Source organism: Anabaena sp. FACHB-595 (assembly GCF_048568275.1).
GTDB lineage: Bacteria > Cyanobacteriota > Cyanobacteriia > Cyanobacteriales > Nostocaceae > Trichormus.
This window is the reverse complement of record NZ_CP183473.1, coordinates 3,716,100-3,773,770: the sequence shown is the minus strand read 5'-3', so window position 1 is coordinate 3,773,770 and position 57,671 is coordinate 3,716,100. Positions and strand designations below refer to the sequence as shown.

The 57,671-nt window shown below is 40.4% G+C and carries 51 protein-coding genes and 1 tRNA gene (2 of these 52 cut by a window edge); 17 read left to right on the top strand and 35 right to left on the bottom strand.

The annotated features are described in order from the left end of the window. Positions 1-524, bottom strand: the start of a protein-coding gene (locus ACN222_RS15600; protein ID WP_044521632.1) for a GAF domain-containing protein. The gene continues 3,301 nt to the left of window position 1, outside the view; the window shows 524 of its 3,825 coding nt (coding positions 1-524); its start codon is at positions 522-524; the stop codon falls past the left edge of the window. A 487-nt stretch (positions 525-1,011) separates the two neighbouring features. Beyond that, positions 1,012-3,042 (bottom strand): serine/threonine-protein kinase, encoded by a 2,031-nt coding sequence (locus ACN222_RS15595; RefSeq protein WP_010997270.1) that lies wholly within the window; start codon positions 3,040-3,042, stop codon positions 1,012-1,014. A 480-nt stretch (positions 3,043-3,522) separates the two neighbouring features. Here ACN222_RS15595 and ACN222_RS15590 point away from each other — a divergent pair, with 480 nt between their 5' ends. From ACN222_RS15590 to ACN222_RS15580, 3 genes are all read left to right on the top strand, one after another. Continuing rightward, the gene (locus ACN222_RS15590; protein ID WP_044521631.1) at positions 3,523-4,752 is read left to right on the top strand and encodes a PPC domain-containing protein; all 1,230 of its coding nucleotides are present in this window, start codon (positions 3,523-3,525) and stop codon (positions 4,750-4,752) included. A gap of 350 nt (positions 4,753-5,102) precedes the next feature. Then, a complete protein-coding gene (locus ACN222_RS15585; protein WP_044521629.1) occupies positions 5,103-5,363 on the top strand; it encodes a DUF7219 family protein in 261 nt (86 codons plus the stop codon). A 228-nt stretch (positions 5,364-5,591) separates the two neighbouring features. After that, a complete protein-coding gene (locus tag ACN222_RS15580) occupies positions 5,592-6,329 on the top strand; it encodes a DUF1995 family protein (protein WP_010997267.1) in 738 nt (245 codons plus the stop codon). 66 nt (positions 6,330-6,395) lie between these two features. On the opposite strand, the gene ACN222_RS15575 is transcribed toward ACN222_RS15580, so the two are convergent. After that, positions 6,396-9,416, bottom strand: a complete 3,021-nt coding sequence (locus tag ACN222_RS15575) for a zinc-dependent metalloprotease (RefSeq protein WP_010997266.1) — start codon at positions 9,414-9,416, stop codon at positions 6,396-6,398. Positions 9,417-9,896: 480 nt separating this feature from the next. Between ACN222_RS15575 and ACN222_RS15570 the strand changes: the two genes are divergently transcribed. The 5 genes from ACN222_RS15570 to ACN222_RS15550 all read left to right on the top strand — a co-directional run bounded on the left by ACN222_RS15570 (position 9,897) and on the right by ACN222_RS15550 (position 15,111). Then, positions 9,897-11,615 carry a pentapeptide repeat-containing protein gene (locus ACN222_RS15570; protein WP_044523105.1) on the top strand — a complete coding sequence of 573 codons (1,719 nt, stop codon included), beginning with the start codon at positions 9,897-9,899 and terminating at the stop codon, positions 11,613-11,615. Positions 11,616-11,840: 225 nt separating this feature from the next. Beyond that, the gene (locus tag ACN222_RS15565; protein WP_010997264.1) at positions 11,841-12,485 is read left to right on the top strand and encodes an alpha/beta hydrolase; all 645 of its coding nucleotides are present in this window, start codon (positions 11,841-11,843) and stop codon (positions 12,483-12,485) included. A 154-nt stretch (positions 12,486-12,639) separates the two neighbouring features. Beyond that, entirely contained in the window at positions 12,640-12,852 is a 213-nt protein-coding gene (locus ACN222_RS15560) for a DUF2555 domain-containing protein (RefSeq protein WP_011320507.1), read from the top strand. A gap of 75 nt (positions 12,853-12,927) precedes the next feature. Next, a complete protein-coding gene (gene coaBC / locus ACN222_RS15555; protein WP_010997262.1) occupies positions 12,928-14,160 on the top strand; it encodes a bifunctional phosphopantothenoylcysteine decarboxylase/phosphopantothenate--cysteine ligase CoaBC in 1,233 nt (410 codons plus the stop codon). 141 nt (positions 14,161-14,301) lie between these two features. Continuing rightward, positions 14,302-15,111: a DUF4351 domain-containing protein gene (locus tag ACN222_RS15550; RefSeq protein ID WP_010997261.1), complete on the top strand. Its 810-nt coding sequence runs from the start codon at positions 14,302-14,304 to the stop codon at positions 15,109-15,111. Positions 15,112-15,179: 68 nt separating this feature from the next. Here the strand turns inward: ACN222_RS15550 and ACN222_RS15545 are convergent, their stop codons facing one another. Continuing rightward, a complete protein-coding gene (locus ACN222_RS15545; RefSeq protein WP_010997260.1) occupies positions 15,180-15,371 on the bottom strand; it encodes a hypothetical protein in 192 nt (63 codons plus the stop codon). Positions 15,372-15,498: 127 nt separating this feature from the next. Here ACN222_RS15545 and ACN222_RS15540 point away from each other — a divergent pair, with 127 nt between their 5' ends. Together ACN222_RS15540 and ACN222_RS15535 are read left to right on the top strand one after the other, a co-directional pair. Then, entirely contained in the window at positions 15,499-15,879 is a 381-nt protein-coding gene (locus ACN222_RS15540; protein WP_010997259.1) for a hypothetical protein, read from the top strand. Positions 15,880-16,119: 240 nt separating this feature from the next. Further along, positions 16,120-17,292 (top strand): site-specific integrase, encoded by a 1,173-nt coding sequence (locus tag ACN222_RS15535; RefSeq protein ID WP_197535800.1) that lies wholly within the window; start codon positions 16,120-16,122, stop codon positions 17,290-17,292. Positions 17,293-17,382: 90 nt separating this feature from the next. On the opposite strand, the gene ACN222_RS15530 is transcribed toward ACN222_RS15535, so the two are convergent. From ACN222_RS15530 to ACN222_RS15520, 3 genes are all read right to left on the bottom strand, one after another. Further along, entirely contained in the window at positions 17,383-17,742 is a 360-nt protein-coding gene (locus tag ACN222_RS15530; protein ID WP_010997257.1) for a hypothetical protein, read from the bottom strand. Between the two features lie 226 nt (positions 17,743-17,968). After that, positions 17,969-18,952, bottom strand: coding sequence for a hypothetical protein (locus ACN222_RS15525; protein ID WP_010997256.1), 984 nt, complete (start codon positions 18,950-18,952; stop codon positions 17,969-17,971). Positions 18,953-19,396: 444 nt separating this feature from the next. Continuing rightward, positions 19,397-19,483, bottom strand: a tRNA-Ser gene (locus tag ACN222_RS15520). Positions 19,484-19,748: 265 nt separating this feature from the next. Here ACN222_RS15520 and ACN222_RS15515 point away from each other — a divergent pair. After that, complete coding sequence (locus tag ACN222_RS15515) at positions 19,749-20,213, top strand: hypothetical protein (RefSeq protein ID WP_010997255.1); 465 nt, start codon at positions 19,749-19,751, stop codon at positions 20,211-20,213. A gap of 344 nt (positions 20,214-20,557) precedes the next feature. Here the strand turns inward: ACN222_RS15515 and proB are convergent, their stop codons facing one another. From proB to arsM, 9 genes are all read right to left on the bottom strand, one after another. Beyond that, a complete protein-coding gene (gene proB, locus ACN222_RS15510; RefSeq protein ID WP_010997254.1) occupies positions 20,558-21,667 on the bottom strand; it encodes a glutamate 5-kinase in 1,110 nt (369 codons plus the stop codon). Positions 21,668-22,168: 501 nt separating this feature from the next. Further along, positions 22,169-22,708 (bottom strand): YqeG family HAD IIIA-type phosphatase, encoded by a 540-nt coding sequence (locus tag ACN222_RS15505; protein WP_010997253.1) that lies wholly within the window; start codon positions 22,706-22,708, stop codon positions 22,169-22,171. A gap of 283 nt (positions 22,709-22,991) precedes the next feature. After that, positions 22,992-23,570, bottom strand: a complete 579-nt coding sequence (locus ACN222_RS15500; RefSeq protein WP_044521623.1) for a DUF3727 domain-containing protein — start codon at positions 23,568-23,570, stop codon at positions 22,992-22,994. A gap of 140 nt (positions 23,571-23,710) precedes the next feature. Then, positions 23,711-24,166, bottom strand: a complete 456-nt coding sequence (ruvX, locus tag ACN222_RS15495; protein WP_010997251.1) for a Holliday junction resolvase RuvX — start codon at positions 24,164-24,166, stop codon at positions 23,711-23,713. 50 nt (positions 24,167-24,216) lie between these two features. Beyond that, a complete protein-coding gene (locus ACN222_RS15490) occupies positions 24,217-25,461 on the bottom strand; it encodes a GNAT family N-acetyltransferase (protein WP_010997250.1) in 1,245 nt (414 codons plus the stop codon). Between the two features lie 207 nt (positions 25,462-25,668). After that, positions 25,669-25,875, bottom strand: a complete 207-nt coding sequence (locus tag ACN222_RS15485; protein ID WP_044523102.1) for a hypothetical protein — start codon at positions 25,873-25,875, stop codon at positions 25,669-25,671. A 582-nt stretch (positions 25,876-26,457) separates the two neighbouring features. Further along, positions 26,458-27,465: an arsenosugar biosynthesis radical SAM (seleno)protein ArsS gene (gene arsS / locus ACN222_RS15480; protein WP_010997248.1), complete on the bottom strand. Its 1,008-nt coding sequence runs from the start codon at positions 27,463-27,465 to the stop codon at positions 26,458-26,460. Between the two features lie 42 nt (positions 27,466-27,507). Continuing rightward, positions 27,508-28,467 carry an inorganic phosphate transporter gene (locus ACN222_RS15475; RefSeq protein ID WP_010997247.1) on the bottom strand — a complete coding sequence of 320 codons (960 nt, stop codon included), beginning with the start codon at positions 28,465-28,467 and terminating at the stop codon, positions 27,508-27,510. A 15-nt stretch (positions 28,468-28,482) separates the two neighbouring features. Next, on the bottom strand, positions 28,483-29,451 hold the full coding sequence (gene arsM, locus ACN222_RS15470; RefSeq protein ID WP_010997246.1) for an arsenosugar biosynthesis arsenite methyltransferase ArsM: 969 nt from the start codon (positions 29,449-29,451) through the stop codon (positions 28,483-28,485). 455 nt (positions 29,452-29,906) lie between these two features. Between arsM and purH the strand changes: the two genes are divergently transcribed. Next, positions 29,907-31,427, top strand: a complete 1,521-nt coding sequence (gene purH, locus ACN222_RS15465; protein WP_010997244.1) for a bifunctional phosphoribosylaminoimidazolecarboxamide formyltransferase/IMP cyclohydrolase — start codon at positions 29,907-29,909, stop codon at positions 31,425-31,427. Positions 31,428-31,780: 353 nt separating this feature from the next. Here purH and ACN222_RS15460 read toward each other — a convergent pair whose 3' ends face one another. The 5 genes from ACN222_RS15460 to ACN222_RS15440 form a co-directional block, all read right to left on the bottom strand. Further along, a complete protein-coding gene (locus tag ACN222_RS15460; protein ID WP_010997243.1) occupies positions 31,781-35,653 on the bottom strand; it encodes a PAS domain S-box protein in 3,873 nt (1,290 codons plus the stop codon). An 865-nt stretch (positions 35,654-36,518) separates the two neighbouring features. After that, a complete protein-coding gene (locus tag ACN222_RS15455) occupies positions 36,519-37,247 on the bottom strand; it encodes a DUF3891 family protein (protein ID WP_010997242.1) in 729 nt (242 codons plus the stop codon). Between the two features lie 224 nt (positions 37,248-37,471). Then, positions 37,472-38,164 carry a manganese catalase family protein gene (locus tag ACN222_RS15450; protein WP_010997241.1) on the bottom strand — a complete coding sequence of 231 codons (693 nt, stop codon included), beginning with the start codon at positions 38,162-38,164 and terminating at the stop codon, positions 37,472-37,474. A gap of 170 nt (positions 38,165-38,334) precedes the next feature. Next, positions 38,335-38,607: a GlsB/YeaQ/YmgE family stress response membrane protein gene (locus ACN222_RS15445; protein WP_010997240.1), complete on the bottom strand. Its 273-nt coding sequence runs from the start codon at positions 38,605-38,607 to the stop codon at positions 38,335-38,337. Positions 38,608-38,938: 331 nt separating this feature from the next. Then, positions 38,939-40,102 (bottom strand): cysteine desulfurase family protein, encoded by a 1,164-nt coding sequence (locus tag ACN222_RS15440; protein ID WP_010997239.1) that lies wholly within the window; start codon positions 40,100-40,102, stop codon positions 38,939-38,941. 116 nt (positions 40,103-40,218) lie between these two features. On the opposite strand from ACN222_RS15440, the gene ACN222_RS15435 reads away from it, so the two are divergent. Next, the gene (locus tag ACN222_RS15435; RefSeq protein WP_010997238.1) at positions 40,219-41,847 is read left to right on the top strand and encodes a DUF655 domain-containing protein; all 1,629 of its coding nucleotides are present in this window, start codon (positions 40,219-40,221) and stop codon (positions 41,845-41,847) included. A gap of 101 nt (positions 41,848-41,948) precedes the next feature. On the opposite strand, the gene ACN222_RS15430 is transcribed toward ACN222_RS15435, so the two are convergent. Next, a complete protein-coding gene (locus tag ACN222_RS15430; RefSeq protein ID WP_010997237.1) occupies positions 41,949-42,431 on the bottom strand; it encodes a gluconokinase in 483 nt (160 codons plus the stop codon). Positions 42,432-42,439: 8 nt separating this feature from the next. Further along, a complete protein-coding gene (gene sfsA, locus ACN222_RS15425) occupies positions 42,440-43,165 on the bottom strand; it encodes a DNA/RNA nuclease SfsA (protein WP_010997236.1) in 726 nt (241 codons plus the stop codon). Positions 43,166-43,521: 356 nt separating this feature from the next. On the opposite strand from sfsA, the gene ACN222_RS15420 reads away from it, so the two are divergent. Together ACN222_RS15420 and ACN222_RS15415 are read left to right on the top strand one after the other, a co-directional pair. After that, positions 43,522-44,190 carry a 2OG-Fe dioxygenase family protein gene (locus ACN222_RS15420; protein ID WP_010997235.1) on the top strand — a complete coding sequence of 223 codons (669 nt, stop codon included), beginning with the start codon at positions 43,522-43,524 and terminating at the stop codon, positions 44,188-44,190. 317 nt (positions 44,191-44,507) lie between these two features. After that, entirely contained in the window at positions 44,508-45,776 is a 1,269-nt protein-coding gene (locus tag ACN222_RS15415) for a tetratricopeptide repeat protein (RefSeq protein ID WP_010997234.1), read from the top strand. Positions 45,777-45,853: 77 nt separating this feature from the next. Here the strand turns inward: ACN222_RS15415 and ACN222_RS15410 are convergent, their stop codons facing one another. From ACN222_RS15410 to ACN222_RS15385, 6 genes are all read right to left on the bottom strand, one after another. Beyond that, positions 45,854-46,321, bottom strand: a complete 468-nt coding sequence (locus ACN222_RS15410) for a transposase (RefSeq protein WP_070205945.1) — start codon at positions 46,319-46,321, stop codon at positions 45,854-45,856. Further along, positions 46,263-46,472, bottom strand: a complete 210-nt coding sequence (locus ACN222_RS15405; protein ID WP_010997232.1) for a hypothetical protein — start codon at positions 46,470-46,472, stop codon at positions 46,263-46,265. Before ACN222_RS15405 ends, ACN222_RS15410 begins: the two co-directional genes overlap by 59 nt. 201 nt (positions 46,473-46,673) lie before the next feature. Continuing rightward, the gene (locus ACN222_RS15400) at positions 46,674-46,877 is read right to left on the bottom strand and encodes a hypothetical protein (RefSeq protein ID WP_010997231.1); all 204 of its coding nucleotides are present in this window, start codon (positions 46,875-46,877) and stop codon (positions 46,674-46,676) included. A 12-nt stretch (positions 46,878-46,889) separates the two neighbouring features. Continuing rightward, positions 46,890-47,453 carry a peptide deformylase gene (def, locus tag ACN222_RS15395; protein ID WP_010997230.1) on the bottom strand — a complete coding sequence of 188 codons (564 nt, stop codon included), beginning with the start codon at positions 47,451-47,453 and terminating at the stop codon, positions 46,890-46,892. 124 nt (positions 47,454-47,577) lie between these two features. Then, positions 47,578-48,582: a DUF2278 family protein gene (locus tag ACN222_RS15390; protein ID WP_010997229.1), complete on the bottom strand. Its 1,005-nt coding sequence runs from the start codon at positions 48,580-48,582 to the stop codon at positions 47,578-47,580. 130 nt (positions 48,583-48,712) lie between these two features. Then, positions 48,713-49,336: a hypothetical protein gene (locus ACN222_RS15385; RefSeq protein ID WP_010997228.1), complete on the bottom strand. Its 624-nt coding sequence runs from the start codon at positions 49,334-49,336 to the stop codon at positions 48,713-48,715. 211 nt (positions 49,337-49,547) lie between these two features. Here ACN222_RS15385 and psbP point away from each other — a divergent pair, with 211 nt between their 5' ends. Next, on the top strand, positions 49,548-50,093 hold the full coding sequence (gene psbP, locus ACN222_RS15380; protein ID WP_044521617.1) for a photosystem II reaction center PsbP: 546 nt from the start codon (positions 49,548-49,550) through the stop codon (positions 50,091-50,093). A gap of 190 nt (positions 50,094-50,283) precedes the next feature. Next, positions 50,284-50,877 carry a Maf family protein gene (locus ACN222_RS15375; protein WP_010997226.1) on the top strand — a complete coding sequence of 198 codons (594 nt, stop codon included), beginning with the start codon at positions 50,284-50,286 and terminating at the stop codon, positions 50,875-50,877. Between the two features lie 129 nt (positions 50,878-51,006). Here ACN222_RS15375 and lpxD read toward each other — a convergent pair whose 3' ends face one another. The 6 genes from lpxD to ACN222_RS15345 all read right to left on the bottom strand — a co-directional run. After that, complete coding sequence (gene lpxD / locus ACN222_RS15370; RefSeq protein ID WP_010997225.1) at positions 51,007-52,056, bottom strand: UDP-3-O-(3-hydroxymyristoyl)glucosamine N-acyltransferase; 1,050 nt, start codon at positions 52,054-52,056, stop codon at positions 51,007-51,009. A gap of 65 nt (positions 52,057-52,121) precedes the next feature. After that, positions 52,122-53,096 carry a glycosyltransferase family 2 protein gene (locus ACN222_RS15365; RefSeq protein ID WP_010997224.1) on the bottom strand — a complete coding sequence of 325 codons (975 nt, stop codon included), beginning with the start codon at positions 53,094-53,096 and terminating at the stop codon, positions 52,122-52,124. Positions 53,097-53,223: 127 nt separating this feature from the next. Continuing rightward, on the bottom strand, positions 53,224-54,495 hold the full coding sequence (locus tag ACN222_RS15360; RefSeq protein ID WP_010997223.1) for a lipopolysaccharide biosynthesis protein: 1,272 nt from the start codon (positions 54,493-54,495) through the stop codon (positions 53,224-53,226). A 53-nt stretch (positions 54,496-54,548) separates the two neighbouring features. After that, complete coding sequence (locus ACN222_RS15355) at positions 54,549-55,505, bottom strand: glycosyltransferase family 2 protein (protein ID WP_010997222.1); 957 nt, start codon at positions 55,503-55,505, stop codon at positions 54,549-54,551. Positions 55,506-55,544: 39 nt separating this feature from the next. Then, complete coding sequence (locus ACN222_RS15350; RefSeq protein ID WP_010997221.1) at positions 55,545-56,501, bottom strand: glycosyltransferase family 2 protein; 957 nt, start codon at positions 56,499-56,501, stop codon at positions 55,545-55,547. Positions 56,502-56,523: 22 nt separating this feature from the next. Continuing rightward, positions 56,524-57,671 carry the 3' portion of a glycosyltransferase gene (locus ACN222_RS15345; protein ID WP_010997220.1) on the bottom strand. It continues 34 nt past the right edge of the window, so the window shows 1,148 of its 1,182 coding nt (coding positions 35-1,182); its start codon lies off the right edge, out of view; the stop codon is at positions 56,524-56,526.

Below are 57,671 nucleotides of genomic sequence, written 5' to 3'. Positions count from 1 at the left end.
CTATCTGGTGTAGCACAAATCACCTCACAGGTCATCACCTCAGACACCAGACGCAACCGCAAGAGATCCACAGAGCGAGAAGTGTGCCGCAGACTTTCATTGGTTAGCAGCCCCACCACCCGCTCTTGCTCGTCTAGAATCGGAATGTGGCGAATGCGGTATTGTTGGAGCAAATTAACAGCAAAAAATAAATCGGTGAACTCAGACTCACGTAGGGTGACGACTGGATGAATCATCACCTCTCGAATCGCCAAATTCTCCAAACAACGCCTCTGGCTACACAGTTTGACTACATCTCGCTCAGTGAAGATACCTAATAGCCTCCCTGCTGCCACTATCAACACGCAGCTTGATCGTGCCTCTAGATGGACTTCATCCAGTTTAGCTGTGTCACACATAACCCGCACGCCACTCATTTGGGCGATCGCATCCATCACCGTTGTCTCCGGTTTGATTATCAGGGGATCACGAATGATCGCTGATTTCAGTTCTGATGGGGTGAGAGACGTTGTGCAATTAAACATGGAAAAGGAACGGGATTTATTCTTTAATATTCCCATCAATAACAGATAATTTACATGAACTACAACAGGATAATTATCAATTTATTAATTTTTATATAGTAAAGGTTTCAGCCTATATTTAGGATAAGAAAATACATCAATCAAAAAAAATGAAAGCTTACAAAATAAACTAATTTATATATTAAAAATTACATATCAAGCAGCAAAATAATTGAATGCTTACAAAGCAAACATTCAATCTAACATTTTTGTTTTCTCTGTACAGGACAAAAATAGAGAAAAAGCTTGCAAAGATTACAGAGAGAGGGTTTCACGGAAAGTTACCACACAATCAAAGAAACCCCTATGAACCAGATTAAGCGATTACGAGACACACTAAAACCACACTTGGGATGGCATGGAGCGCGTTTAAGCTTTTTAGTAGACTGCCGCAAGAGTTCATCATGAGCCGGTAATCGCTACCCTAAACTTCAGCAACGTATCAATTTCACCAACTCATCGGCCAAATTTTGATAATATTCTCAGCACTACCGCCACTAGCAAGATTACGCCCATCGGGACTAATGACTATGGAATAAATGTATCCAGAATCGCGCTTTAATGTGCGAATTATCTCTCCTGTCGTTAAATTCCATAATTTAATTGTGTTGTCATTGCTACCACTGGCAAGAACTGTGCTATCTCTTGGCACGTAGGCAACAGAATTCACCTTGTCAGAATGCCCTCTTAGGGTGCGGATGGTCTTTCCTGTTGACAGGTTCCACAATTTAATCGTTTTGTCCTTACTGCCACTGGCAAGAGTTTGACTATCTGAATTGAAGGCTACAGACATCACCAAATCGGAATGTCCCTTCAAGGTATGAATTACCTTGCTGGTTGTGAGATTCCATAATTTAATTGTTTTATCCCAACTGCCACTAGCAAGAGTTTTGCCATCGGGACTGAAGGCTACATTAGCAACACCACTGGAATGTTCTTGCAACGTGCGGATTTCTTTGCCTGTTGCTGGGTTCCACAGTTTGATTGTCTTATCTAAGCTGCCACTAGCAAGCGTCTTGCCATCTGGACTAAAGGCAACGCTAGCCACTCCCTGAGAATGCCCTTTCAGATGGCGAATTTCTTTGCCAGTTGCCAGATTCCACAATTTGATGGTCTTATCAGCACCTGTACTAGCAAGAGTTTTACCATCTGGGGAGAAAGCAATAGCCCAAACCCATCCAGAATGACCTGGAAGAGTATGGATTTTCTGTTTATTTTTTAAATTCCAAACTTTAATAGTTTTGTCATCACTGCCACTAGCTAGGAATTCTCCATTAGGAGAAAAAGCAACGGAATTTACATCGCTGGCATGACCCTTGAGAGTGTAAGGTTGAGTAGAAATTTCGGAAAATTTAGTAATTAGCTGGGGGAGAGACTGTAAATGCCCAACACCCACTAAACCTAACAGCGCACTCATGGTATTTATCAGGAGTTGTTGTTTGAGCCTACCATTGAGCAATTTCCAAGCTTGTTTTTTGGTTGTAGACGCGGTTAATGAGGTTGATGCTGACCAAGATCTTGAAAAGATAGCAGATTTTGGTATTGTAGTTTTTAATCTTGAGAGTAGCGATCGCTGCTTGATCAAATCATTCATCACTTCATCAGCTGATTGATAACGCCTTTGAATATCCGTTTCTAACAGCTTGTTCAAAACCTTAACTAGATATTCACCTTCGTTCCTATCTGAATTTGAAGTGTTCCAATATTGCTGCCAGGATTCAACCCAACTGTAGCCTTGTTCGACAAACAAATTAGATGGGTTAATCCCCGTCAACAGATGAAAGCAAGTCGCACCCAGACTAAATAAATCACTGGCTGGGTAAGCTTTGCCATACTGCATTTGTTCAATTGGGGTGTAACCAAGTGAGCCAATAGTGGTTCCCAATTGAGTCTGCATTGTCGCTTTTAGCTGCTTGGCAGCACCAAAATCAATTAGTACTAGTCCCCCATCACTCTGACGGCGGATGATGTTCTGTGGCTTAATATCTCGATGAATTACTCCACGCTCATGAATATATTTCAATACAGGGAGTAAATCTAAGAGAAATTCGACAATTGTACTTTCGTTGTAAACTACCCCTTGACGTAATTCTTGTAATAGATTGTTTCCATTAATAAACTGTTGCACCAAAAATAGATAATTATCTTGCTCGAAGTAAGCTAATAGGGTAGGAATCTGGTGATGTTCTCCTAAATGTTGCAAGCGTTGAGCTTCTTGTTTAAATAACTCAACGGCTTTTTTCATAGCTGAATGTTCTTGAACTTTAGGTGCAAATTGTTTAACTACACACAATTCGTTCAATTTATCTATATCTTCTGATAGATAGGTTCTCCCAAATCCACCTTCATCCGATAGCACCTTGATAATGCGATAATGCCCCCTTAATAAGGGTATCAATTGTGTATTGCAGCGTTGGCAATACATTTGGCCATCGGGGTTTTGAGGCATGGAGCAATTAGGATTCAAACAGCAAAGCATACTGGGAATCCGTGTACAGTTTGAGTATATATTAATCCAATAGTTATAGTTTTGCTGTCAATCTGGTGCATGATGTTCAATCAAAAAGATGTAACTCAGGGATTTAATATGGAAAATATTTTTTCAACAACAGTTAATATTCTCTAGGAATCCGATTTGATTATCGAAACAAATCTCCGTATTTTGGGGTTGTCATTGTCCACTCTGCGTATATTTCAGAAATCAAGTGTGAATCTTATATCTGCCTGATATCAATTCCTATATCTGAGCTATATGTTCTTAATAAAGTATAGTAAAATTAGTGACTCCAAAAATATAGCTGGTATCTTTTGGATATAAAGTTTCTTTCATAGTATAACAATAAACGTGGGAAAGCAAAATTTGCCAATATTTGGGTATTGTCCAGCATTAAAAGTAGATAAGGCTATCTATCTTCAGTTGTATAAATAACTCAATACTAAGAGCATGAGGAGTGAAATTATGGCAGAACAGAAGAGCAAAAATTACTGGATCAGATTAAACTTAGCTTTGATTGTTTCCATGAGCAGTAGCTTAGTAGTTGCAAACTATACTTTGCCCATAAAGGCTTTAGATATCCCGGAGAACTCTGGAAAACTCATAATAGCTAAAACCCCAGACGAGAGACAACCAGAAGCAGTACAACAAGCTATCGAACAAATCCCTACTTCTCTACCGCCTGCAACTCCACAACAACAAAGCAAGCAATCAATCGAGTCACCCATTCCTGTTCGTGAATCGTCCAACTCAACAGACTCTAATCCAACTCCCCAACCTAGAGAAAGTAATTCTGCGCCTAGAATATCTACGTCGTCAAATTCCAACCCAGCTTCTCAGCCAAGACAAATTAACTCTGCGCCTAGAACATCTACGTCGTCAAATTCCAATTCTAGACAAACTAACTCTGCTTCACCGCAAAGAGGTCGTCAATCAATTACAAATCCAGGTAGAGGTCGCAATTCAACTGCCAAAATTTCTCCTGTTTCCTTGTCTAACCTTCCTTTTAGGGAGATTAACTTTGTAGATATCGCTTTTGGTGTACTTTCTAAAGGTGATTTTCAGTCTCAAGGAAGGTATTTTCATTTCTATAAATTCGAGGGAAGAGAAAACCAACTACTCCAAATCAGGTTGGGTGGTAGCACTGATTCACGTCGCTCCAGCAATTTGAGTCTAAGTCCGTTTATGTTCCTCCTCGATCCTGATAATAAGGTGATCTTAAAAAGAGGTAGTGTTGGGACGAATAGTAATATTAAGGATGCGTTTGTCTTTGTAAGATTACCCGTCAAAGGGACTTACACAATTGCAGTGACTAGTCGCAACCCTAGTGATACAGGACGCTATAGTCTAGCTCTCAGGAATGACAGAGCCAGCTATATCCTAGACGAATCGGCGGAACTGAATGCTCAAAGCTCAACCATTAAGCAAAATCGTAGTGCTTATAATGTGTCTCAGTTTCAAGGCAAAAAAAATCAGCTTGTAAGTATTCGTGCAGATAGCATCAATGAAGAATTCTCTCCTTATATAGTCTTGTTAAATTCCCAAGGGAAGACTATTGCTGCGGATAATGATCAAGATGGCCTTTATAGTGCTTTAATTGACCGAGCTAGATTGCCTGAGGATGATACCTACTATATAGTTGTTACTTCCAATAATCCCAATAACCGTGGCACATATCGATTGACTCTTTTCTAAATATCATGTTTGTCTGAAAACTAATCATATCTGCGGCGCTGCATATCTTTTCGTGTTGGCTGTTAACAGTTGACGGTTGACAGTTAACCGTCAGCAGTCAACAAACCATACAAGTGACTGCTGACTCATAGCGGAAGCTCATTACTGCTCAAACCAACCATATTGTAAGTGATTAGCCGGAGTTAATATTATACACGGTCATACAGAAGAGTGACTTGGCTTAAATAATCAACAACTTCTGGGAAAGCCCTAATTTGATTTTGATGTTAATTTAGGATTTAAAACTGGGAATACTATTTGTCTAAGCATAAAAAAACTATTCAAAAACAGTCTTAAACGCAGGTGAAATGATGGTTGAGTCTAATCGGAACGACAAAAACAACTTTTTTTCTGCTCGCAGTCGCTACTACGGTCGGGGAAAAGCAGAGAATCTTACATTTAATGCTGATTTGCGAGAATTTGCCAACAGAATTGGCTATGTCACAGCGTTGGAAACATCCGGTAAGCTCTCTCCTGATGAAGCTTGTAAGCAAATAAAGTCTCTTTGGAAACAATTGAAACGTAGTAAAAAAGCGCTCTCGATTAGTAATGACCCACCAATGACACCTTGAAGACAAGGGTTTTTACTTGTAGGGGATGTTACGGCAAAATTAGCCAAAGCGATCGCTCAATTGGGTTAAGCTACCAAATAATTCCCGACACTGGGGGTATAGGGCGCTTGACCAAGTCTTCACACGGTTTAATATATATTTAAATCTCTTGAGCTTTAGCTAGTTAGCCAGGCTCAATTTTTCATAAACTGAAACAATAGAAGTCAATGCTTGAGAGATAAATATATTATGCCGGAACTTCCCAGCAGTTTAGAAGACGCGATCGCCCAATCCCGTGAAGCCACCAAATCCGCTTTAGCAGACGGTTGTAACCGCATCCAAGTTGAGTTGCTGTTTCCCGAACTCAAGTTTATGCCTGTAGCAGAACAGTTTCTACCCTGTTTGGTAGAATACGAATCTCGCTTGAAAGTCTTCTTTGCTGATGCTGGTGCTGCTGCTTTAGCTCGTCGTGATTGGAAAGATGCAGCCTTTCAAATTTTGGATATTGGTACGGGAAGGATTGCTTCTATTCAATCAAAAATTCAACCAGAAGATGAAATTTTCCTCTTTATTTCCCCCACTTCCGTAGAAGTACCCCAACTAGAGAAAATTTGTGAAATAATAGGCGATCGCCCGGCTATTTTCCTCAACCCTCGTTTAGAAGATGCAGGTACTGTAGGCATTGGTTATACCGCCAGACAAACCCGCGAGCGTTTCCTCAATATCATTCAATCCTGTTACTACCTACGTCCTATTGATGATGAAACGGCTTTATTCCGTTCTTACCCTGGAGACTGGGAAATTTGGGTAGAAAATGATGGTAACTGGGCGAAAATCGCCAATTTACCCAAAAAACCTTCAGGTGATGAAATAGATTTAATTCTCATGAAAGGGCAACCACAAACAGCAGGAGCAGATGCTGTACCTGCCAGAAAGCCCAGTGTTTTCAAAAGTTTACAACGTTTTATTAAAGCGTTGAATAGTTGAGTTAGGGGATTGGGGATTGGGGACAAATCAAATTCTCTTTCATTACCCATTACCCGTTCCCCAAACCTAATTCGCCTGCAATGGAGCATTCAAAGCTTTCTCGATGCGATCGCTAGTTTCTAGTAAGTGGGCTTTGGTATATTCATCGTTGGTATTGACTGACTTGAGTTTTTCGTTCAATTGTTTAAGCTTATACCAAGCTAGGGAACGAGCATCTTCAGGGACGTATTCTCGCCGCAACACCATGCCAATCAAGATATCAAGATATTCTCGCTGCAAGCCGCGCCGGAGGCTGGTAATTTTCAGCGCCCCGGCTTTTGGTTTGAGGACTTCTGTCCAAACTCCCGTTTGCAAGGTATCAAAAAGTTCAGGTAATGGTAGTGATTTTTCGGGTAAGCTTTTGAGTTCAATATCCTTGAGACGAGTGAGGCGATCGCCTGCTAGTAATTCCCGTAATACAGCAGCTTGCAGGAATAATATCAAGTCATGCACGGGATAATCTAACCGTCCAATTTGGGGAAAACTTCCCCAGTGATACCAGCGAGAAGGTGCTAATTTATTCAGTAGGTCTGGGGGGAAATTCAGAGCATCTTCAGCAAAAATATACTTTTGTAGTGTTTTGAGTGCTTGCCGTTGTTGTTCAACGGGTACAGGTTCAAAGGGTAAGCGATTTGGGCGACTAGCTAGCTTATTAGCTGAGATTTCCCCAGCTTTTAGGCGGTAGAAGGACTGCCCACCGATATATTTTGTTGTGTAGAAGATATTCTGAAAATAGTTACTGAGAACTGAGCCAAAGCGATCGCTTAAATCACTATAACTTTCTCCAGGCATGGGGAAACGTTTATTGAGACTTTCCCACATTAATCGAGAATTATCTAACTGCCATTGAGAATAAACCAGCACGTTACTACTATGATCCCAAGCATCGGCGGTAGGGTCGAGGTCATACATATCCTCATCGGGAGAATAACTCAATTCCGGTTTATAAGATTGGCTGGCAATTTCTTGTAAAATTGGCCTTTCCGCTATGGGAGTTGTCGCGTTGGTTTGGGTATAACCGTACTGAATTGCCCACTCATCATAAGACCCCACCATACTAGGAAAATAGTCTCCCTGCTGTGTTCCTTGGGGGGCAATATTCGGTGGAATATAGTCCATCACAGAACTTGTCAAACCTTTGGTACGACTGATTTCCGGATTGTTCATCTCTTCTGGTGATAGCAGATTACTACCACGGAAGTTATGCCGCAAACCCAGGGTATGCCCTACTTCATGGGCAATAATTAAACGTAAATATTGATTGATATATTGTTGTAGCTGTTCTTGATTCGGTGCGTTGTTTTGTAGCAGTGACATGGACAAAGCCCCAAAAGCAAATTGGTTGGCGGCTTCTATGCCGTAGCATAAGTCATAATCACCGGCTAGCTTAGATAAGCGCTGCAAAAAACCATTTGGTCTTGGGGATTTTTCTTGAGTATTGTTGTTTCCTGTTGTGGCTAAACCGTTGCGACAAAGTCCCCGATTCCGCATTAATGCCGACAAGGAAGTACGGGTACTTAGTTGACTAGGTTCTACAAGTGTGCTGTATCGACTCTTGAGTAAGCGGACAAGACTAGCATCAACTAATATGTCTGCATCCAAAATTTCCCCAGTTAAAGGATTAACGCGAGATGGCCCCATAGCAAAATAACCATCAACAGTGTTAATCCAGCGAATTGTGTTGTAACGAATATCGGCTGGGTCCCATGTGGCATTGTCTGGCATTTGTCTAGCTTCCACCGCATCTTGAAATCCAGCTTTGAGAAAAGCCTTGTTCCACATGAGTATCCCTTCTTTGACAGCTTGGCGGTACTGTAAGGGTACGGCGTTATCAATCCAGAAGACAATGGGTTTTTTAGGGCGAGATAGGGGTGAATCGGGGTCTTTCTTTTCTAAATGCCAGCGATTAATGTAGCGGACAAAAGGATCGTTACGTTCTTCTTTAGATAAATCTTGGTAAGCGGTGATAAAATAACCAACCCGTTCATCAGCTATACGCGGACGATAATTATTTTCTGGTAGTTGGGAAAGACTATAGTGAACCCTGAGGGTAAAGCCACGACTGTCTGGCACAGTCGTCAGATACAACGTTTCATTGTTAGGGTTGGTACCGCTACTAGAGAAGTTCAATACTGACTCGATTTCTAAATTTTGGGGAAAGGTTTTGGCACTGCCAAAGGAAGACTGGTCTGCATTTGGAGTCAATCCCATGAATAAAGATAATCCGGCTAAGTCTGCCAACAGCAAGTCACCCAAGTCAATTAACAAGGTTTTTCTTTGGGGATGAATGCTTTTGATGTCTACCGAGTAGAGAACAGAATCGCTAAACGAACGGGCGAGCGATCGCATTTGTGGATCACCTTCCCTTGTGCGAAAATTAACATTGCGTACCACAAAAGATAGTTTTTTGCCTACTCTCTGGAAATAAAATAAAAAGTCTTGTAACGGTAAACCACTGTAAATCCCTTGTTCGCCAATACCAGATTCCAGGGTTGCGGTAGCTAAGTAATTTTTATTGATTTGTTCTGGCTTAATTTCTAGATATATTTTATTCTTTTCTTTATGACGATATAAAGTAAATAGACCGTCTAGTTTTTCGGTATCTTTCACTACTTCATCAAAAGATTCCCAGTCATCCTTTTTTTCCGGCTTAGATTCTGTAGCAGGTTTCTTATCCGGTTTATCTGTGGATTTACCAACTTGTAGAAATGGTTGCTCTGCTGCCTTTTTATGATTGTTCACCACCCAAATAAAGGGTTGATCCTTGACCTGTTGATTTTGGTTAATTACCCAAATTTGTTCTGGCTTTTGTAGTTGAGGCTGATGTGGTTGTTTGATAGCAGCAGAGGGAAAAAGAGTATAAGCAGGGTGTAGGGGTGTAGAGATATAGGGGTATTGATTAGTTATGGATTTTTCAGGCTTAGTTTTTATAGCTATAATTTGAGAATTTTGATTAACTATGTTTGTAGATGATAACTTTGCGTTGGCTGTTGCTATTCCTAAAAATAATCCATTGAACAATATTAAATAAAAAGTAAATTTTTTCATCTAGTTTATTCCTGATAACTATCGTTAATTATTTCTCATGCGCTATGAGCGTCAGTTGTCTGTTCACCGGAAAAGAGCCAAAATTACCTGATGGCTAGTTACTAGCTTCTCAGTTTGGTGAGGAACAGCATTTTTTAGATTTGTTGTGCTGTTTTGTTGTAGTATTTTTCCTAACAATCGTCTTTGTAGCAAACAGTACGTATTATTTTTACATCTGTTTTAGTAAAGTTAGCGCCTAAAAATAGATTATTTCCTTAAAATAGCTCAATTTCGCTAATTCTTGGGAACCTATAGCCTGATCTTCCTCTTAAAGATTAAATTTTTTACCGAGAAAATCCTTATGTCAGGTGTTGTTGATGTAATTTTAATTTTAAATACTTGGATTTATTTTATACTAAATTTTCATGCTTTCACAACACCGAAGCATTGAATTTATCTATATATTTCTACTTTGGCAATTTATTATTAATGGATAAAAAAATGTCAGAACTACCTCATGTTTGGAAACTCTTACAGAATTATGTTCGGGGTACAAGGTCAACAGATAGGCCTACAACAAAGTATGTAGGTAGTCGCTCATTTTTACCTCTGGGAAAACACCAACAAAAACCAGCCAAAGATGTAAACTTTTCTCAAGTTAATTTACAGAAAGAAATTTTATGTGAAAGATTACAAATCAGTTTAGAGGCATGGACAAGAGAGGATGGTAAGGGGAAATTTTCCACTAGCAATAGCCAACTCCAACAAGAGATTTATGATTTACTCGGTAATGGTGCATTAAACTCAGAAATAGTCGAAAAAGTCATAGAATTGCTTATCCTGGAAGCACAATTTCGCCCAGGGTTGCTATTTCACCGTCTAGAAGATTTTTATCAACGTTGGTGTCGAGGAGAATTTATTGATGCGCCACCAAGCGAGAACTTACCTCAGCGAAAATTGATGGAGATGGCAGCACAGAATCAAGCCATGGGACTGAGGCAGATTGATATTTACGCTGGGCTTAATGTCTTAATTTTACTTCTAGAATTACACCGCTACGCCCAACAGCAAGAAGAACTGCGGCAACAAATCAACTTTTATCCTTCTTCCCCACCAGATACAGACAGCTTTTTTACCTCCCAACTACTGCGGGTAATTAATTATAGCGATGCCATAGAAATTGGCAACTTTAGTAATATCGTAGGGGAATTTCTCCGAGGTGGTAACTTTCAAGGTGCATACTTGGGAAATGCCAACTTGACAGGAGTTAACTTTAGTGGTGCTAACCTCAGTGGCGCATACCTTGGTGATGCCAACCTTACAGGCGCAAACTTCCAAGACGCTAACCTCACAGGTGCAGACTTTGGTGATGCCAACCTCAGCAGTGTTAATCTCAGTGGTGCCAACTTGAGTAGCGCCGACCTCAGCAGCGCCAACCTTACGGGTGCAAACCTAAGCGGTGCTAACTTGCAACGTGCCGACCTCAGTCGTGCTGACCTGAGTAGTTCCATCCTCAACGATGGCGAATTTAGCCACGCCAACCTCAGTGGTGTCAACCTCAGAGATGCTGAACTCCGTCGCGCCAACCTCAGCAACGCCATCTTATTTGGTGCTAACCTCAGTGATGCCAACCTCAATCACGCCGACCTCAGTCGCGCCGACCTTTGTCGTGCAGACTTGAGTGGTGCAGACCTCACACACGCCACCCTCAACGGTACTAACCTCAGCGATACCATTCTTTTTAGTACTAACTTAAGTGATGCCATTCTGGAAGCAGCTGACCTCAGTTATGCCAAACTCAACGGTGCTAAACTCAACTACGCCAGACTCAACGGCGCTATGTTTTTAGGTGCAGACCTCAGTGGCGTAGATTTAACTGGCGTAGTTCTCAATGATGCCGATTTGAGTGGCGGGATTCTCAGCGAAGCCGACCTCACAGGCGCAGACCTCAGCGATGCCATACTCTTGGGTACTGACTTCAGCTTTGCCAACCTCAACAGTGCCAACCTGAGTGGTAGTAACTTGAGTGGCGCAATTTTGAATGGTGCAGACCTCAGTAGCGCCAACCTCAGTTATGCCATTCTCGACGATACAGACATAAGTGAAGCCAACCTAGAAGAGATGACCTGGGGAGAAATTCAGCAATGGGAAGGCGTGCGAGGTTTGGAGACAGCGCTGAATCTACCGGAGGCGTTGCGGGAAAAGTTGGGGAAGAGGTAAATTTGATCTCTGTACAGAACAAAAAATTGAGGAAAAGCTTGCAAAGTTTACAGGGAAGGGGTAGTTACCACAGAAACCCCTATGAACCAGATTAACCGATTGCGCGATCGCCGATACCATGAAGCAGCATTTGAATTTGCAAGCTGAAGACCATACAAGTTTCTGGAGTTCTGACGAAGCAGAGTGATGCTTAACGATAACTTCTAGAGATAGGATTTACTAGGAGTGTCAGATTTTAGGAGCAAACCTCTGTCTTTGCAATTCACTACCGTTCCCCCAGCTAAATCTCAAACACCCGCCGGCTTAGTTGTGACTTTGCATGGTTGGGGTGCTAATGCTGAGGATGTGGCATCTTTATTACCCTATTTCAATTTGCCTGATTACCAGTTTGTCTTTCCCAATGCACCTTATCCATATCCCTATGCTCCTCTCGGTAGGTCATGGTATGACTTGAGACAAGAAAATATGTATGAGGGATTGGCGGAAAGTCGGGAACTGCTGAAAGATTTTGTACTTTCTTTAGAAAGTAGTACTGGTGTGCCTTTATCCCGCACTATCTTAAGTGGATTTTCTCAAGGCGGGGCGATGACTTTTGATGTCGGCTCAAAATTACCTTTGGCTGGTTTGGTGGTGATGAGTGGGTATTTACATCCTGAAGCCATTAGCCCAGATAATACTAATATCCCCCCAACTCTGATCCTACATGGTACAAGGGATGAAGTTGTACCCCTGCAAGCTGCTGTCAAGGCACGCACAACCGTAGAATCGCTGGGTGTTCCTGTCCAATATCAGGAATTTGAGGCTGGACACGAAATCAATTTGGAAATGTTAAATGTAGCCAGAAATTTCATTGTCAATGCACTTGTTTAGTCTGAGTTACAATTTTTTTACAAAATATGGTATAAATCCTGAAAAATTTTAGGAATTCCATGCCATCTAGTGAGTAAGATAGATTGAGTGGCACTTTACAGCGCCACTTAACCCGCGCTGGGTGCAAATGCTGCATAAGGGAGGGGCAAGCATTATGAAAACTTTAAGCATTTCCAAAAAAGAAATTGCTGCCATGACCGCAGCAGAGGTGGAGGAACTGGCTACTCGTCTAGAGATGGACAATTATAGCAATGCTTTTGATGGTTTAAACGACTGGCATCTACTGCGGGCGATCGCTTTTCAGCGTCCAGAGTTGGTAGAATCTTACATCCATCTGTTAGATTTGGAACCATACGACGAAGCTTAGGTATTTGATAATCAGGAGTTAGAAATAATTCGTCCTTAAGAATTATCTCTAACTCCTTACTCTTCAGTTTTTGTTATGGCTCATCCTCAACCGCAAGCTGAAAATCGCAAAAGTAGGGTTCTTGTTGCTGTGGGTGGCGGTATCGCTGCTTATAAGGTTTGTGAGGTCGTTTCGAATTTGTTTAAGTCGGGGGTGGAAGTTCGAGTCATTCTTACCCGTTCCGCACAAGAATTTATAACGCCTTTAACTTTATCAACCCTCTCCCGTCACCCTGCTTATACAGATGATGATTTTTGGCAATCTACTCACTCTCGTCCGTTGCATATCGAGTTGGGTGAGTGGGCGGATTTGTTGGTGATTGCTCCCCTCACCGCTAATACCTTAGCTAAACTCACTTACGGGATGGCTGATAATTTACTCACCAATACAGTGTTAGCTTCCAATTGTCCCGCATTGTTAGCGCCGGCGATGAATACTGATATGTGGGAACAACTCACTGTGCAGCGTAATTGGCAGCAGTTGTTAACAGATAGCAGATATCATGGTATTGGCACAGCATCGGGATTATTGGCGTGCGATCGCGTCGGTGCTGGTAGAATGGCGGAACCTCCAGAGATTTTGGCTTACACTCAATCTCTATTACATACTCAAGGTAAGCGAGATTTAGCCGGGAAGCGAGTTTTAATTAGTGCGGGAGGTACAAGGGAGTATCTTGACCCGGTGCGATTTATTGGTAATCCTTCTACTGGTAAAATGGGACTGGCTTTAGCCCAAGCTGCTTTACACCGTGGGGCAAAGGTGACATTGGTGCATGGGGTGGCGAGTTGGGTTGTACCTTTGGGTGTGCAAGCAATTCCCATTATCAATGCCGAAGAAATGCAGCAGGTAATGTTGGAATATTTACCCAATGCAGATATCATCGTTATGTCTGCGGCTGTGGCTGATGTCAAACCTCAAGATTATAGTACAGAAAAATTACCCAAGCGATCGCTCCCCCAGTCTTTACCTTTGGAACCAGTACCCGATATCGTTGCTCAATTAGGTAAACTCAAACAACCCCATCAGCGTTTAATTGGTTTTGCTGCTCAGACAGGGGATATAGTTACACCAGCTAAAGAGAAATTATATAGTAAGAAATTAGATGCGATCGTTGCAAACCCCATCGACAAAGCAGATAGTGGTTTTGGTAGCGATAATAATCAAGCTATCTTCTTAGATAACCAAGATAGACAAGTGACAATCCCACCTTGTTCTAAATTGCAACTAGCTCACCATCTCTTCGATTTTGTCAGCAACCTGACACTATGATTCAGTAAGACAGAGCAACTGAGGTACACCCCAATCTTCTCAAACAAGGTTAGTAAAGTCGAAAATATACCTCACCAACTCAGGAACCAGTATATCCCCATTTAATAATAATATAATCATGATATTAACTTGGTTCTTATTGTGAGTTTTGATAATGTTTGTAAGGCGCTTGCAGAGAAATATCCAAAAGATTTTATCCGATGGTTAATTGGTGAAGAATCTACCAATGTTAAGGTTTTAAAAACTGAGTTAAGTTTAGAGCCTATTCGCGCAGATTCTGTGATTTTTTTACAAACTGGCAATTTGATTTTGCATATTGAATTTCAGACTTTAACACAGTCTAATCCCGCGATTCCTTTCCGAATGCTGGATTATTCTGTGAGATTAAAACGTCAGTATAAGTGTCGAATTGTACAGGTGGTAATATTTTTGCAGGAGACAGATGATGAAATTGCTTTTACTGAAGAGTATGTGAATGAGACAACTAGACATCGCTATCGTGCAGTCAGAATGTGGGAGCAAGATTCCAGCTTATTTTTGGGTAATTTGGCATTGTTACCATTAGCACCTTTGTGTCAAACTGATTCTCCAAGAGATTTAAGAATTTCAGATAGAGAGACAAGGCAAAATACAGCAGCCTACACCGAGATATTAGCTGGTTTGCGGTTTGAGAAGGGTTTGATTCGTCAGTTATTAAGCGAGGATATTATGCAGGAATCAGTTATTTATCAGGATATTTTGCAAAAGGGTGAGCAGAAGGGTGAGCAGAAAGAAGCTTTTCGCTTTTTAAATCGACAGTTAAATCGGCGCTTTGGTGAGATAGATTTATCAATAGTTGAGCGTATCAAAATATTATCTACTGAAGAGTTAGAAGCCTTGGGAGAAGAATTTTTAAGTTTTTCAAATGTATCTGATTTAGTTGCTTGGCTTGAGCGAAATACGAGTAGTTAAGTAATGTAGGTAAAATGTTTGTTTACAATGCCCACAGGCGATCGCTTCTGGGCAATCAAATACTGTCTCTATTCTTCACTAGAAAGCTTATCTAGCTTCTCTTGTATCGCGTCTCTACAGAATTGAGCAGGGTCATCCTGTGCCTTAACCGCTTGTTTCATCGACTCGGTGACGCGAAAACTAAGGTTAGCAGTCATAGGTTCCTCACCCTTTGGTTTTGATGGTTCTAAATTTTCGGGTGTTCCTTTGGGGTTAGGCATTGTTGAGAAATGTATCTGAAGATTGAATCAGTTGCGCGCATCTGTTTCAATTTTTAGTCAGTGGGTATCTACCCTGAGAAAGTTGTTACCCACTGATACCACTTTTACAAATGGATGAATCTATTTTATGTTTAGTCGTGCTGAATTAGAACTGTTGACTATCCCCCAATTAAATCTACTGGTGAAACGGTATGGCTTAAAACCAACGGGAACAGGAGGACAGAAGGCTAGCTATATCACTACCTTAATGGCGTTCCCGGCTTTAGCACTCCAACAATTAGAGGATGGAAAGGGGCTAAAACCTCCTACATTCTTTGGTCTTGAGACAATGGGACAAATCCTAGACGAGATGGCAACACCTACCTGTGAACAATCAGCGTTACTCCGACTGAGTTTTGAAGGTAGGCGGATGGATTACCCCAATAGATACCAGCAAGAGAGACTACTGGCGCTGTACAAGGCTAAGAATCATCTAACTGAGGTGATTGACTTATTGAGAATGATGTAAAAAAGACGGAGGGGGGATTTGAACCCCCGTTAGGTTTCTATAAAACGCATTTTGAGTGCGTCCACTAAGCAAGCTATAAATGTTGATATACAATATTTACAGTATTTAGTGATAACAAATATAAGCTAACTTCAACCAATTATTCAACCAATTGAATTAAAATGCTATCAGTTCATCTACCCTGAGAGGTAAAAAATGGTAGCGTCAAGAAGCGATTACAAACACTTAAGCGTAATGACAATGAAAACTCAGTACGGTGAAATGTACCAGTTACGCTTAAGCAGTAAGTTAGGGAGAAAAACTATTGGATTAGGAGGGGATAAGCTTACAGCCTTAAACCTAGCCGTGATGGTAGATGAGGAGATAAGCCGATTAATCGCGCTAGGGGAACTGATAGAAATAGATTCACTCAAAGATATGGTCAAGAGTGAACAAGCAAAGTTTAAGGCTAAGAAGACAGGAAGCGTCAGGTTAGTAGAGAAAGATGACTTAATTGTGTTATGGGATAACTATGTTAAATTTCATGTAGCATTGGGTACTTGGACAGAAACATATATAACAAGTCACATTGCACTAATAAGACGATTATTAAACAGTTGTCCTTTTCATAAATTAGAAGATAAACAACAGTTAATAGAGTGGATATTTAACAATACTAGCCGAACAAAGAAAACCAGTAAGTCTCGATTTATGTTGATAGTAGCCGCTATTGACTGGAATAGTAAACAAGGGAATATCCCGCGTAAGTGGGGGATTGAATACCGGGATGCTCTCGAAAGCATTAACATTAAAACTGAAAAAAAATGTAGCGTAGTAAATGAAGAAGACGACATTGATATTTTTTCAGTTGATGAAGTTTATAGAATCCTAGAAGCTTTGAAAAATGAAACTTACAGCCGCAGGCAAGGTAGGCATTATCAATATTACAAATATGTTTACTTTTGCTGGTTAACAGGATGTAGACCATCAGAGGCAATTGCTTTGAAGTGGGAGAATGTAGACTTGCAGAAAAAGCGGATTAAATTTTGTGAAGCAGAAATGAATAGAGGAGGACTAATAATTAAAAAACAAGGTACTAAAACGGTATCACATAGATACTTTCCTATTAATCCTGAGCTAATGGAGCTATTAAACGATATTCCACATAGAAAAGGATATGTTTTTAAAAATATCCAAGGTAAACCAATAAACCATAATGTATTTTATAGAGTGTGGAAGTTGCTATTAGAGAATATGGGTATCAAATATCGTGTACCCTACCAACTAAGGCACACAATGATTAGTTATCACGCTAATAATGATTACCCGATACATAAGTTAGCTGAGTTAGTTGGTAACAGCGAACAAATAATTAAAGAACACTATCTCAAGTTAGATATTGAGAGAATTAATTTACCAGATGTAATCAAATAACTAATAACACATCAATAATTTATAAACCTCCTAGTTTAATTTATAGGAGGTATTTTTTCGCTTGTATTGATTAGCTAGAAAATAACGTTATTAGCTTTCAAATTCTTGCCAACCTTTGATTGCTTCAGTGATGAATGCTCCAAGCGGATTATCAATAGCTTTTTCAAAAGCTGCTAAACTACCATACTGGACAGCTTTAATTATTCGCTCTTTAAATGCAGGATTACTTTCAATTTGATTTATAGCTTCTGTAGCTACTCTCCTTTGTTCTGCTCTAGTTGTAGTCGGGTATGTTTGCTCTAATTGTTTTAGTAACTGTTGAATTTCAGCAGCAGTTTCAGCAAGGCTTTGGGGCTGTGCTGCCGCATAGTAATCACCTTGGATCAAATCACGTCCAATATTTTGATTAAATTGACCACCGCCAGTATTAATATTAAAACTACCTGCCATTTTTTAGCTCCTGATAATTAAGATTATTATCTACATTGTAATTATATGCAGGTAACTTTTATGTAAGTTTTCACTAAAAATATATATTTTATAAGTAAATGCTGGAAATTGTTACTAATGTTAAAAAACATATATAATTACAAGATTTAACAAAATCTACTATTATTTAGTGATATTTGAATAAATTAAAGATATAAAATAATGATATTTGTTAACTAATAAATAATCAAATTGGCTCAGAATTATTTTTCCAGGTTTTAGTTATTTCTCTTTCTATCTCTCTAATTGCTTTACCAATTGCAGTGTATATATCACTTGAACGTAAACGTGGTTTACCATTAGTTTTTTCTAAAAAAGATGAATCACTTCTTTTGATTCTATAATGCCATAGTTTACCTTCTTCTTGAAATAATTGAATAGTATAAGTTTTATATATTATATCATAATTATTGTGTCCCCAGTATTTAAAGTACTCTATAAAATTTGAAGTCTTAGATATATTCATTCCTTCAATTTTATTAGAATGAACAATTAAACCGTTTTCATCTTTTTCATTTATTTGGTTATAGTTTTTAGTTAATAACTCTATAAAAACTTCTTTCAATAATCCATTTATACTAATATTTTTATCTACACCAAAAGATGATTTTACTTCTGGTTGATTGCGTAATTGCTCAGTTAATTCCTGTGCAAACTCACGTATTGCTTCTAGCGCATCAGAGCTTTGAATTATACTTTGCGCTAAAATGTCTCTAAAATCATCAAATGTTTGAATAATATTGTTAGGGTTAACTTCTACTTCTCTATTTTTAATAGTGATTTTTTTATTATTATTAGTTACTGCATCTCTTCCAATAAAATCTCTTGCTATATTTTGCTCTATATTCCCACCTTTTGAGTTCCAGATTATTTGATGCTCTGATATTGTTTTTTCTTGTTTTGTCCGTACTAACTTGACTTTGCGTTTAAGTTTATTTTGACTATTGAAGTATAGCAATATATCTATTAAAAACCCTAAAACTCCTGAAATAAAGGAAGTTAATCCTAATAGTTTCCAAAAAATATCTTTTTCACTATTGAAATTTTTATGAATTAATATTAGCAGTAAGGATATACAACAAGAAAACAAAATTACATACAATAATGAATATTTGGATTTTATAGTTAAATTAACTATATAAATTGTGGATTTTATTATTTTTATATACATTTTATTTAGTAATTTTACGCAATAAATGTATCATTTTATCTCAGCATTGCATATAATAAAAATCATTGTTGTTATGTGATTTTAGTCAATAACAATAATACTTATTCATGTTATCTAATCATGTTTTAGTTTTATATAGTCTTACCGTTCGCGCAATTGAGGATGAATTTGGTGAAATAGATGAAATCAGGGAGAGTATCTAAGCAGGCGATGGCGATAGCAATCTTGTTAACACTAAAGGATAAGAACATATACCCTTAACCTCAGTTCTCAGGGTTAGGGTTACAGGTGAGAAGGAAGTTAAGGGTATATTTAATAAATTAATTTTATTAATAGATTGATAATGGTTTTATAAGTTCAACCAATTCAACCATTTGTTCAACCAATTCAACTAATTCAACCAATCAGTAATTAAGTTAAAAGGCTTGCTGTGTAAGGAAAAAACGGAGAAGGGGGGATTTGAACCCCCGAAGGACTTGCATCCTTAACGCATTTCGAGTGCGTCACCATCAACCACTCGGACACCTCTCCAGATATTTATTCATTTAGGAAACTGTTGATACAGAGTTTCCTTTTGTCATGATAGCATCTCGTTAGGTGAAGCGATCACCTACCCATCGCTAGCAATCGGAAATGACTAAGCTCAGTTTTCCGAACAAAATAATAGCATTTAACAAGTTGTTAGAGAAGTCTTGACTATGGGAAAACTCAAAACATGACCCTGTAATGAAGAATTTGATGCTGAGGTTTTCCGCAGATGATCAGGGTTTATTTTCAGCAAGTAGCTTAAAGCACCATGAAAATATTACCATACGAGACCTTGACAATCGTGACACCTGACTCGCTGCCGATAGTTGTGCAACGGCTGAGGGCAAACATTGAACCCCCAAAAGCATTGAGATTCTCAAGAAAACATCTTACCTATCAAGGCAGCATATCTGAAGAGGGTTTTCAAATTATTCGTATAATTAATTACCGCCACTCATTTTTCCCAGTGATTCGAGGACGTTTTGAAGAGCAATCCCAGCAAACCCTAATTCATGTGCAGATGAGTGTAGATAATGCTGCGATGGCATTTTTAGGGTTTTGGCTTTTGTTTTGGTATAGTGCGATCGTTCCTACAACCGTAACAGATATGCCTAGTCAGATGACTGCACTATTGCTAGGAATGCCTATATTGATGTTAATTATTTTTTGGGTAGCTTTTTGGTCAGAAGTAAAACGCAACCATACTGAATTGAGTGACATTATTCAGGGATAAGTTTACTCAGGGACTTCCAGAAAATAAACTATCCAATTTATCTGCTGCCAAACAACTGTCTTTCCCCCTGCTCCCTGCCCCCTTGCCATCCAAATGATAGTATATTTTTTTAATTGGAAGTCCCTTAAGCGATCGCTCTCTTCATCTACACACAAATTTCATAAGATTGTAATATTTTTGTCAAATGCTTATGTAATATTAAACCCAGGCTAAAAGATAAGCTCTGTAAAAAGGTGGGATTTCCTACCTTTTACCTATTTTCAGGGTGCTAGCTAGTAATTTTTTATGGTAAATTTTGTGGCTAAAGTAACATTAACCCCGCTATTTAACGGGGTTTTTATTTTTTAAGTCAATACTAAGTTATCTCGATGGATCACGGTTTCCGCACCTACATAACCCAAAATCGTCGGAATCTCCTTAGAATGACGACCACAAATTTTCTGTAAATCATTGCTGCTATAGTTAACCAGTCCTCTGGCAATTTCGTTACCTTGAGGATCGCATAACTGTACTGCATCTTGAGGCTCAAATTCACCTGCAACGGTTTTAACTCCTGCTGGCAATAAGGATTTACCTGCTTTAACTATAGCGGCGATCGCACCAGAATCTAAGTATAATTTACCAACCGGGACTAAACCGTAAGCAATCCAACGTTTACGGGCGGAAGTTGGTTCTGGTTGGGGTTGAAAATGAGTTCCAATCAGTTCCCCTTGGATAATTTTCTCGATATTACGGGGGTATCGTCCTTGAGTAATCACAGTACGCACTCCCGCCGCGATCGCAATTCTCGCCGCCGAAATTTTTGTCATCATTCCCCCAGTACCCCATTGAGAACCTTGAGAACCTGTTTGCACTTGTAAGTCTGCTAATTCTTTGATGCTTGTCACCAAAGATATTGGTCGGGCATCGGGGACAGAACGGGGATCGGCTGAGTATAATCGGTCTACGTCTGTGAGTAAAAATAGCCAGTCCGCCTCTACAAGACTAGCAACCAAAGCCGAAAGGGTATCATTATCACCAAATTTCAGTTCATCGACGGCAACGGTATCATTCTCGTTGACTACAGGAATTACCCCCAACGCGAGTAATTCCCGAAAGGTGTTGTATACGTTGAGATAACGGCTACGTTGTACCAAATCGCTGCGAGTTAGCAACACTTGGGCAATTGGCTGTTGTAAGGTGGTAAATAAGTCGTCATATACGCGCATTAATCGACCTTGACCCACTGCGGCCACCGCCTGTTTGAGGGCGATCGCTTTGGGACGTTCGGTTAAACCCAACCGCGCACAACCCACTCCCACAGCCCCAGAGGAAACTAAAATCACCCGATTACCTTGCTGTCTTAAATGAGAGAGTGTTTCCGCCAAAGTTGCAATGGTAGAGAGGGCTAGTTGTCCGGTTTCTGGTTGGGTAAGGCTAGAAGTGCCAATTTTGACGACAATTGTTTTGGTCAAGTCGCTTCGCTCCAATTCAAAATTCAAAATTCAAAATTCAAAATTAAAGACAATTAGTGGGAGCTTGGACTCGCCACTAATTGTACTCCTGCGGAGAACCCGAAGGGTAGACCACCAAATCAAAGATTATGGTGGGGGCTTGTACCCAAAATTATTAAATTCAAAAAAATTCTTCTTCATTTTGAATTTTGCATTTTGAATTCAAAAAAGGTCATTGGTCAAGAAGAGGAAAAGGGGCAGGGGGCAGGGAGATGGGGAGAGGGTTTCCCCCTGCCTCTTCTAGTCAACAGTCAACAGTTTTTACTCTGGACTAACTACTCAATAGTAAAGCGCCAGTCCCTCTATAAGTGAAGGCTGACGCTTTACTGATTTATAGTTACTTGTTATGTACTAGGGTCTTTTATTGCTGACCCCATGTTATTAATACTTATGATCCCCGATCTTTTGCTGTTCATGGATTTCTTTAATTATTTCTTTAGATTTTAGTTATTTAACAAGTTGTTAATTTTTGTAACTTTTTGTATGCTCAGGGTTAATAGAAGCTCCTAAAATCTCTGAGAACCAAACTTCAAAATTGCGGATGGGGTGAGAGCGCAGAGCTGCATCAGGATGGATGATTGGCTCTACCAGAATGGTAAACATACCCAAGCGATTACCAGCTAAAACATCAGTGAATAAGCGATCGCCTACCATCCCTACCTGCTCAACTGGTAAATTCATTTCTTGCAGTGCAGCTCTAATCTTACGCCGTGAGGGCTTGGCTGCACCTAAATAATAAGGTAGGTTCAAAGAACGGGCAATCCCGCCAATGCGGGCTTCACTCATGTTATTGCTCACCAACCACAGCGCCGTCACGCTGCGAATCTGTTCTACCCAGTCTCTCAGTTCCGGTGAAGCCGATCCTACTGTGATTGGTACTAAGGTTTCGTCTACATCCAAAACCAACCCTTTGAGCTGGTGATGTTCAATAATATCTGGTGTGAGGTTCAACACTGAACCAGCCAAAATCAAATCAGGCTGTAAAAACTTGTGCCAAGTCATACTCTATCCCTGCGCTTAACTTAAAATGTGAAATAGCCCAAGGCAATACTACACCTACAAAATTTAAAATGCCAAAACCCACATATCTTGAGATTTTGACATTCTGTGTAGATTTATATTGATTACCGTGGTGACGTAATAACAAAGTTAGCCAACCGATAGTTCCTAAAACGGCTTGACCTTGGAGATCGAATTGTCCTACGGTACAACTAACGATGATTGGGAATCCTCAATTGAAAATTAAAAATGTCATCTTTTAATTTTTAACTGAAAACTTTTGATCTTATTCAACTTCATTAAAAAGTTGTTCTTCTAACAGGGGTTGCACTTTACGAAACTCTTCTGGGGAGAGTAGGACAGGCTGACCAGTTTTTGTAATTTTGGCAAAAAATAACAGGGGATCAAGAGGGGTATAAATTGCGTACTCCTGTTCATCGTGATAGAAGTTAGCAAGTAGCTGGAGTTGTTCTGGTTCTAAATCTGCTGCTTCTTCTTCTTCGATTTCTAGAGTAAATAGTTCTGACTCTTCCACTGGTGGTAAATCACCAGCCACCGTCAAAGCATAAGCAGTCTGTTTGAGTACCAAATTTTGTTCTGCTAGGACAGCCTGAGCAGTGGGGAAAATTTCGTCAATAATCGCATCATCAAATTCTACTAGGACTGCTTCTTCGTCTTCGTCTTCACCTTCCCAAGCAAAAATTTCTATGGGTGAATCGACAGGAAGCAGCAAAACATATTCTTGCTCATCTACCGAGAGCGAATGTTCTACATAACATTCAAGCGATCGCCCTTTTTCATCGGTTAAGGTGATGGAACCATTAGGAGCATTGTCGTTATCTTCGGAAAATGGAGAGGAAAACATAGCCAAGGTGTGAGACTTTATAAGTACCAACAGATGTAAACAAAGCTTTGCTCTTGAATGACATATCATGTCAAGCAAATAGCTTTAATCTTAGATACAACTGCTGTGTAACAGCTTTCAGAATATCATGTTCAAAGGTATCAATACTCTACTGCCACTGAACTCTGAGCATTAGTTCGTCTAATATCCAACCACTGCTGCAAAATTAAAGCTGCTGCCTTGCGATCAATTAAACCTTTATTCCGTGATGGGGAAACATTTTCAGCGATGAGCATCTGTTCTGCTTGAAAAGAAGTCAGTCGCTCATCAACATATTCCACAGGTAACTGCAAAGCTTTAGCCAGCCTTGACGTAAATTTCTGCACTTGACGAGCCTGAAATCCTAAGGAACCATCCATTGAATATGGCAAACCCACAACCAGAACTTGTACCTGGCGTTCATTAACTATATTTTGTATTTGCTGGACATCCCGGTCAAAAGATGTGCGCTCAACGGTGGTAATTCCCGTAGCAATCAACCCAGTGCGATCGCATCCAGCTACACCAACACGCTTACGCCCCACATCCAATCCCAAGGCTGAAATGTATTTAGTCATTAGTCAGTTGTCACAGTTGTCAGTTGCCAATTTTCTTTACCCTGCTTCCCCTACTCCCCAATCTCCCCATCTTCTGTCTCTGGCTGATTAGGTACATCTTTAATCCCAAAGGCCATAGGTTCTGATGGGCTTGGTACTGGAATATCTGGGGATGATTGCTGTCTGGTGTGTACCCATGACATACCCCCAGGGATTGGTTTGCGGGCTGGTTGCAGTCCTTGGAGAACATCAGTCCATTGAATCCCTTCTAGAGAGACAAATTTTGATTCCCGCAGTTTGTGCCAGACTGAACGAGACATGATCAGCGTGTGTTCTATGCGCTTGGCTCCAATACGTTCTAAATATTCTTCTCGCTCTGGTTGGTAATCAGATGAGGCTAGTTGTAAGCCTTGTTGAGGAAAATCTTGGGCAATTCGCGCCAGTTGAGATAATAATTCTGGGTATAGCCAAGTATAAGCAGGGTGGACTGTCAAGGTGGCAACGTGGGGAGTTTCCCCTTTGCGGTCTAGCTGTAACTGGAAATAACCTATTGCTGCTTTGCGTTGTGGTTCAAACACATAGCCACTTACAACTTCAATTTTTGTCACCCATTGTTTGACTGCATCTCTTAAAGCGCCGAACAAACTGGTTTTAAAATCGCGGGTATTGCGATCGAATACTTGACGTACCAACGGCGGCATTGATGCTGTATCTAATTGATACAACAGTTGAGCATCCGCATTGCTAACTGGCAAAAGATTCGGCAAATCTGGCTCGGCTTGCGCTAATTCACTTAATAGTTCGGGATCAATTTCCCAATAAGTCATTTCTGCCAGACGCTGAAATCCATTTTGCCGATAAAGCGCTAGCGCATCTGTATCATTCACATTAACTTCTAACAGCCAAGTACGAGCTTCTAAAATTCCTTCAAAACAGTGGCGTAGTAGCTGTGAGCCAATTCCCTGCTTATCGACAGCCCGATCCAAAATTACCCGATCAACTCGCCAGGTGCTGCGTGTGCGGTTAAACGGCGAAACTTGAATCATTCCTAAGAGCATCCGCCCCTGTTCGGCTACATAGGCGCAAAAGCGGTATTGTAGCGGGTTAGGGAACCAACTTAAAAACTTGAGTAACCCATACCAGCGACGTAACCATTGCATCCGATTAGCAATAGAACTAGCGCCTTGGGGGGTATGAGCTGCGAATGATTCTTGCGATATTCGCTCAATTCCGTCCAAGTCCCGATAATAGACTGGCCGGATGACAACGCTAAGATTTCGGGGAAGTAATGAAGTCATGTTGATGTGAGCTGCCATTTAGCCTTAACGGATTGGATCAGGGGAACTGCTGCAATAATTTTAACGGCTTTCCGCTCTTTGCTATTGCTCCCAAAGGGTGATTTTCGTAACTATATAGACTACAAAAAATAGAAAAAGCAGACTTGAGGGTAACACTTTTGGTGTGGAACCAACAATATCTGCTTTTATTTTATTTGTTTTTCTGTTCTTTTATGTCTTTTTATATTATAATCTTTGCCGAGAAGCCTGCTTCTCAAAATTAGCTTGGGTTTGATGCAGCAATTGTTGTCTACTGTCTTCTATAGTCTGAGTCTGCCTTAAGGGTGGAACTAGATTACGTGCTTGCAAAGTCATGTGTAGCTGGAGGTTGGCAACATATTCGCTAATTTCTTCTTTTGGTAGAACTGTGCCGTTTAATAAGTTTGATTCGATTGCCACCGTATTCTCCTTATCCTCTGGTGCGATTGCGTCACATCATCAAAACTTATCACGTTGTTTCACTTCGCTTCTTACTTCGCAATGAAGTTTAACGGTTGTTTGCATTTGCTTGAGAGAGAAGGTAGGGAGCAGGGGAAGAATATTTACTCAGCGCTCATCTAAAACTTATGCCCCTGACTATACAACATAAAAAAACCACGAAACTAGTTGTTTCGCGGCTTTTTGTGTGGTGTGAGGAGCTTAACTAATAGATCATCATAGGGCAACTGCCCGGCAGTGATACACTTGTAACAATTTTGGTAACAGGATTTTTTGGGAAAAAATTAATAATTGGCGCTTAGATAGGTTGTACTTTGGATTAAATATTTGCTAAAGAGTAATATTTTTATCTCTAATCAAAAAATAAAAACCGTAGAAACATTGAGTAATCTACGGTTTTTTTAATGTGGTGTGAGGAGATTTAAACTAAATACATCATAAACGCATCTCAGCTATTCTCAATGCAAAATAACACTGTTTGTAATAAAATTAACCTTTGCTGACATAGAACAATTATTTGCAACTGAGTGTTCCCTGTCATACCAAAGCACCACTGCAACTAGAACCACAACCAGCAGTACAACCATAGCAATAGTTTGCAGTTTGAATTTCATTAATCAGATCCAAACTACTAGCCTCGATTAATTTAGCAACAGTCAGAGTTTCGCCATTCAGAGTTTTCGCTGGTAAATTCATCATCTGATTAAAATCACAATCATATATATTACCTAAATAGTCTATAGATAATTGATTGCGACACATTAAATTTCCTACTGTATGCGGGTTGAAATGCAATTCTAAAAACTGCAAATAACTGGTTTCTAGTTTTTTCCGTTCTAAATAGAGTTTGGTTCTGCCAACTGGTAGGTTAGTAATCGTGAACAGGTTGTTAAATTTAATATGGAAATGTTCTTGTAAGAAGGTTTTATAGTCTTGCTCCAATTTACTTTGCTCAGGGGTTAGGGCAAATTTTTCACTTGTAGGTAGTTGGGGATTATAAACCAAATCTAAAATTAAACTGGGGTCTCTGCCATAGCCAACTTGATTTAGCCATTGTAAAGCTTTAATGGAATCATCAAATACACCTGTACCACGCATTTTATCGACATTATCTGCTAGGTAGCAAGGCATGGATGCTACAATTCTGATTTTGTTGGCAGCAAAATATTCAGGTAAATCGTTAAACCCCTCCACAAAATAAATAGTTAAATTGGAACGGACAATTACCTGTTTATTATTTTGGCGTGCGGCTGCTACTAATGGCTTAAATCCATAGTTCATTTCTGGTGCGCCGCCAGTTAAATCGACAATTTGAATTTGCGGGAATCGGTGAATTACCTCGATTAACTGTTGGCAGATTTCTGCTGTTAACTCTTCTGTGCGTTTTGGGCTAGCTTCAACATGACAGTGTGTACAAGCAAGATTACAGCGTTTACCTAAATTAATTTGTAAAACATTGATTTCTTGTTTGATTAAAGGAGAATTTAACTTAGAGTTAAAAGGAGTTATTTTTGTATTTATGGTAGGGCTTGGTGTAGTTGTCATTGATGACTATTCCTGAATATAAGTTAAGATATGGGAGTGTTGCTAACCTTGTAATAATCTATAAGTGATTCCGCCAATAATTGTGGCAATAGGCAAGTTGATGAACCAGACTAATAAAATTTGATAAAAAATATATTTATTGGCTTTACTACCAATTAATCCTACACCAAAAATAGAAGATACTGCGACATGAGTTGTAGATATAGGCAACCCAAAATTACTAGCAAGAATCACTAGAATACTAGTAATGATATTAGCAGATACCCCCTGGATACGATTCATGGAGGTAATTTTGTTACTCATGGTTTCAGCAATTTTTTGAGAGTTGAGTAAACCACCGAGACCCATAGCCATTGCGATAGTAATCATTGCTCCAGAAAGTGAGAAATAATCGATAATTAGGACTAGGGAGACAATTTTAGTAGTATCATTAAATCCTCTAGCGAAGCTAAATGTACCAGCACTGATATAATGAATAGTATCAATTATTTTTTGATTTAACTGCCAATTCAGCTTAATATTTAAGTAATTAATTAAACTGTAAATTCCTGCACTTAAGGCAATAGCAATAATAGGACTTAATAATAAGGGAAAAATGAAATAGATTCCTAAAATGGCAAAATTTACCTGGAGTCCAAAAGCTACTAGCCCAGCACCAAACATTGCACCGATTAAACTGTGGGATGTGGAAATGGGAAATCCTGTCGTGGTAGCCAGTACTACCGTCAAGCCAGATGCGATCGCCACGGCTAAATGAAACTCTGGTGCATTGGCGATCGCATCTGGGAGAATACCCTTACCAGTAAACTCTTTAACTATTGTCCTACCTAAATAAGTAGCAGTCAAAGAACCTGCAAAAGTCGTAAAAGTTGCCCACAAAATTGCTGATTGGTAGCTTGTTGTCCGACTACCAAACAGCGTAGCTACACCCTTAAAATTGTCATTAGCTCCATTAGCATAAGCCAGGAACAGGGTAGCAATAAATAGACTAATTAACAACATTTTCAGGAGTATAAATTAACAGCAACCACCACCGTTATAATGCCAAGTAGAATCAGTAATTATTACTTCTTTTGGCTTTACAGTTGCTAGTTTAGCAGCAGTTTTATCGCATACGGTTGCCGGAATGCCACGTTGTAGGATATGTCCGGCTTTGTCATCAAAAAATGCGTCACAACCGGCATAAATTGCAGTTCTACCAGTAAAAATGCAAGCGCCATCTTCTGGCATAGGCACTTTGAATGAGACGGAATCGAGACTTTCTAAAAGTAAATGCGTTTCTAAGTTATAAGTTTGGGAATCTAGTAAGCGATAAGGACGACGCGCCCGAATTTCAATCTGACCAAAGCCTGCATCAATGATACGCTGGGTGTATTCTTCGTAGGTAAGTGCGCCAGACAAACACATAGCGCGCAACCGTTCATCTTGTTGCAAATGTGCAGGGACGGGACTGGTGGCAATAGGGTCACTCATTTGCAACCGTCCACCAGGCTTTAACACCCGATACGCTTCCTTTAACGCACGGGTCAAATCTTCAGGCTCGAAAATATTAAACAAACAATTTTGAGCGACGATATCAACTGACCCATCAGCCACAGGTAAATTAAAGGCATCTCCTTCACGAATCTCTACAAAACTGCTGTCAAACCAAGGGTTGTCTGTTAAAGCCATTTCTAGGTTGCGTGCTGCTGCTTCTCGCATCGCGGCAACTGGTTCAACTGCAATCACAGCACCAGGGCGACGAGAAAAATAAGCAAATTGCAATGCTTCTAACCCACCACCCACACCAACATACAAGACGGTAGGTTGCTTGCCAAGTTCCGTAGGATGAACAGTGGTTCCACAACCATAGTTCATCTCCTGCATGGGTAAAGGAATTTTCAGCCCTGGTAGTTGTAGAGGTGTACTTTGAACACAACACAGCCCCACTTGCGGCGTTTGGGCAACTTCGCTATAAAATTGTGCGGCTGTTTCTAAATAGGTCATCGCGGTCTTGATATTGAGTGTAGGGTTGTAGAGTTGATTCTCTGCATTCTCAATATATAGCAGGAGGGAGAGGCGTAAGGGGCAGGGGAATGAATTTCAAAGGTTAACTTATTTAGTCCTTGAACCCAGTATTTCCTTCCGAATCAGGATTCCTCAAACTGATTTAATCAGTGACACAGAAAAAACTCTTCCCGGTAGAGTCATTTTTGCTCATCTCAAGGTGGGTGAATCTCAGACCTTATCTACTCGTAGTTGGGTCTGGGGTTGTTGAGCTTATTTTGAATTTTGAATTGATTCATATCGCTGGTTTACGTCTTGATGATGGCAAGTTATTAATTGTCATCTCTAATGATTCTCACTAAAATATGATGGCTGATTATGTTATTCCTGATGCCCTTGAAGTGAAGCAAGGGTTGTGTGAAAATTGGGGTCTTTGGCATCTGAGGAATTGAGACATGGCGCGTCTAGCACTGCTGAGTGTATCTAACAAGACTGGTTTAATTGACTTAGCTCGTCGCTTGGTGGAGGAATTTGAGTTTGATTTAATCAGCAGTGGGGGGACAGCCCAAGCCCTCAAGGATGCTGGTTTACCTGTGACGAAGGTTGCAGATTACACGGGTTCGCCAGAGATTTTGGGTGGACGGGTGAAAACTCTACATCCCCGGATTCATGGGGGGATTTTGGCTAGGCGGGATGTAGCTAGTGATTTGACAGATTTGGAAAATAACCAAATTCGCCCGATTGATTTGGTGGTGGTGAATCTTTATCCCTTTGAGTCTACTATTGCTAAACCAGGGGTGACGTTGGCGGAAGCTGTGGAACAAATTGACATTGGCGGCCCGGCGATGTTGCGGGCATCATCGAAGAATTTTGCTCATCTGACGGTATTATGTGATCCGGCGCAGTATGACGAGTATTTGCAAGAATTACGGCAAAATAACGGAGTGGCTTCCTTAGAATTTCGGCAAAAGGCGGCTTTGAAAGGGTTTTTACATACAGCAAGTTATGATAGCGCTATAGCCTCTTACCTCTCAGGTACACAACAGCACACCCTAAGCGGTACTGAATTACAATCTCTGCGTTACGGTGAGAACCCCCATCAGCCAGCAGCTTGGTATCAAACGGGGACTACGCCAACAGGGTGGACAGCAGCCGAGAAACTGCAAGGTAAGGAACTGAGTTACAATAACTTGGTTGACTTAGAAGCCGCCCGACGCATTATTGCAGAGTTCACTGATACACCAGCCGCAACGATTATTAAACATACTAATCCCTGCGGTACGGCGTTGGCAGATACCATTGTGGAGGCTTACCAAAAGGCTTTTAATGCTGATGCTACTTCGGCATTTGGGGGGATTGTCGCCCTGAACCGTCCTATTGATGCAGCGACAGCCAGCGAGTTAACCAAGACGTTTTTAGAATGTGTGATTGCGCCTGATTGTGATGCAGAAGCGCAAAAAATCCTCTCCAAGAAATCTAATGTGCGGGTGTTGACTTTGGCTGATTTGAGTACCGGCCCTAAAACTTTAGTCAAACAAATCGCCGGGGGTTTCCTGGTGCAGGCTGCGGATGATATTGCTGCTGACACAAGTCAATGGCAAGTCGTGACAGAACGCCAACCTACACCCGATGAATTAGCAGAATTGCTGTTTGCTTGGAAAGTCTGCAAACACGTTAAATCTAATGCTATTGTTGTGACAAGCGATCGCACTACTCTAGGTGTAGGTGCAGGACAAATGAACCGCATTGGTTCAACGAAAATTGCCTTAGAACAAGCTGGAGACAAAGCTAAAGGTGCAATCCTCGCCAGCGATGGATTTTTCCCCTTCGATGATACAGTGAGAACCGCCGCCGCCGCCGGTATTAGCGCCATTGTCCAACCAGGGGGAAGCCTGCGGGATCAAGATTCTGTCAAAGCTGCTAATGAACTCGGTTTGCTGATGGTGTTGACTGGGGTGCGTCACTTTTTACACTAAAGATGGGTGTAGAGGAGCGCTTGATTATTTGATAACTAGCGAATGCTCATCAGAAAACCTCTGCGTGCCTTGGCGCTAACCTTAGCGTTACTCAGCGTTAAAAAGGTGAAAATTTAGCACTTGCTCACTTCTCACAATGGTGCAGTTAGGAAAGTGTCACTGATAACATTAGTTTTGATTTCAAGGCGGTGTTATCTTCTAATAGTGTGAGGAGCAAGTTGAAATTAAGAGCGCTTAGAGTGGAAACACGGTAACACTTCTGAGCGCTTTTTAATTTATGGCTGTTGACAGTTGTCTGTTGTCTGTTGACAGACTTGAAAGCCTTTTATTGTCCGGGTTTTATCTTGGCGAAATTACGAATTACTTTGAATTAGGTTGGCTATGGCGGTTGCCAATTCTGATGGCTCTACGGGTTTGGTTAAATGCCTTTGGAAACCAGCAGACATAATCTTTTGAAAGTTGGTTTCGCCAGCAAATGCGGTGAGGGCGATCGCTGGTAGTTTTGTGCCGGATGCTACTTCCATACTTCTGATTTGCTTAATCAGCATATAGCCGTCAACTTCTGGCATTCCAATATCACTTAATAATAAATCTGGTTTGGTGTGAGCGATCGCCTCCAATGCTTCATTTGCTGAATTTACCGCCTTAACTTCCACTCCATACTGTTCCAAAATAAAACTGAGCAATTCTAAAGTATCAGCATCATCATCTACAACTACCATACGCAAGCCTTGCAGATTTGGGGTAGTGTCAGCCACAAAATGCTCTTCATATATTTGAGAAACAGCAATCAGGGGTAGTTTGACTGTAAATGTTGTCCCTAATCCTTCGCCTGGGCTTGTTACCTGGACAGCACCACCGTGGAGTTCTACAAGATGGCGGACTATGGCTAACCCTAACCCTAGTCCGCCGAATTTTCTGGTTGTTACCTCGTCGGCTTGGCGGAAGCGTTCAAACACATAGGGGAGAAAGTCGAGACTAATACCTTTTCCTGTATCCCTGACTTGAATGTGGGCTAAAGAACCAACTCTTTCTAGACTGACTTCTATTTGACCGCCTTCCGGTGTGAATTTTACGGCATTTGTCAGTAGATTCCACACCACTTGCTGTAAACGGTTGGGGTCGCCTTCAACTCTGCACACATGAGATGTTAACTCAGTTTGGATGTGAATTGATTTACTTTCAGCCGTGAGACGCACTGTTTCTAATGCGGCTTCGATGGTGGTTACTAAGTCAACAGTGCAGACATTCAAACTCAGCTTACCGCGTAAAATCCGGGAAACATCTAGTAAATCGTCGATTAACCGGGCTTGTAATTTGGCATTGCGTTCGATAACTTCTAGGGCTTGATTAGTCTTGAGTGCATCCAGTTTGCGACTCTTGAGGAGTTTTGCCCAACCGAGAATGGGATTGAGAGGCGATCGCAACTCGTGAGAGACTATTGCTAAGAAATCATCTTTCATCCGGTTGGCTCGTTCTAACTCTATCCTGGCGGCACGTTCCTGTTCCCAAGCCTGGGCGCGTTCCTCAATTGCTAGCTTTTGGTCGTGAATATCTGTGCAGGAACCAAACCATTTCAAGATTCGACCATTTTCATCTCTTAATGGAAAGGCTCTACCTAAATGCCAACGATATTCCCCATCAGCAGCACGACGCAAACGATACTCAATATCATAGTCTTTGCCAGTATCGAGGCTATCTTGCCACTGTTCTATAGTGCGTTGCACATCATCAGGATGAAGAATATTTTGCCACCCTGCGCCTTGGGTTTGTTCTAATGTTGTTCCTGTATAATCATACCAACGTTGATTGAAATACTCGTGGTAGCCATTAGGCTGGGTAATCCAAAACATTTGCGGCATGGTGTCCGCTAATGTGCGGAACATCAACTCACTTTGTTGTAATGCTGCTTGTGCTTGTTTGCGTTCGGTTAAATCTAGAATAAAACAAACCCATGTTAGCGGGCTGGAACTCAATCGGGCAGCACCTAATAAAATAGGAACACGAGAACCGTCTTTACGGATATATTCTTTCTCAAAGGGAATGCAGAACCCAGAGTTTATTACTTCCTCCACCTTGGCTTGATCCAGTTCGCTGTATTCTGGTGGAGTCATGTCTTGCCAACGCAACTTTCCTGTGAGCAAGTCCTCATGTGTATAGCCGACAATTTTCAAGAAGGCATCGTTAGCAAAATTAATGCGTTCTGGATCTGCCTCAATAATACCAATAATACTCGATTGCAATAATCGTTTTAGTCTAGCCTCACTTTGCTGTAGCGCTGCTTCTGCTTGTTTGCGCTCAGTCACATCGACATTTACCCCTACCATGCGTAATGGTTGACCATGATCATCATAGAAAACTCTGGCTCTCGACTGTAGCCAACAAATACTTCCATCCTGACGAATGATGCGAAAATCACTAAAAAATTCCTTTGAGCCTGTGTTCAACAATTCCCGCAATTCCACTTCTACCCTAGCTAAATCATCGGGATGAACGTGTTTTGCCCAGTCTGCAAAAGTACCGCCAAACTCGCCAGGCTGCAAACCATAAATTTCTTCTAACTCTTGTGACCAAACATTGATATTACTAGTTAATTTCCAGTCAAAACTGCCTATTTTTCCTGACTTCTGTGCTAAATCTAGCCATTCTTGTTTTTGTTGTAACAAAGACATCAACTGTTGGCGTTCAGTGACATCCAAAAACGCCCCAATCACGCCTCGGACATTACCATCTGGATCGCACAAGGGGATAGCCTTACCGTAAATGTGTCGTACATCCTCCGGGCTGAAGAAAAATTCAACTTCCGCTTCCACTTCTTGTCCAGTCAGTCCGGCTTGCTGCATTGCCAACTCATTCAGAGGAATATCTTGACCATTTTTTTGGATTTTAAAAGGAAAAGGATATCCTCCACTAGCTGGGGTTGCGGTCATCACAGAACCTGGTGGTACTCGCATCATGTCATAAGCAGCACGATTGACACTCATGGAATGGCAAAGAGGATCATGGGCAATCCAGACAGCAGCCGGCACAGTCTCCATGATCGTTTCGAGTTCTTCTGCCCGTGCTTTGGCTAGTGCTTCACTCTGCCTTAAGGCGGCTTCTACCCGTTTACGCTCAGTAATATCTACATTAACAGTTACAGCATTAACTATCGCTCCAGTGGCATCATAAATGGGGACGGCAGAATTGAGGATGGTTTTTCGCTTGCCATCAAATGTTGCAATATCAATCTCTTCTCCAATTATCGCTTCACCTGTAGCTAGGGTACGAGCTAGTGTCCATTCTGCGGCTGTCAGGGGTTGACCTGTATCCGGCCACCATCCTTTATATTGATGATATTGGCTAGTATTATCGAGCAATGGCGCATCTTCTCCCCAAATCGCTTTCACGCCAGGATTAATTTCTAAAAGCTGTCCTTTAGCGTCAGAAATCACTACTCCCATTGGTAGAATATCAAGGATGGCGCGCAGGCGTTGACGTTCGAGGTCAGGTTCTGCTTGTTCGTGCTTATGCTCTGTAATATCAGTTAGCATGGCAACTGCACCAGAAAATCTTCTATGCTTATCCAGTATGGAACTGAGAGAAACAATTACCCAAAGTGAGGCTCCATCGCGGCGTTGTAAACGTAAATCAAACTGCTGTTTAGTTTGGTGATTGTACTTTTGCTGTTGCTCTAGCCATTGCTCAATTTCCAAACGCGCCTGGGGTTCTAGAAAATTAAAAATTGAGAATTCGCCTATTCGTTCTACACTGTAACCAAGTATTTGGGCTAGCTGAGGGCTGACATATTCTGTCTTTCCTTCACTGTCAAATATCCAAATACCTTCATAGGCTGTCTCTAACAATTGGCGATAATTCACCTTCAACTTACCCAATTTTGCCTCAGACACTTCCCTTGCCGTAAGGACTTGCAAATTTAATGAACTAATTAATACTGCTACAGAAGCAAACACGATTAAATTGAGTAAATCATTACCTTGGCTAACTGCTATTGAGTTGAATGGTGTAATAAAAAAGTAATTCTTAACTAAAATAGCCAAGACTGTAGCAACTAAACCTGGTGCTAATCCGCCGTACCAACTACTAAAGACTACAGATGCAAAAAACAGTGGTGAAATCTCTACTTTTAAATATCTTCCCAGCGTTAAGCCTAGCAACAGCGCCAATAATACCGACACAATAGAGATACAGTAACGCTGCAAATGAGAGCGCTGGATATTTGACATACTGCAATTAATCCTTGGCAGTAACGGTTTTATGAAAAATCAAGTGTTTTTTTGCAAGCGGCAACAATCTTGGGATATATATTACAGATTGATTAGTCGGAAATTTCAATTTTGAAGTAGGGACGGGGAAAATAGGTAACTTTTATAACTTGGTGTTTTACAAAGTTCATAAATACAACTTCATCTCTTCGGTAGCTTTTTTTGGCAGTCTAGTTAATGTTGCCTTTAAAATTATAGCTTTGTTAGATTCACATACTGTTGCGTTAATATCAGCTTAACCAGGCAACAGGTAGCCTATTTATGTTAAGAATTTTTACTCAGTTATTACCGATCCCGATATTTTCTTTAAAGAATTCATAAAGAGTCACGCATTATACTTGTCTTCTCAAAAAATAAGTGATACTTTTTATTTGTGTGTGAGGAGCAAGTTAAAAATAAAAAGCGTCTGGGGTGGAAACACGGCAACACTCCCAGGCGCTTTTTTATTGCGCTGTGCGTGTCAGTTGTCCCAGTGGACAGGAATGTTAAAATTCCGCCGAAATACTCCTGTTTTGTGCAGATAGCAAACTGTCACAGGATAGATTTACTATTTATGATTGCCAGTGTTATTGTTTATTTGTGTGTGAGGAGCAAGTTAAAAATAAAAAGCGTCTGGGGTGGAAACACGGCAACACTCCCAGGCGCTTTTTAATTGAGGCTACACTGAGAGTTTTCTGTGCAGTTGGCAAAGTGTCATACAATATACTTGCTAAATAAAATAACAAGTGATATCCTCTAGTTGTGTGAGGAGCAAGTTGAAACTAAAAAGCATCTGGGGTGGAAACACGGCAACACTCCCAGATGCTTTTTAATTATTGGCAAATTGTTACTTTTTAACGAAAGTCCACTCTAGCACCTTGATTGGGGCGGTTTGTAGTGCTTGAGTTAGTTTGCTGTTACTCGCAAATTTGGCCTGTTGTAAGTCGCAAGCTTCGACATTAACCGTAAACTTATCGTCTTCAAAAGGCCAAGGTTTGACTGTGACTAAATTATCGCTACGTTGCATGATGTCATAGCGTTGACCGTCGGGGCCTTTACTAATTTCTAAAAACCGTTCATCCGCAGGTAGTTCTTTTTGGCATAAGATGAGAGACAGGCGATCGCACCACTGCATGAAAGCATAAGCTGCATCTACTTCATCTTTTTCTATCCCCAGTTCTTCACGCCAACGCCGTTGATTCTCTATTTGTTCATCTAAAAAAGCATCTAATTCAGCCGACTGTCCCCGTTTTGGTTCCGTCAAGCGGCTAATGTGCATAGAAATTAATAAAGTTACCCATCGTCCCCGGTAACGAGCATTTTTAATGAGACTCGCCAGTTTTTCCACAGAAGCTTCTTTGTTCATCATGAAATCCATTGGCGCGCCTGCTTGAGTCAAATTATTTTCCTCCCATTCTTTCTCTAAATCATCATGATGAGAAATTGCGGCTAAGGTTTCGTATATTCTAGCTGGAGCGTTTTTTCGTTGCCATTGTCCTGCTATTTGCGCTGCTAACAAAGCGTGGGAACGATGATAAATCACTTCCCATCCGGTTGGTGTTGCATTCACAATCACAAATTCATCTCCTAAAGTTTAAATTGTGATTTTTCAAATAAATTCTTATCAAATATAAGTAGGTCAACAGAAATAATTATCGTTAAGATAAAGCAGGATTAAAGGAGGTTTTAGCATATTTAATAAATTAGTTACCCAACTTGGAAATACATCCGTCGGGTAACTCCATTACTAGACTTTTTTGCACCCCAAACCTAACTAAACTTTAACCACGACATATTTAATTAGGAATGTTTTTCTAGTGGGTTAGCAACATATTTGAATGCTGGCTCAGAGTTCCAAGGGCCACGTTCATCATGACCGTTCCCATTGGATGATAGGTTATAGTAGAGCGCCACTGTTTCGTCGGGTTGGACATTACCGAAGAATGGATCTGTTAATTTACCCAGTGAATCTAAAGCTTTCATAAACATCTGGGTATGAGAAATTTCTCGTGTGAGGAGATGAACTAGAGTTTGCTTCGTTCCTTCATCTGGTGATAGTTTGATTAGCTCTTCGTAGGTTTGACGCGCTCCCGCTTCAGCTGCAATGTTCGCTCTCAAATCCCGAACTACATCTCCACCTTCATTGAGGTAACTTGCTGTCCAAGCATTACCTTGACTATCTAGAAAATGAGGCCCCATACCCCTTACAGCAAAGAGAGTACTTTTATAGGCCTCTGTTTGATCCACGTTTTTCGTATGCGCTTCGATGAGTTTGCCAACCATCTCTAAATGGCTAAATTCTTCGATGGCAATATCTTGCAGCATATCTTTAATTCCCGCGTTTTCAACGTGGAATGATTGCACCCAGTATTGTAAAGCTGCTGATAGTTCTCCTGTCGCTCCACCAAATTGCTCTAAAAGCAATTGAGCAAAACGAGGGTTTGCTTCACCGATATTTACAACGTGAATCGGTTCTTTCTTGTGAAAAAACATGAATTGCCCCTGTGATTATTTTCAACAAAGAGAAGACTAACCAAACATTCAGTTGCTAGCCACCTATTTAAACTGTTCTAGGAAGGCAAAAGTATTTAACTATTCCGAGTCAGTCAAACCAGAAACTTAATATTTAAGTAAATCTTGAGTTCGCCTTTTGCCTATTAAAGCTATACACTTCTGCTTCTGCTGAGTAGTCCCCACAAATAAATAGCAACCATTGCACCAATGACTGCAATTAACAGACCAGGAAGACTCAGACTAGTGGCTGTTAACTGTAAAGTTCCCGTGGCGAATAGGCTATATAAACTACCACCAATAAACGCACCGATGATACCCAAAATCATTGTGGAGAGAATACCACCGCCTTGTGTGCCTGGATAAATGGCTTTGGCGATCGCACCAGCTAATAAACCTAATACTACCCATGCAATAATGTTCATAATTAACTCAAAAAATTAACTCGCATCTGTATTAAGATTACTGAGTCTGCTTTACAATTGTTTCTCCCAAATGAGATAAATACAAAATCCAGAAGATAGATATAGGAATCCCGATGCGATTGTGTCTGAATTAAGAAATTACACTCCATCTATTCCTTTGAATTAGAGGCATTGCTAAATCAGAATATAAAATATATCAAATTAGCTTTTATTTTTCTTTGTAACGTTGTGCCTACTCTTCTCCTTCTCCTGTCGGAGACGCTGCGCGAACGAGAACAACTTCGTCGAATGTGTGAGGCAAATTCATATTTTCAATCAGCAACGCCCAAAATTAAACTAAAGATACATCTGGTATTAATCTCTGTAATACTTGCTTTAAAACCATCGCTGTCCAATCTACATCGGCTGCTGTAGTCTCACGCCCTAATGTCAACCTAATTCCCCCCAAGGCAGCTTTTTTTGAGTAACCCATTGCCAACAATATGGGGCTGGGACTAAGTTTACCACTGTGACAAGCTGCGCCCGCACTAATGCCAATACCGGCAAGGTTTAAATGACGCACTAAGGTTTTACCACTGAGTTTTTCACCGTCGGCTTGTTGGAGGTAGAAACTCACATGATGGGGTAGACGACTTTCTCTGTCGCCGGTGGGGATTAAACCGGGGACATCTGCTAACTGGGCAAATAAGCGATCGCGTAATGTAATTAAACGTGGTATCTCTATAGATAATTCCTCGGCAGCGATTTCGGCGGCAACACCAAAACCGGCGATGATAGGTACTGCTTGTGTACCAGAACGTAATCCCCTTTCTTGTCCACCACCATTCAATAAAGGCAATAATTCCACACCAGGACGAATATATAGCGCCCCTACCCCCTGCGGGCCGTATAGCTTGTGACTTGAAAGGCTGAGTAAATCTACAGGTAGTTGCTGCACATCTATAGGTAAACGTCCCACTGCTTGCACTGCATCTGTGTGGAACAACGCCCCATGTTGTTGAGTTATCTTACCTAACTCTGCAATTGGTTGGACTGTGCCAATCTCACTTTGACCGTAAATAACAGAAACTAAAACCGTGTTATGTCGCAATGCAGCTTTTAAATGTTCGGGGTTAACTCTCCCTGTATTGTCCACACCCAGACGGGTGACTTCCCAACCCCATTTTTCTAGTAAGTTGGCAGGTTCGCTAATAGCCGAATGTTCCACACTAGAAATAATGATATGTTGCGGTACATTTTGCATTCTGACAACACCCATAATTGCTAGGTTGTTGGCTTCTGTACCGCCAGAGGTAAAAATAATTGATTCGGGATTGGCAGCGTTAATTAACCCTGCTACCTGCACTCTTGCTTGTTCTACAATAGTGGTTGCCCGTTGCCCCCATTCATGTAAACTAGAAGGATTCCCCCACTGTTGAGTCAGGACTGATTGCATAACTGCGATCGCTTCTGCACGAGTGGGAGTAGTAGCACTGTAATCTAAATATATTTGCATATAAGGCAAGGGCAGGGGCCGAGGGGAATAAATACTGACTGTTGACTATGGATTAATCACAAATGTGGGAATTATTATGTATATGTCCATTCCCATCCCACTTGTAGCAGATTAACGTGCAGATTTTCCCAGCATTTAGGAATTTTTGGGTCTTTTTTTTGATAGTGGCGATCGCTGCCTGTCAAAAAGTCCAATCTCACAATAATCGTCCTGCACCTCTACCGCAAGACTCATTTGTGAAAGTTTACTTTAATCAATCCGAATCCTCAGAATATCGAGAACCTTACCGTCAACAAACTCGACTGGGAGATAACTTAGAACAGCAGATTGTTGACGCTATTTCTCAAGCTAAATCTACTATAGATGTAGCAGTACAAGAATTGCGTTTACCTAGAATCGCCCAAGCCCTCAAAGACAAACAAAAAGCTGGCATCAAAGTCAGAGTAATTTTAGAAAATACCTATACTCGTTCTTTGAGTAGCTTGACACCAGAGGAAGTCAAGAAATTACCTGAACGGGAACAAGCACGCTATCAAGAATACTTTAAATTTGTAGACCTAAACCAAGATAATCAACTCAGTCCTGAGGAACTTAATCAGAGGGATGCACTAATAATTTTACAAAACGCCAAAATTCCTTGGATTGATGATCAAGCTGATGGTTCAGCAGGTAGTAAGTTGATGCACCACAAGTTTGTGGTTGTAGATAATCGCATAGTAATTGTGACTTCAGCAAACTTCACTTTAAGCGATGTTTTCGGTGATTTTTCTAATTCTTCTAGTTTGGGAAATGCCAACAACCTATTACACATTGATAGTCCAGAATTAGCAGCTTTATTCACAGAAGAATTTAACCTCATGTGGGGTGATGGTGTTGGAGGTAAACCAGACAGTAAATTTGGTTTACAGAAACCTGTTCGTTCTCCCCAAAAAATCACCTTGGGTGACAACTCAATTACTGTACATTTTTCTCCAACTTCACCCACCTTACCTTGGACTCAAAGCAGCAATGGCTTAATTAGTGAGACCTTAAATTTAGCGAGTAAATCTATTGATATGGCGTTGTTTGTTTTTTCTGAACAACGCCTGGCCAATACATTAGAAAAACGTCATCAACAACAGGTCTCAATTCGAGCATTAATTGACAAACAATTCGCTTATCGCTATTACAGCGAAGCTTTAGATATGATGGGAATTGCCCTGAGTAATAAATGCCGATATGAAATTGACAATCGACCTTGGTCTAATCCAGTTACTACGGTAGGCGTACCCATTTTACGTGAAGGAGACCTGCTACACCATAAATTTTCTGTCATCGACAACCAAACAGTAATTACGGGTTCTCACAACTGGTCTGATGCAGCAAATTACGGCAATGATGAGACTTTGATAGTAATTAATAATCCCACAATTGCTGCTCATTATGAGCGTGAATTTGCTCGTTTGTATGCTAAAGCTCAAGTCGGTATCCCAGCCAAAGTCCAAGCACAAATTCAACAAGAACAAAAGCAATGTGGTCAAATTCAAACTCCCACTTCCAGCGAACTGACTCCTACTCAAGTAGTGAATATCAATACAGCAGATTTAGCAGAATTAGAAACCTTACCCGGTGTAGGTAAAAAGCTAGCTCAAAAAATTATCATCGCCCGTCAGCAGCAAAAATTTGTCTCATCACAAGACTTGGATAAAGTACCTGGAATTAGTCCAATGATGATAGAAAATTGGGAAGGGCGTATTCAATTTTAGTGTGTGATTTTCAATTTTTTAATCTTGCTCTTACATAATATATTTTTGCCAATAAATGAGGTAGATAACAGAAGAATTAAATATATAAATTCTTCTTTTTACTAAACTTTTATCATGGTTCTAATAGCTTGTACAATAACTTGAGGCGACTGGGAAATATCTACAAGTATGACATTATCCGGTTCCTCAAGTGATGCAAATTGACTTGTGAGCAATTCTCTATTCATAAAATGATTCTCACGCTTTTGCAGTCTTGTTTGAATGAGTTCAAATGTCCCTTGCAGGTAGACGAGTTTAATATCACTATCTAAAACTAAGAATTGCCGATAACTAGCTTTGAGGGCAGAACAGGCTAAGACAACATTTCTATTGTCTTGCAGCCAATTGATAATAGCGGTTTGCAAACTTTGTAACCAGGGTATTCTATCGTTATCATCCAGAGGAATACCACGCCGCATTTTTTCAATATTGTCTGGTGAGTGGAAACTGTCAGCATCATGAAATTCCCAGTGTAAAGATTCCGCCAACATTTGTCCGATGGTGGTTTTACCGGAACCAGATACACCCATGATGATAATTATCATTGATGAAATTAAATTACCAGTTTTGCTAAACCTAGATAACGGATGCCTTCTGGGGTAACATCAAAACGACAAGGTAAAACTTCTAAACCTAAGGCGATCGCTTCTCGTAACAACTTACCATATATAGGATCTGTACTATCACCAGGGGCAAACTCTGTACAATCACCACGATTAATAAAATACAGCATTACCGATCGCATTTGTGGCAATAACGCCGTTAATTCCCGCAAGTGCTTTTGTCCCCTTGTGGTTTCTGTGTCGGGGAATAATGCTAAAGTCCCTTTTGTCCAAGTGGTATTTTTTACCTCTAGATAAATTGGTCGTTCTGTATCACTTCCTGTCAAAAAGAAATCTACCCGACTTTTTTTATCTACCCCGTAAACTACCTCACTTTTGATGTAGCTATAGTTACCCAACTCTGGAAACAAGTATTTTGCCAAAGCCAACTTGACTATCTGGTTTGGTAAAGCTGTATTTACGCCTACCCAAGTCGGCTCGTTATCATGTACTTGAATCAGTTCTAGAGTATAAGCCAATTTACGCTTAGGATTGGCACTTTTAGAAAGTTGTACCGCACTCCCTAGAGTCGATACTCCAGTCATGGGGCCTGTATTGGGACAATGTGCTGTTACGACTTCGCCAGACGTTAGTTGTACGTCAGCAAAAAAGCGCTTGTAGCGCTTTAGCAGAATACCAGTATATAGGGGTGGGTAACGGTAGAGCCAATCAGTCATGTTTAAGGGGACTTGGGATTGGGGGCTGGGGACTGGGAAGATAGATTTTCATACCTTGATACTAGCCCCATAGCCTTTTTTCAGTACTTAGCTAATATACACCCAAGTACTGACTATTTAAAATCTTTACCTACAAGAGAATAGAGATATTAGTAATAAGTGATACTCCCATTACCAATTACCATGAATCTGCTTGGTAAATCTTGTAGTTTAACTTTTGTCATGCCCTTATCACAATTTGTCAAGTTTTGTAGTTAAAATGACGACATTTTAATAAAAAGAAGCATATACTCGATGTAATAAGCCTTCCTTAGAGAAAAATCGGAAGGGTTGCAATCTGCAAGGAGAAAAATCCTATGCAAATAGTCGGGGAAATGACGGAATTAGAATATGCCTTTTTGTTCACCCTCAGAAAGGTAAATTCAATTGAGTTGGGAGATTTTAAGCCGTTTTATAATAATTTACCAGTTGATCCTTATATTAAAGGCAACTATCGTCTGCGAAGATTATCTCGATTTATAGTTGCAGAAGATCAGTTGGTTAAGCTACCTCATGGTTATCTGTTCCAAAGTAAAGATTACAATCCATTAGTGGGGGATATTAAAAGAGAATTTGTAGAATTAGATGACGCACTCATCGGACTTAATAGTTTTAAAAATCTGGTATTAGCATTTAGCGATTCTTGCAAACTCCATCCAGAAGCAGAAATCGGCGTGCATCAAATCAGAACTACTTGTTCTCCAGATAATTTTGGCAATCCCGCACCTGAGGGTATCCATCAAGATGGTACAGATTTTATCGGTATCTTCTCCGTGGATAGAGAAAATATTCAAGGTGGGGAAACGCACTTGTATACTGCCAAAAAAGATAAGCCTGTATTTAGTAAAGTTCTCTCCCCAGGAGAATTACTACTGGTGAATGACCATGATTTTTATCATTTTACGACACCGATAAAACCGCAGACAGAAGCTCAAGGTATTAGGGATGTTTTTGTATTAACTTCTCCTAGTTTGTTGACTGATTAAAGGTAAGTAAAACAGTGTAAATAATTAAATGTTTGTAGTGAGAACTTTAGTTCTCTTTGCGAGACGCTCCGCGAATAGAAAAGGACTAAAGTCCTTACTACGAACTGGAGCCTAGTATTTTTACATCACTTAAGATAGGTTGATTTTTTCAAGTCATTCTACTTAATTGGTAGAGGGTATTGGGTATACTGCCCTCTCACTAATAATCAAAGATGCTCATATCATTTTTTTATTTCGTTGATTGATATATGGGACTATTATTTGATTGGTGAATTATACGTGTGGTGGGTATTGCCCACCAGACATAGATAAACGCTATGAATAACGAGTTTTATAACCAGGGACTGGAAAAAGCTAAACAAAAAGACTACGCTGGAGCCATTGAGGAGTTTAGCCGTGCTTTAAAACTTGCTCCTTATTTTGCTGAAGCTTATTTACAAAGAGGTTTAGCATATTACGACTCAGGGGCAATTCTTTTGGCTGTGTCAGATTACACTGAAGTTATCAAGATAAACCCTGAAAGTGTAGAAGCATATTACTGTCGCGCATTAGCAAGGTTGGCGCTGAAAAATTTACCGGGGGCGCTAGAAGATATAGAACAGGCGATTCGACTGAATATTAATTATGCTGCGGCTCATAGCTTACGGGGGACGGTGCAGCGCAAACAGGGATATATTCAAAATGCGATCGCTAGTTTTAAAAAAGCTGCGGAATTATACTTGCAGCAAAAAGACCAAGAAAATTGTCGTCTGTGTCTAGAGAAAATTAAACAGTTACAGCCAGCAAAACAAGCTACCATACAGCCTATAAAAGCTACCATTGCCCCCATAAAATCTGTTAACGAATATTTTACCCAACTATTAGACAAAGCCGAAAAAGGCGACACCAGAGAAGCCATAGCCGATTTAAACTGGATATTACAAACCGATCCTCAAGATGCTCAAGCCTATTGCTGTCGGGGAGTGGTGCGGTGCAAAATGGGGAACTATCGAGAAGCGATCGCTGATTTTAACCAAGCATTACAATTAAACTTTCAGGATGCAGCCGTCTATCGTAACCGAGGTAAAGCACGTTCTCTATTAGGTGATCATCAAGGTGCGATCGCTGATTTTCATCAAGCCATTCAAATGCAGCCAGAAGACACCTTAGGTTATGTTGCCAGAGGAAATACCTATCGCGCAATGGGTAATTATCTAGGTGCTATTCAAGACTATGGCAAAGCGTTGCAAATTAACCCCAATGATGCCCAAGCTCACTACAATCGTGGCATAACTCACACTTTCCTCGAAGAAATGCAAAACGCCGTTGCTGACTATCAACGTGCAGCTAGTATCTTTTGTGAACAACAAGACTGGGAAAATTACCAACTAACCCAAGATAGCCTCAAACAAATTCAGACATCCGTTCCTGAATATAAGCAACAAAAGTCGAATGTGTTGCGTCAAAAACTCCTGCGGTTGGTTGGCGGGTATTGGGAAATTGCTCAAAGATTAATTCAGCAGCAAAAAGATTACCAACCGGGGATGTCGGAAGAGTGGTATATGCAGAAAGTGATTGATGATTTAGAACGCGATCGTGGCAGATAGAAAACAGGTATTTTGACTTTGAATTGGCACAATACACCATAATAACGTAATTTTAAACATAAATTCACCCACATTTATCATATGGGTGAAAAGAAAACGCATTTGCCATTTTTAGTCTCTCTGGTGGACGACTGTACTGATAGGGCATCAAGAATGAAAGAATACCCGGTAATGGACATAATTAATTCTGGAGTTAACTCAGCCAAGAGTTGATCAAGTGTCTGGAAAGAAGCCCATTTGAGGTCAGCTTTGAGATATCCCCATAAGCGCTCAATGGGATTGAGTTCTGGACAGTAAGGTGGTTGAAACAACAAAAACACATTCTCAGGCACAATCAGCTCCTTGCCTGTATGAAAGCGGCCTTGATCAACTTGAAGAATGTTGAGACTATCTGGATATGCTTGAGAAAATTCATTCAAGAACTGTTGATAGCATTGGGTATCAACATGAGAAAACTGCAAAAAAAATGATTCCCCTGTTGCAGGTTCAACCGCACCATAAAGCCAAAAGGCTTTGAATAACCACTGCCATTCTCCTATCGGCACTTATCGTCGGTGCATTCTCCTGTTTGAGCCAGTACAGCACTTGCAAGCGTTCCTTGACCTTTGCTGTTTCCGCTTGACGCAACCTTTCTACTAAATTATCCAAGCTTTCCTTTACTTCTATTGATGTCACGCCAACCATCAGTAGAAACATCTAAAAACAACGATTTTCAGTTTACCTCATCTGCCCTGTCTCTAATTTAAATTGGTATCATTTTGATCTGTGTGAGGGTGTAAGGGTGTAATTTTTCTTTATTCTTGCCCATGTACCCCCGTACCTTAAGAAAAATAAAAGGTGAAAGAAATGAATTTTGCCTTTTAGTTCATCCTTTCACCTTTTTTATGTACCTGATGCTTATTTAATGTTAGCCTTTGCGTCCCTCACTGCGGCAAGAAAAAATAATCCTGTAAGAGGAATGCTCAAACCCAGGATAACTGCGGTGGTTTGGAAGCCTAAATCTGGTTGTCCATAACTGAGTTCAAACACCGAGCCAACAGCCGCGATCGCACTTATGCAAGAGCCAGCGAGAAATAAACCGCTTTTTGGAGTTAAATACACTACTAGTCCACCCTATGCTACTGGTTTCACTGCTTGATACGAGAAGCCATTTTTAGATAACTCCTGTGCCAAAGTCAAGGAATTATCTACACGGTCTACAAATACTACACCGTTGAGGTGATCCATCTCGTGTTGAATGCAGCGTCCGAGTAGGTCGGTAGCTTTTAAGGTCTGAGGACGGCCATTTTCATCTTTATAGGCAACTTCTACCACTTCCGGGCGTTTGACATCCATATAAACCCCTGGAATGCTTAAACACCCTTCCTGCGCGCTACAAATTTCCCGGCTTACTTGTTTAATTGTAGGGTTAATTAATATCAGTGGCGGATTCGCTGGGTTATCCGGTTCGCAATCGATGACAATGAGTTGTTTATTAATTCCCACCTGGGGTGCAGCCAAACCAATGCCATCACTGCTGTACATAGTTTGCAGCATATCACGGATCAATTGCCGGGTTTCATCATCTACTTTCGTGATCCGCTTTGCTGGTTGACGCAGCACGCGATCGCCTAAATAGTGGAGTTGCAGAGGTGGATTTTTTAACTTTTTTTTCTCAACAGCAATTTCAGAAGGCATGACTTTTGTCGGCTAGATTGTGCAAATTCCTACTAACCCAATTCTATCAATTTAGTCATTAGTCAGTTGTCAGTTGTTAGTTGTCAATAGTTTTCTTCTCCCTTCGCCTGATTCTTCTACTCCCTCAAAACAGAATTGTCCAACCTTGCTTCTCTGTCTGTGTTCTGGTGTAGGAAACACCATCAATCTTGATGCCTTTCTCATCCAGGAGGGTGATAATACTACCATTGTTGTCTAATTGAATACTATTACTATCAATAGGTACTTTGACAACTTCACCTGGATTGATTACACCATATAGGCTTTGTTTGCGCTTGTTTCTATCTGCTAATGACCAACTATCCAAGTCTACTTTCTGGGGTGAAATATTAATTAAGGTAACTGTCTCTTTTCCTACATCCTCACCCGGAGGATTCACAAGTGCAGCCACAATCCGCACTGCTCCAGTTGTGACAGTTGGTGTGATTATGTCTATATCGTCTATTCTATTGCCGGTGATATCGTCGGTATGGAATGTCTGAGACTGGAAGGCCAAGAAAATACCTACCCATTGATTTCGGGTCGGGTAGTGAATCAGCAGTCCGCCATCTTGCCAAACACCGTTGTCTTTTTTAAATTGGGCGGCGTTACCCTGGTTCATGTGGATGTCATGAATACCGTTCCCTGGAAGAAACCCGAAATATTTGTCTTTGATGTCCATTTCGGGCCCCCATCTTTCGCCAAAAGGATAGAGGACTGCATCTGTGGAAGCGATCGCTCGTGCAATGTATAATTCCAGCAATTCATTAAGATCATTGTTAGGCCCCGGCACATCATAGGGCAAAGGCTTCATCTGTTTGGGGTCAAACAAATTCCCGCGAATGTAGTCTAAAGCAATTCCCCCCGGTTGGCGTGGCAACTCATAGAAGCCGAAATCTAACTCTAATAATTCTTTCGTTATGGGATGGGAGAAATTTTCATCCACAAGATAAAGCAATTCTGAAGGGCTTTGCTTTGATTTGACGTTGATAGCAATCCGGTGCTTTTGTTTGTTGTCCGTTACAAGTATTTGGTAATGGGGACTAGAACCTTCACCAAATTTACGATTTAGCGCACGACTTTTTAATACACCATAATTCTTTAAGGGCATTTATTTCTCCTAACTTTTAGGGTGCAGAATGCTACAACTGGATAATTGCTGGTTAACTAAGTTAATTACTCGGTATTGTTGGAATTGGCTAGTACCCCATAGGGTGATTTTTTTTGCTTCTAGTAATCAATTAGCCACACACCAACCCCAACCAATAGGGATAAGCATAAGAATTCGTAGCTAGTAATTTTGCTCCTCGATAAGTTTTAAATACTGATTTAGCTGTCGCTTGCAGATTTGCCATTAGTCTTTGATCCTCAGCATTTGCTTCTAAGGCTAGACTCCACCATGTATTATTTTGAATCAGTAACTGGGTAATCTCCAGACTGCAAGCACTATCAATACATTCATCATTAGCAACTGATTGTACTGAGAAATCAGATAGAACTTGATAAGACTGTAAATAACGAGTTTTCTCTACCCTTACCCAAGAAGATTTACTTAAAACTGTTGTAGGATGAAAGCTTTCTCCTGTCGGGTCTTCACAAGACCATTTAGCCCATTTCTCAGCGTTTCCAGCAACGAGTTCCCCAAAACCTACTACACCCAGTTCTGCTGTCCGCCATTTCACTTCCAAGCTACCATGTCGGAGTTTGATTCCCAAAAAATTAGATTCTGGGACGTAGAGATAAATATCTTCTCGTGTTTCCGGTAATTGCTCCTGGTCAATTAAACAGCAACGCTGAAACCAAACTTTTATATCTTCTGGTATCTTACCAGGATAAAACCAACGCAATTCGTTACTTGTGAGCATAATATCAAAGTGTTGAGTGCTTGGTAGTGAGTGGTCAGTCAAACCCTTTGGGGAATTCAAAATTCAAAATCATCTCCTACCTATAGGGTATGTTGCATTGATTTGTTCCCAGTCCTTCTTAATCATGCGAAGCGATCCAGTTGATGGGACAATGAAAATGAGAAATCATACCTACCTTCATATTGCTTCCGGCCTAAAGGAATCTGTAAAGATGTGGAAAAAAATTGTATTGACGTTGCTATTGGTCTTGAGTTTTAGCTTGAGTAATTCTAATGTAGCCGAGGCTGCTGGATTCAAAAGCTTTGTAGACACTGCTGATGGCTATGAGTTTTCATACCCTAATGGCTGGTTACAGGTAAAAGTTGCTAACGGCCCTGATGTGGTGTTTCACGATTTAATTGAAATTTCCGAGAATATATCTGTTGTCATTAGTCCCGTTCCCGATGACAAAAGTTTGCAAGAACTGGGTACACCAACAGAAGTAGGTTACAAATTGGGAAAAGCGGCTTTAGCACCTCCTGATTCTGGTCGCTCGGCTGAACTAGTCAACGCCTCTGAGTACGAATCAGAAGGTAGAACATACTACCACCTTGAGTATTTAGTAAAGCTTCCCAATCAGCAAGAACGACATAACATCGCCAGTGTGGCTGTTAGTCGTGGCAAACTTTTTACCTTTAACGCTTCGATTCCTGAAAAACGTTGGCGAAAAGTCAAAGGGATGATGGAAGATGTAGCGAACTCTTTTGTAGTGTATTGATGGGGATTGGGGATTAGGGATTGGGGATTGGTGAGACAGCGCTCTTGGTAGGGTTTACCTGACCCAGGCGACTGCGTTCGCCGTTCGCGGAGCGTCCCGAAGGGAAGAGTACCCAAAGGGAGACTGGGAAGAATTCTTTACCTTGTTCAATACCCAATTTCCAAGTCCTCAGAGTTCTTAATTTTGAATTATGAAAACTCCGCAATTTATATTAGCTTCTGCTTCTCCGGCGCGTCGCCGCTTGCTGCAAACGGTGGGTATTGAACCAATAGTTAGCCCTAGTGATTTTGATGAGTCGCAAATCCAAGAAACTGAACCCGGAAAGTTGGTGCAAATTCTCGCTCAATGTAAGGCGGAAACGGTAGCGCCACAGTTTCCATCAGGGTTGGTGATGGGGTGCGATTCGGTGTTGGCTATTGATGGTAAAATTCACGGTAAGCCAATAGATGCGGATGAAGCGATCGCTCGTTGGCAATTGATGCGAGGTCAGGTTGGCGACCTCTACACAGGTCATGTTTTAATTGATAAAATACAAAATCGCACTTTAGTAAAGTATCAAGTAACAAAAGTTTACTTTGCTAATATTAGCGATCGCACTATTCAAGCCTATGTTGCCACAGGTGAACCCCTCAAGTGTGCAGGTGCTTTTGCCTTAGAAGGTTTTGGTAGTTTATTTATAGAAAAAATCGCCGGTTGTCACAGCAATGTTATTGGCTTGAGTTTACCCCTGCTTCGACAAATGCTAGAAGAATTAAATTACGATGTCACTGATTTTTGGAAGTAGGTTAAAATCAATACCCAGTTATTAAGTCAAGTGCTGGTAATAGGTAATAGCTAATAGGTAACACTTCCCTCTCAATTACCAATTACCAATCACCCATTACCAACTACCAACTACCAATTACCAAATTAATTACCTTTTACTTTCCTTGTCTGATTGACGTTGTAATTGTCTAAAAGCTTGGTACATCTCTGGTAAGCGGCTGTAAATAGCACCTATTTTAAGATAAATTTTGTGAGGAATTGCCGGAGTACCAGAGACAACTTCCCCTGGTTTAACATCGTGGAGAATACCTGTTTGAGCAGAAGCAGTCGAGCCGTCACCCATTTTCGCTTGATTTGCAATTCCTACTTGTCCTGCCAAAATCACGCGTTTGCCTAATTTTACACCTCCAGCCATACCAGTTTGGGCAGCGATCGCACATCCTGCACCAATCTGGCAACCATGAGCAATCTGAACTAAGTTATCAATTTTGGTATCGTATCCCACTCTAGTTTCTCCCACTGAAGGCCGATCAATGGTAGTGTTACAACCTATATCTACGCGATCTTCTAAAACTACATAGCCTGATTGTTCCATTTTGTACCAACCAGTCCGGGTAGGAACAAAACCAAAGCCTTCTCCGCCGATGACAGCGCCACTGTGAATAATGCAATCTGCACCAATTTGGCTGCGTTCTTCGATGGTACAGTTAGCGTGTAAGATGGAGCGATCGCCTATTTTTACATAAGGGTAAATGACTACATTGGGGTGAATAATTACACCGTTACCAATTTCTACCCCTGGTTGAATCACGACATGGGGGCCGATGTAAACATCATTACCAATTTTGGCTGTGGGGTGAATGACGGCTGTGGGATGAATTTCTGGGGTTGGGGTGTATGGTTGGTAGAATAGAGCGATCGCTTTAGCAAACAACAATCGCGGTTCTGGTGTCGTCATCCAAACAATACCCCGCGCTTGAGCTTGAGCCTGCATCGCTTCATTTTGTGGCAAAATCAAAGCACTAGCATTTGTCTGAGCGATAAAAGATGCAAACTTTGCACCCTCTATATAGCTGAGATTAGCACTTGTGGCTTCATCAATAGCTGCCATCCCTGTAATTTCAGGGTCATTGTTTGGGTTTTGAGTGAGGCTATGGTTTGTAACCTCTAGCTTTGATATGATGTCGCTAAATTTCATGTTGAGCTAACTACTAAAAAGTTACCGTTGCTGATGGTTGATAACTTGCTAGTTTATCAGTTTCACTACGGCTGTACTTGGAGATTTTTCATCTGCTTACTTTTTTTGATAAATTGCAACAAACGACTCATCAATTTCGGGGAAAGTACTATAACTAACAAAATTTTTATGATTAGCTTATATGTATAGATCTCCTTGAGAGTTTGAGGTCTTGAGCGAATATAACTCAACAAATTGCCAATCACATACTTAATATCAACGGTTGAATTATTATTGATACTGTCTAGATATAACTCTACGTTGTATCTATAAATATTAGATAAACTATGTTTCTTCAGGTATTGCAATTCCAAAGGAAGCACTTTCATCGCCTTATCTAAAATAGCCAAACTAGCTTCCCGAATTATTTGTAATTTGAATGACTTGGATGTAACAGAACGACGATAAAGAATTTGATGTTGTTTGACTACAACAAAAGGCCATTTATAAGCCAAGCGTAACCAATAGTCCCAATCTTCACCTGACCTTAATGTAGTATCAAACTCTCCTATCGATGCTATTGCTGCTTTACGAATTAGAGGATTCGAGCCATTAGTTAGAAAATTCGCTAATAACAAATCAGTATATACATTCCCTTCATACAAAGGTTCAAAAGGTTTTAATAATTCTCCTTTATCATCAATTGTATAAGTCCAGCTATAGGCTACACCAGCCTCTGGATGATTATTTAAAGCAGACAATTGTAATTCAAGCTTATCAGGTGTCCACAAATCATCAGCATCAAGAAAACTGATAAAATCTCCTACTGCATGGGAAATTCCATGATTGCGAGCGCCAGAAGCTCTACTATTTTCATATGAGTAAACTTTCAAGCGTGCGTCGTCAACATTTTGTAGAACTTCTACTGTTCTGTCTGTAGAACCATCATTAATTACAATGATTTCTAAATCTGAGAATGTTTGATTGAGAACCGAGTTAATCGTTTCTAAAATTGTGCGTTCAGCATTATAGGCGGGAATAATTACAGATATTTTAGGCATATTTATTTTAAATCTCCGCAAGATAAGTTAACTAATCAAAAACCACATAAGAGCTTGTTCAAAAAGTAGCTCACCACAAACCTAATATGCTACATAACTCTCAAATAATTACTTTTAAAGCATTTCTCTAAACCTTGCTCAAAGTGCGAGTGCGATTGTGAAAAATATACCTATAACTCCATAAAACAGACACAGGTATGAACAATACATGAGATAACAAAACACCTACAGCTACCCAAAACACTCCCCACTGAACTGTTAAGAATACTGCCGCAGCGAAAAAGATAGTAAATAGAAGATTAATATTTAAGTTAATATGTGTTTTATCTACAGCATTGAGTAAAAGTGAATTAGCCCATCCAAATACTCTAGGGATAACTGATAAACAAATTAAAATCAAAATTGGTACAGCCGTCGTCCATTTTTCACCAAACACTATCGGCACATATATAGGGGCTAAAATAGCTTGAGCTAGAATAATTGGGATGACAAATGATAAAATCTTCTTTAAACTATTGAAATATCTTTGTTTAAATTCTGTTAAATTTTCTCTGACTGCACATATATAAGGAAATAAAGCAGACATAAATGTGTTAATTACATTAATACTAATACCCGAACCAGCATTGAAAGCGAAAAAGTAAATTCCTAATTGTTCTGTACCTAGAAATTTACCAACTATTAAATAATCTAAATTATTTCTGATTTTATTCAGAAATTCTACAGCCAGCATATTTTTTCCAAAACTGGTAACCTCTCGCCATTTATCGAGAGAAAATTTTGTCGGAGGTCGCCAAGAGTTATTCATCCAAGTGACAACAACCCAAACTGGAGTTGATAAAACTATAGGTAAAACTATAGCCCAAATACCCATACCCAAAAGAGCAAAAACCACTGTAATTACATTACCCACAAATGCTTGAATAGCATTACATAAAGCTGTAATCTTCAGATGGTTATCGCGTTCGATAAGAGCAGAATTAACCATGAAGATAGGGTATATCAGATATACAATGGCTAAAGTACAAATAGGCCAGACTAGTTGTTGATTGCCATAAAATTGAGCAATGGGAAATGCCGCGATACACTGACATAAAAAAACTGAGATTCCTAGAATTAGATTTAGCCAAAATGAAGTATTACATATTATTTTGAGATCCTGCTCATTGGCTTGAATAATCTTGGCACCGATACCACCTCTGAGAGTGAAGACATTAGCAAATTCAAAAATTGTGTAGATGAGCGCCATTGCTCCATAATCCTGGGAACTAAACATTCGTGCTAGAGTTACTGTTGTTCCTAAGCGAAAAATACGATTTACCAACTCTGCTGTTCCCAACCAACCTACATTGCGGATAAATTGACTTGATAATAGTTGCTTTATCTTTTTAATTAACATGAGCAGCCAGTTGATATTAGCAGGTGAAATAAATACATAAACAAATAGCAAGATTAGGTTGCAGCACCTAAAACCAATCTACGCAAGTTACGAATGAGCGATCGCAGGTTATCATAGCCTTGAGAGCCTAATAACTGCATAATCACAATAGCTACACTCAAGCGTAAGAAATAGGCTGTGAAAAAAATCTGCGGGTAATGTAAAAGAGCTTGGCGACGATATTTGATTGCTTCCTGGTAATTCTTTTCATCCATACAAGTCCAAGCTGTATACAAATTTATCCACCCATAGCTCCGGTTTCGCAAGTATAGTAGCTCTGTTGGAACTGTTGCAAAAGTTTTTTCAAAAACTCGACGGATATTTTTGAGCATCTTCGGACGATTTTTGCTCATACTTTGTGAATGTCGGCGGTAGAGTGTGAGGGGTTCCTTGACAACCGCAAAGTGATAATGAGCCGCCAGCCTAATCCACATATCACGGTCTTCTGAACTGGTCAATTCTGTGTCAAATAAGCCTACTTTGTCAAAACAAATACGACGCACCATCGCCGAACTACCGTTAGATATTTTGTCATTGACAACCATTTGTTCCCAAACATACCCTTCGACATGAGAAGCGACTATCACACCAGTAGGTTTACCAGTTTCATCAGTCCAAGCTGTCCAAGTATAAACTAAACCAGCTTGTGGAGAATTATCTAAACATTTCACTTGCTTTTCTAATTTAGTTGGTAGCCATAAATCATCAGCATCAATAAAGGCTATATATTCTCCCGATGCGTGGTGAATTCCCGTGTTGCGCGCTCCTGATAAGCCTTGATTTTGTTGGGAAATCACTTGCACTCGTGGGTCAGTGATTTGTGCAGTCCAGGCAATAATATTGTCTGAACTACCATCATTAATAATTAAAATTTCTATATCGGTAAAGCTTTGTTGTAAGACACTCTCCACTGTAGCGGGGAGGTATTTCATTGCATTATAAGCGGGAATAACGACGGATACTTTTGGCATAAGTTTGGAGGTAATTTCAATGCGGAATTATGCAGGATTTTAAGGTATTAATGCTAAGATGTTTCTTCGCAAAGCTCGACTGATATTTCTAACTCCATCCAAGCCAGAAGCACCAAAGAAACGAGTTACCAGTATGGCGAATTTTTGAGACAAACCAGATTTAGAATAAATAACTTGAGGGTCGCTGGTGTAAGCTTGTTGACGATAATAAATAGCTTGTTCGTAATTTCTATTATCTAAAGCTCTCCAAGCGAGATATAAATAAACTAAAGCATAGGCACGTTGTTTTAAGTTTTGCAGTTCTGGTGGTACAGATTTAAAGGTTTTTTCGATGACAGATTGATTTTCTCTAAAAACTCTTTCGCAGTTTTTTGACATACTGCTACGATGTTGTCTATAAAGGGTTAATGGTTCTTTAATTAGGCCAAAACTATATCGAGACGCAATCCGAATCCACATATCCCAATCGGATGAGCCACCCATTTCTGGGTCAAATAAACCTACCTCTTGAAAACAAGCGTTCCTGACTAGAGGAGAACTACCACAGACAACAGTAGGACATTGAATAATTTGTTTCCAAACATTACCTTCGGCATTAGTTTTCAGTACAGTCCCTGTAGATTTCCCTGTTTCATCAATTAACATTACCCAAGTATCTACTAAGCCAACTTCTGGATTTTTATCTAGGCAAGATACTTGCTTTTCTAGTTTGCTTGGTTCCCAAAGATCATCCGCATCCAAAAATGCTATGTATTCACCTTGTGCTTGCATCACACCTGTATTGTGTGCGCCTGTTAAACCTTGGTTTTCTTGGGTGATGAGGCGGATTCTAGCATCGGCGAGACTAGAAACCCAATTAACAATATTGTCAGAACTACCGTCATTAATTATTAATACTTCAAAATCGGTGAACGTCTGAGCAAAAACAGTTTCCAGCGTTGTTGGTAGATAAGCCATAGAATTATAAGCTGGAATCACTACAGAAACTTTGGGCATAATGTTTGGTTTTGGAATGTAATTAATGATTTTGTTGATGACCTTGAATAGTTTTTAAAATCAAGTCACGGTACCTTAAAGCTATGTTTTCCCAACTGAAACGCAGAGCATTTTGACGCGCTCTTACTTGCCAATCTTGAGTTAAAATCTCTCCCATAGCCGCAGCATAAATATCTGGATTCTTCACATCACATAAGCTACCAGCATTACCGACAATCTGACGACGCATTTCGTCATCGGTAGCAACTACAGGTAAACCACTCGCCATTGCTTCCACATAAGCCATTCCAAATGGCTCATCAATGGAAGGTAGGGTAAATACATCAGCACTGCGATAAACTGCCGGCATTTGCTCATAGGGAAAACTTTGAATCTTAAAACGCTCTTTCCCTAATAACTCATCACCCTTAGCTTGAAAGTAATCACGGTCAATACCATCGCCGCATAATAATAGACTGGCTTGGGGTAAACGTGCTACTGCTTCCATAGCTAATCTAATGCGCTTATGGCTATGACGTTTGAGAGACGCAACACAAAGAACAATAGGTTTTGGCAAACAAAAATCGATGTGCTTTCCTACTGGAGTAAATCTATTTATATCTACACCATTAGGAATAATGCTCACATTTTGCTGAGGTTGTACACTACGCACAAATGCAGCCATTGCTTCAGAAAAAACGACTAATTGATTAGGATGAAACCGCAAATTACGTGTTAATGATTTACCTTCTCCCAATAAGCCGACGTGTTCGGTAAAAAGTATTGGCGTACCTCTGATAGCTCTCACAAAAGCTGCCATTGCCATGCCGCCATAGTCATTACAAGGAAATATCAAATCGGCAGATTTAGTTAATAAGTGAATAGCACAGGGAAAAAAATTACTGAGGTGTTCAATCACTATTTCAGGATGGCTAGCAAACCTAGACAGCAGTTTAGAAATAAGCGGATGGCGAACGATGTTAAAGGCTTGAGTGCGTGAAATACCACCAGATGGAAGGGAAAAAGAGCCACAGTCAGCACCGCTCAAAAGTTCTAAATCGAAGTATGAATTAAGATGTCTTGCTAACTCTATGGCAAAAATTTCTGAGCCACCACTCCAATTTACTCCCGCACTAGGATGTACTAATACAACTCGGTAACGCTTTTGGTTTTCTAATGGTGATAGATGAT

Excerpts from the sequence above, each read along its gene's own strand:
- ACN222_RS15595 (WP_010997270.1), bottom strand. The coding sequence starts at position 3,042 with ATGCTTTGCTGTTTGAATCCTAATTGCTCCATGCCTCAAAACCCCGAT.
- ACN222_RS15590 (WP_044521631.1), top strand. The coding sequence starts at position 3,523 with ATGGCAGAACAGAAGAGCAAAAATTACTGGATCAGATTAAACTTAGCT.
- ACN222_RS15585 (WP_044521629.1), top strand. The coding sequence starts at position 5,103 with ATGGTTGAGTCTAATCGGAACGACAAAAACAACTTTTTTTCTGCTCGC.
- ACN222_RS15580 (WP_010997267.1), top strand. The coding sequence starts at position 5,592 with ATGCCGGAACTTCCCAGCAGTTTAGAAGACGCGATCGCCCAATCCCGT.
- ACN222_RS15575 (WP_010997266.1), bottom strand. The coding sequence starts at position 9,416 with ATGAAAAAATTTACTTTTTATTTAATATTGTTCAATGGATTATTTTTA.
- ACN222_RS15570 (WP_044523105.1), top strand. The coding sequence starts at position 9,897 with ATGTCAGAACTACCTCATGTTTGGAAACTCTTACAGAATTATGTTCGG.
- ACN222_RS15560 (WP_011320507.1), top strand. The coding sequence starts at position 12,640 with ATGAAAACTTTAAGCATTTCCAAAAAAGAAATTGCTGCCATGACCGCA.
- coaBC (WP_010997262.1), top strand. The coding sequence starts at position 12,928 with ATGGCTCATCCTCAACCGCAAGCTGAAAATCGCAAAAGTAGGGTTCTT.
- ACN222_RS15545 (WP_010997260.1), bottom strand. The coding sequence starts at position 15,371 with ATGCCTAACCCCAAAGGAACACCCGAAAATTTAGAACCATCAAAACCA.
- ACN222_RS15540 (WP_010997259.1), top strand. The coding sequence starts at position 15,499 with ATGTTTAGTCGTGCTGAATTAGAACTGTTGACTATCCCCCAATTAAAT.
- ACN222_RS15535 (WP_197535800.1), top strand. The coding sequence starts at position 16,120 with ATGAAAACTCAGTACGGTGAAATGTACCAGTTACGCTTAAGCAGTAAG.
- ACN222_RS15530 (WP_010997257.1), bottom strand. The coding sequence starts at position 17,742 with ATGGCAGGTAGTTTTAATATTAATACTGGCGGTGGTCAATTTAATCAA.
- ACN222_RS15525 (WP_010997256.1), bottom strand. The coding sequence starts at position 18,952 with ATGTATATAAAAATAATAAAATCCACAATTTATATAGTTAATTTAACT.
- ACN222_RS15515 (WP_010997255.1), top strand. The coding sequence starts at position 19,749 with ATGAAAATATTACCATACGAGACCTTGACAATCGTGACACCTGACTCG.
- ACN222_RS15505 (WP_010997253.1), bottom strand. The coding sequence starts at position 22,708 with ATGACTTGGCACAAGTTTTTACAGCCTGATTTGATTTTGGCTGGTTCA.
- ACN222_RS15500 (WP_044521623.1), bottom strand. The coding sequence starts at position 23,570 with ATGTTTTCCTCTCCATTTTCCGAAGATAACGACAATGCTCCTAATGGT.
- ruvX (WP_010997251.1), bottom strand. The coding sequence starts at position 24,166 with ATGACTAAATACATTTCAGCCTTGGGATTGGATGTGGGGCGTAAGCGT.
- ACN222_RS15490 (WP_010997250.1), bottom strand. The coding sequence starts at position 25,461 with ATGGCAGCTCACATCAACATGACTTCATTACTTCCCCGAAATCTTAGC.
- arsS (WP_010997248.1), bottom strand. The coding sequence starts at position 27,465 with ATGACAACTACACCAAGCCCTACCATAAATACAAAAATAACTCCTTTT.
- ACN222_RS15475 (WP_010997247.1), bottom strand. The coding sequence starts at position 28,467 with ATGTTGTTAATTAGTCTATTTATTGCTACCCTGTTCCTGGCTTATGCT.
- arsM (WP_010997246.1), bottom strand. The coding sequence starts at position 29,451 with ATGACCTATTTAGAAACAGCCGCACAATTTTATAGCGAAGTTGCCCAA.
- purH (WP_010997244.1), top strand. The coding sequence starts at position 29,907 with ATGGCGCGTCTAGCACTGCTGAGTGTATCTAACAAGACTGGTTTAATT.
- ACN222_RS15460 (WP_010997243.1), bottom strand. The coding sequence starts at position 35,653 with ATGTCAAATATCCAGCGCTCTCATTTGCAGCGTTACTGTATCTCTATT.
- ACN222_RS15450 (WP_010997241.1), bottom strand. The coding sequence starts at position 38,164 with ATGTTTTTTCACAAGAAAGAACCGATTCACGTTGTAAATATCGGTGAA.
- ACN222_RS15445 (WP_010997240.1), bottom strand. The coding sequence starts at position 38,607 with ATGAACATTATTGCATGGGTAGTATTAGGTTTATTAGCTGGTGCGATC.
- ACN222_RS15440 (WP_010997239.1), bottom strand. The coding sequence starts at position 40,102 with ATGCAAATATATTTAGATTACAGTGCTACTACTCCCACTCGTGCAGAA.
- ACN222_RS15430 (WP_010997237.1), bottom strand. The coding sequence starts at position 42,431 with ATGATAATTATCATCATGGGTGTATCTGGTTCCGGTAAAACCACCATC.
- sfsA (WP_010997236.1), bottom strand. The coding sequence starts at position 43,165 with ATGACTGATTGGCTCTACCGTTACCCACCCCTATATACTGGTATTCTG.
- ACN222_RS15420 (WP_010997235.1), top strand. The coding sequence starts at position 43,522 with ATGCAAATAGTCGGGGAAATGACGGAATTAGAATATGCCTTTTTGTTC.
- ACN222_RS15415 (WP_010997234.1), top strand. The coding sequence starts at position 44,508 with ATGAATAACGAGTTTTATAACCAGGGACTGGAAAAAGCTAAACAAAAA.
- ACN222_RS15405 (WP_010997232.1), bottom strand. The coding sequence starts at position 46,472 with ATGTTTCTACTGATGGTTGGCGTGACATCAATAGAAGTAAAGGAAAGC.
- def (WP_010997230.1), bottom strand. The coding sequence starts at position 47,453 with ATGCCTTCTGAAATTGCTGTTGAGAAAAAAAAGTTAAAAAATCCACCT.
- ACN222_RS15390 (WP_010997229.1), bottom strand. The coding sequence starts at position 48,582 with ATGCCCTTAAAGAATTATGGTGTATTAAAAAGTCGTGCGCTAAATCGT.
- ACN222_RS15385 (WP_010997228.1), bottom strand. The coding sequence starts at position 49,336 with ATGCTCACAAGTAACGAATTGCGTTGGTTTTATCCTGGTAAGATACCA.
- psbP (WP_044521617.1), top strand. The coding sequence starts at position 49,548 with ATGTGGAAAAAAATTGTATTGACGTTGCTATTGGTCTTGAGTTTTAGC.
- ACN222_RS15375 (WP_010997226.1), top strand. The coding sequence starts at position 50,284 with ATGAAAACTCCGCAATTTATATTAGCTTCTGCTTCTCCGGCGCGTCGC.
- lpxD (WP_010997225.1), bottom strand. The coding sequence starts at position 52,056 with ATGAAATTTAGCGACATCATATCAAAGCTAGAGGTTACAAACCATAGC.
- ACN222_RS15365 (WP_010997224.1), bottom strand. The coding sequence starts at position 53,096 with ATGCCTAAAATATCTGTAATTATTCCCGCCTATAATGCTGAACGCACA.
- ACN222_RS15360 (WP_010997223.1), bottom strand. The coding sequence starts at position 54,495 with ATGTTAATTAAAAAGATAAAGCAACTATTATCAAGTCAATTTATCCGC.
- ACN222_RS15355 (WP_010997222.1), bottom strand. The coding sequence starts at position 55,505 with ATGCCAAAAGTATCCGTCGTTATTCCCGCTTATAATGCAATGAAATAC.
- ACN222_RS15350 (WP_010997221.1), bottom strand. The coding sequence starts at position 56,501 with ATGCCCAAAGTTTCTGTAGTGATTCCAGCTTATAATTCTATGGCTTAT.